57 protein-coding genes and 2 pseudogenes (1 of these 59 cut by a window edge) are annotated in these 55,850 nt (G+C 71.1%); 35 read left to right on the forward strand and 24 right to left on the reverse strand.

Annotated features, from left to right (window positions below; genetic code table 11):
• Positions 1-174: 174 nt before the first annotated feature.
• Together AMO33_RS26740 and AMO33_RS26745 are read left to right on the forward strand one after the other, a co-directional pair.
• Positions 175-1,572 (forward strand): sigma 54-interacting transcriptional regulator, encoded by a 1,398-nt coding sequence (locus tag AMO33_RS26740; RefSeq protein ID WP_011210948.1) that lies wholly within the window; start codon positions 175-177, stop codon positions 1,570-1,572.
• Entirely contained in the window at positions 1,569-3,521 is a 1,953-nt protein-coding gene (locus AMO33_RS26745) for a vWA domain-containing protein (protein ID WP_060594702.1), read from the forward strand. The genes AMO33_RS26740 and AMO33_RS26745 overlap by 4 nt, the downstream gene beginning before the upstream one ends.
• A 13-nt stretch (positions 3,522-3,534) precedes the next feature.
• Here AMO33_RS26745 and AMO33_RS26750 read toward each other — a convergent pair whose 3' ends face one another.
• From AMO33_RS26750 to AMO33_RS26775, 6 genes are all read right to left on the reverse strand, one after another.
• Entirely contained in the window at positions 3,535-4,197 is a 663-nt protein-coding gene (locus AMO33_RS26750; RefSeq protein ID WP_060594703.1) for a methionine ABC transporter permease, read from the reverse strand.
• 8 nt (positions 4,198-4,205) lie between these two features.
• Positions 4,206-5,210 carry a methionine ABC transporter ATP-binding protein gene (locus tag AMO33_RS26755; protein WP_060594704.1) on the reverse strand — a complete coding sequence of 335 codons (1,005 nt, stop codon included), beginning with the start codon at positions 5,208-5,210 and terminating at the stop codon, positions 4,206-4,208.
• Positions 5,207-6,118 (reverse strand): MetQ/NlpA family ABC transporter substrate-binding protein, encoded by a 912-nt coding sequence (locus AMO33_RS26760; RefSeq protein ID WP_086842428.1) that lies wholly within the window; start codon positions 6,116-6,118, stop codon positions 5,207-5,209. Before AMO33_RS26760 ends, AMO33_RS26755 begins: the two co-directional genes overlap by 4 nt.
• 78 nt (positions 6,119-6,196) lie before the next feature.
• Positions 6,197-6,541, reverse strand: coding sequence for a DUF2200 domain-containing protein (locus AMO33_RS26765; protein WP_060594706.1), 345 nt, complete (start codon positions 6,539-6,541; stop codon positions 6,197-6,199).
• A gap of 78 nt (positions 6,542-6,619) precedes the next feature.
• Positions 6,620-7,633 (reverse strand): HEAT repeat domain-containing protein, encoded by a 1,014-nt coding sequence (locus AMO33_RS26770; protein ID WP_060594707.1) that lies wholly within the window; start codon positions 7,631-7,633, stop codon positions 6,620-6,622.
• A 4-nt stretch (positions 7,634-7,637) separates the two neighbouring features.
• Positions 7,638-8,303, reverse strand: coding sequence for a HEAT repeat domain-containing protein (locus AMO33_RS26775; RefSeq protein ID WP_011210941.1), 666 nt, complete (start codon positions 8,301-8,303; stop codon positions 7,638-7,640).
• Positions 8,304-8,417: 114 nt separating this feature from the next.
• Here AMO33_RS26775 and AMO33_RS26780 point away from each other — a divergent pair, with 114 nt between their 5' ends.
• From AMO33_RS26780 to AMO33_RS26800, 5 genes are all read left to right on the forward strand, one after another.
• Positions 8,418-8,864, forward strand: a complete 447-nt coding sequence (locus AMO33_RS26780; protein WP_060594708.1) for a MarR family winged helix-turn-helix transcriptional regulator — start codon at positions 8,418-8,420, stop codon at positions 8,862-8,864.
• Positions 8,865-8,867: 3 nt separating this feature from the next.
• Positions 8,868-9,290: an organic hydroperoxide resistance protein gene (locus tag AMO33_RS26785; protein WP_060594709.1), complete on the forward strand. Its 423-nt coding sequence runs from the start codon at positions 8,868-8,870 to the stop codon at positions 9,288-9,290.
• A 306-nt stretch (positions 9,291-9,596) separates the two neighbouring features.
• Complete coding sequence (locus AMO33_RS26790) at positions 9,597-10,706, forward strand: polyprenyl synthetase family protein (RefSeq protein ID WP_060595172.1); 1,110 nt, start codon at positions 9,597-9,599, stop codon at positions 10,704-10,706.
• A 19-nt stretch (positions 10,707-10,725) separates the two neighbouring features.
• Entirely contained in the window at positions 10,726-12,258 is a 1,533-nt protein-coding gene (crtI, locus tag AMO33_RS26795; protein WP_060594710.1) for a phytoene desaturase family protein, read from the forward strand.
• Complete coding sequence (locus AMO33_RS26800) at positions 12,245-13,348, forward strand: phytoene/squalene synthase family protein (protein ID WP_060594711.1); 1,104 nt, start codon at positions 12,245-12,247, stop codon at positions 13,346-13,348. The genes crtI and AMO33_RS26800 overlap by 14 nt, the downstream gene beginning before the upstream one ends.
• A gap of 153 nt (positions 13,349-13,501) precedes the next feature.
• Here the strand turns inward: AMO33_RS26800 and AMO33_RS26805 are convergent, their stop codons facing one another.
• Positions 13,502-15,037: an MFS transporter gene (locus AMO33_RS26805; protein ID WP_060594712.1), complete on the reverse strand. Its 1,536-nt coding sequence runs from the start codon at positions 15,035-15,037 to the stop codon at positions 13,502-13,504.
• A 105-nt stretch (positions 15,038-15,142) separates the two neighbouring features.
• Between AMO33_RS26805 and AMO33_RS26810 the strand changes: the two genes are divergently transcribed.
• On the forward strand, positions 15,143-15,697 hold the full coding sequence (locus AMO33_RS26810; protein WP_060594713.1) for a TetR/AcrR family transcriptional regulator: 555 nt from the start codon (positions 15,143-15,145) through the stop codon (positions 15,695-15,697).
• On the opposite strand, the gene AMO33_RS26815 is transcribed toward AMO33_RS26810, so the two are convergent.
• The 4 genes from AMO33_RS26815 to AMO33_RS26830 all read right to left on the reverse strand — a co-directional run bounded on the left by AMO33_RS26815 (position 15,682) and on the right by AMO33_RS26830 (position 20,076).
• Complete coding sequence (locus AMO33_RS26815; protein ID WP_060594714.1) at positions 15,682-18,069, reverse strand: ATP-binding cassette domain-containing protein; 2,388 nt, start codon at positions 18,067-18,069, stop codon at positions 15,682-15,684. The two genes, AMO33_RS26810 and AMO33_RS26815, sit on opposite strands and share 16 nt — an antisense overlap.
• A 33-nt stretch (positions 18,070-18,102) precedes the next feature.
• The gene (locus AMO33_RS26820) at positions 18,103-18,513 is read right to left on the reverse strand and encodes a VOC family protein (RefSeq protein ID WP_011210928.1); all 411 of its coding nucleotides are present in this window, start codon (positions 18,511-18,513) and stop codon (positions 18,103-18,105) included.
• A 5-nt stretch (positions 18,514-18,518) separates the two neighbouring features.
• Entirely contained in the window at positions 18,519-19,010 is a 492-nt protein-coding gene (locus tag AMO33_RS26825) for a helix-turn-helix transcriptional regulator (protein ID WP_011210927.1), read from the reverse strand.
• Between the two features lie 130 nt (positions 19,011-19,140).
• Positions 19,141-20,076, reverse strand: a complete 936-nt coding sequence (locus AMO33_RS26830; RefSeq protein ID WP_060594715.1) for a LysR family transcriptional regulator — start codon at positions 20,074-20,076, stop codon at positions 19,141-19,143.
• Between the two features lie 71 nt (positions 20,077-20,147).
• Between AMO33_RS26830 and AMO33_RS26835 the strand changes: the two genes are divergently transcribed.
• Both AMO33_RS26835 and AMO33_RS26840 read left to right on the forward strand, forming a co-directional pair.
• Positions 20,148-21,155: a YeiH family protein gene (locus AMO33_RS26835; RefSeq protein WP_060594716.1), complete on the forward strand. Its 1,008-nt coding sequence runs from the start codon at positions 20,148-20,150 to the stop codon at positions 21,153-21,155.
• Positions 21,156-21,295: 140 nt separating this feature from the next.
• Positions 21,296-21,484 (forward strand): hypothetical protein, encoded by a 189-nt coding sequence (locus AMO33_RS26840; RefSeq protein WP_060594717.1) that lies wholly within the window; start codon positions 21,296-21,298, stop codon positions 21,482-21,484.
• Positions 21,485-21,493: 9 nt separating this feature from the next.
• Here the strand turns inward: AMO33_RS26840 and AMO33_RS26845 are convergent, their stop codons facing one another.
• The 3 genes from AMO33_RS26845 to AMO33_RS26855 form a co-directional block, all read right to left on the reverse strand.
• On the reverse strand, positions 21,494-23,137 hold the full coding sequence (locus AMO33_RS26845; RefSeq protein WP_060594718.1) for an alkaline phosphatase D family protein: 1,644 nt from the start codon (positions 23,135-23,137) through the stop codon (positions 21,494-21,496).
• Positions 23,138-23,281: 144 nt separating this feature from the next.
• Positions 23,282-23,572: a hypothetical protein gene (locus tag AMO33_RS26850; RefSeq protein ID WP_060594719.1), complete on the reverse strand. Its 291-nt coding sequence runs from the start codon at positions 23,570-23,572 to the stop codon at positions 23,282-23,284.
• Positions 23,535-24,227, reverse strand: coding sequence for a hypothetical protein (locus AMO33_RS26855; RefSeq protein WP_060594720.1), 693 nt, complete (start codon positions 24,225-24,227; stop codon positions 23,535-23,537). The genes AMO33_RS26850 and AMO33_RS26855 overlap by 38 nt, the downstream gene beginning before the upstream one ends.
• Before the next feature lie 240 nt (positions 24,228-24,467).
• Here AMO33_RS26855 and AMO33_RS26860 point away from each other — a divergent pair, with 240 nt between their 5' ends.
• The 6 genes from AMO33_RS26860 (at position 24,468) to AMO33_RS26885 (ending at position 28,479) form a co-directional block, all read left to right on the forward strand.
• Complete coding sequence (locus tag AMO33_RS26860) at positions 24,468-24,671, forward strand: hypothetical protein (RefSeq protein ID WP_011210918.1); 204 nt, start codon at positions 24,468-24,470, stop codon at positions 24,669-24,671.
• A 114-nt stretch (positions 24,672-24,785) separates the two neighbouring features.
• The gene (locus AMO33_RS26865) at positions 24,786-25,466 is read left to right on the forward strand and encodes a PAS and ANTAR domain-containing protein (RefSeq protein ID WP_106427558.1); all 681 of its coding nucleotides are present in this window, start codon (positions 24,786-24,788) and stop codon (positions 25,464-25,466) included.
• Positions 25,467-25,566: 100 nt separating this feature from the next.
• A complete protein-coding gene (locus tag AMO33_RS26870; protein ID WP_060594721.1) occupies positions 25,567-26,046 on the forward strand; it encodes a Dps family protein in 480 nt (159 codons plus the stop codon).
• Between the two features lie 42 nt (positions 26,047-26,088).
• Positions 26,089-26,853 carry an ATP-binding protein gene (locus tag AMO33_RS26875; protein WP_139337534.1) on the forward strand — a complete coding sequence of 255 codons (765 nt, stop codon included), beginning with the start codon at positions 26,089-26,091 and terminating at the stop codon, positions 26,851-26,853.
• A 218-nt stretch (positions 26,854-27,071) separates the two neighbouring features.
• On the forward strand, positions 27,072-28,085 hold the full coding sequence (locus AMO33_RS26880) for an alpha/beta hydrolase (protein WP_011210914.1): 1,014 nt from the start codon (positions 27,072-27,074) through the stop codon (positions 28,083-28,085).
• A gap of 52 nt (positions 28,086-28,137) precedes the next feature.
• Positions 28,138-28,479, forward strand: coding sequence for a DUF6766 family protein (locus AMO33_RS26885; protein ID WP_060594723.1), 342 nt, complete (start codon positions 28,138-28,140; stop codon positions 28,477-28,479).
• A gap of 6 nt (positions 28,480-28,485) precedes the next feature.
• On the opposite strand, the gene AMO33_RS26890 is transcribed toward AMO33_RS26885, so the two are convergent.
• Complete coding sequence (locus AMO33_RS26890; RefSeq protein WP_060595173.1) at positions 28,486-30,054, reverse strand: AIM24 family protein; 1,569 nt, start codon at positions 30,052-30,054, stop codon at positions 28,486-28,488.
• Positions 30,055-30,177: 123 nt separating this feature from the next.
• On the opposite strand from AMO33_RS26890, the gene AMO33_RS26895 reads away from it, so the two are divergent.
• Positions 30,178-31,131, forward strand: a complete 954-nt coding sequence (locus AMO33_RS26895) for a DNA polymerase domain-containing protein (protein ID WP_060594724.1) — start codon at positions 30,178-30,180, stop codon at positions 31,129-31,131.
• A gap of 37 nt (positions 31,132-31,168) precedes the next feature.
• Here the strand turns inward: AMO33_RS26895 and AMO33_RS26900 are convergent, their stop codons facing one another.
• Positions 31,169-32,302, reverse strand: coding sequence for a DUF2332 domain-containing protein (locus AMO33_RS26900; protein WP_228824965.1), 1,134 nt, complete (start codon positions 32,300-32,302; stop codon positions 31,169-31,171).
• A 354-nt stretch (positions 32,303-32,656) separates the two neighbouring features.
• Here AMO33_RS26900 and AMO33_RS26905 point away from each other — a divergent pair, with 354 nt between their 5' ends.
• Together AMO33_RS26905 and AMO33_RS26910 are read left to right on the forward strand one after the other, a co-directional pair.
• Positions 32,657-33,871: a TerC family protein gene (locus tag AMO33_RS26905; RefSeq protein ID WP_011210909.1), complete on the forward strand. Its 1,215-nt coding sequence runs from the start codon at positions 32,657-32,659 to the stop codon at positions 33,869-33,871.
• A 46-nt stretch (positions 33,872-33,917) separates the two neighbouring features.
• A complete protein-coding gene (locus AMO33_RS26910) occupies positions 33,918-34,643 on the forward strand; it encodes an HAD family hydrolase (protein WP_060595174.1) in 726 nt (241 codons plus the stop codon).
• Here AMO33_RS26910 and AMO33_RS26915 read toward each other — a convergent pair.
• Together AMO33_RS26915 and AMO33_RS31785 are read right to left on the reverse strand one after the other, a co-directional pair.
• Positions 34,606-35,160: a hypothetical protein gene (locus tag AMO33_RS26915; protein ID WP_060594726.1), complete on the reverse strand. Its 555-nt coding sequence runs from the start codon at positions 35,158-35,160 to the stop codon at positions 34,606-34,608. The two genes, AMO33_RS26910 and AMO33_RS26915, sit on opposite strands and share 38 nt — an antisense overlap.
• Positions 35,161-36,153 carry a hypothetical protein gene (locus AMO33_RS31785; protein ID WP_139337535.1) on the reverse strand — a complete coding sequence of 331 codons (993 nt, stop codon included), beginning with the start codon at positions 36,151-36,153 and terminating at the stop codon, positions 35,161-35,163. It abuts the gene before it with no gap.
• Between the two features lie 274 nt (positions 36,154-36,427).
• Here AMO33_RS31785 and AMO33_RS32735 point away from each other — a divergent pair.
• The 4 genes and pseudogenes from AMO33_RS32735 to AMO33_RS31790 form a co-directional block, all read left to right on the forward strand.
• Positions 36,428-36,538, forward strand: a pseudogene (locus AMO33_RS32735) (cold shock domain-containing protein); the annotation flags it as partial.
• Positions 36,486-36,925 (forward strand): annotated as a pseudogene (locus AMO33_RS30720) (SAM-dependent methyltransferase); the annotation flags it as partial. The pseudogenes AMO33_RS32735 and AMO33_RS30720, both read left to right, overlap by 53 nt.
• Positions 36,926-37,030: 105 nt before the next feature.
• On the forward strand, positions 37,031-37,522 hold the full coding sequence (locus AMO33_RS26930; RefSeq protein ID WP_060594729.1) for a hypothetical protein: 492 nt from the start codon (positions 37,031-37,033) through the stop codon (positions 37,520-37,522).
• A gap of 35 nt (positions 37,523-37,557) precedes the next feature.
• Entirely contained in the window at positions 37,558-38,340 is a 783-nt protein-coding gene (locus AMO33_RS31790) for a hypothetical protein (protein WP_137353380.1), read from the forward strand.
• 131 nt (positions 38,341-38,471) lie between these two features.
• Here AMO33_RS31790 and AMO33_RS26935 read toward each other — a convergent pair whose 3' ends face one another.
• Positions 38,472-39,407: an AraC family transcriptional regulator gene (locus tag AMO33_RS26935; RefSeq protein WP_011210901.1), complete on the reverse strand. Its 936-nt coding sequence runs from the start codon at positions 39,405-39,407 to the stop codon at positions 38,472-38,474.
• Between the two features lie 172 nt (positions 39,408-39,579).
• Between AMO33_RS26935 and AMO33_RS26940 the strand changes: the two genes are divergently transcribed.
• The 7 genes from AMO33_RS26940 (at position 39,580) to AMO33_RS26970 (ending at position 47,342) form a co-directional block, all read left to right on the forward strand.
• A complete protein-coding gene (locus AMO33_RS26940; protein WP_060594730.1) occupies positions 39,580-40,131 on the forward strand; it encodes a flavin reductase family protein in 552 nt (183 codons plus the stop codon).
• 30 nt (positions 40,132-40,161) lie between these two features.
• A complete protein-coding gene (locus AMO33_RS26945; RefSeq protein ID WP_060594731.1) occupies positions 40,162-41,781 on the forward strand; it encodes a 4-hydroxyphenylacetate 3-hydroxylase family protein in 1,620 nt (539 codons plus the stop codon).
• A gap of 101 nt (positions 41,782-41,882) precedes the next feature.
• The gene (locus AMO33_RS26950; RefSeq protein WP_060594732.1) at positions 41,883-42,956 is read left to right on the forward strand and encodes a maleylacetate reductase; all 1,074 of its coding nucleotides are present in this window, start codon (positions 41,883-41,885) and stop codon (positions 42,954-42,956) included.
• Positions 42,957-43,065: 109 nt separating this feature from the next.
• Positions 43,066-43,974, forward strand: a complete 909-nt coding sequence (locus AMO33_RS26955) for an ABC transporter ATP-binding protein (protein WP_060595175.1) — start codon at positions 43,066-43,068, stop codon at positions 43,972-43,974.
• Positions 43,971-45,164, forward strand: coding sequence for an ABC transporter permease (locus AMO33_RS26960; RefSeq protein WP_060594733.1), 1,194 nt, complete (start codon positions 43,971-43,973; stop codon positions 45,162-45,164). Before AMO33_RS26955 ends, AMO33_RS26960 begins: the two co-directional genes overlap by 4 nt.
• Before the next feature lie 114 nt (positions 45,165-45,278).
• Entirely contained in the window at positions 45,279-45,836 is a 558-nt protein-coding gene (locus AMO33_RS26965) for a type 1 glutamine amidotransferase domain-containing protein (RefSeq protein ID WP_011210895.1), read from the forward strand.
• An 87-nt stretch (positions 45,837-45,923) separates the two neighbouring features.
• A complete protein-coding gene (locus tag AMO33_RS26970) occupies positions 45,924-47,342 on the forward strand; it encodes a cytochrome P450 (RefSeq protein WP_107103142.1) in 1,419 nt (472 codons plus the stop codon).
• A gap of 21 nt (positions 47,343-47,363) precedes the next feature.
• On the opposite strand, the gene AMO33_RS26975 is transcribed toward AMO33_RS26970, so the two are convergent.
• The gene (locus AMO33_RS26975) at positions 47,364-47,969 is read right to left on the reverse strand and encodes a TetR family transcriptional regulator (RefSeq protein ID WP_060594734.1); all 606 of its coding nucleotides are present in this window, start codon (positions 47,967-47,969) and stop codon (positions 47,364-47,366) included.
• Between the two features lie 114 nt (positions 47,970-48,083).
• Here AMO33_RS26975 and AMO33_RS26980 point away from each other — a divergent pair, with 114 nt between their 5' ends.
• Complete coding sequence (locus tag AMO33_RS26980; RefSeq protein ID WP_060594735.1) at positions 48,084-48,980, forward strand: SDR family oxidoreductase; 897 nt, start codon at positions 48,084-48,086, stop codon at positions 48,978-48,980.
• A gap of 173 nt (positions 48,981-49,153) precedes the next feature.
• Here AMO33_RS26980 and AMO33_RS26985 read toward each other — a convergent pair whose 3' ends face one another.
• Positions 49,154-49,672, reverse strand: a complete 519-nt coding sequence (locus tag AMO33_RS26985; RefSeq protein WP_060594736.1) for a hypothetical protein — start codon at positions 49,670-49,672, stop codon at positions 49,154-49,156.
• A 240-nt stretch (positions 49,673-49,912) separates the two neighbouring features.
• Positions 49,913-50,554 carry a TetR/AcrR family transcriptional regulator gene (locus AMO33_RS26990; protein ID WP_060594737.1) on the reverse strand — a complete coding sequence of 214 codons (642 nt, stop codon included), beginning with the start codon at positions 50,552-50,554 and terminating at the stop codon, positions 49,913-49,915.
• A gap of 111 nt (positions 50,555-50,665) precedes the next feature.
• On the opposite strand from AMO33_RS26990, the gene AMO33_RS26995 reads away from it, so the two are divergent.
• From AMO33_RS26995 to AMO33_RS27010, 4 genes are all read left to right on the forward strand, one after another.
• The gene (locus tag AMO33_RS26995) at positions 50,666-51,547 is read left to right on the forward strand and encodes an oxygenase MpaB family protein (protein ID WP_060594738.1); all 882 of its coding nucleotides are present in this window, start codon (positions 50,666-50,668) and stop codon (positions 51,545-51,547) included.
• A 76-nt stretch (positions 51,548-51,623) separates the two neighbouring features.
• Positions 51,624-51,920: a DUF6285 domain-containing protein gene (locus tag AMO33_RS27000; protein WP_086840700.1), complete on the forward strand. Its 297-nt coding sequence runs from the start codon at positions 51,624-51,626 to the stop codon at positions 51,918-51,920.
• Entirely contained in the window at positions 51,917-52,921 is a 1,005-nt protein-coding gene (locus AMO33_RS27005; protein WP_060594740.1) for a phosphotransferase family protein, read from the forward strand. The genes AMO33_RS27000 and AMO33_RS27005 overlap by 4 nt, the downstream gene beginning before the upstream one ends.
• Before the next feature lie 8 nt (positions 52,922-52,929).
• Positions 52,930-54,192 carry an acyl-CoA dehydrogenase family protein gene (locus AMO33_RS27010; RefSeq protein ID WP_060594741.1) on the forward strand — a complete coding sequence of 421 codons (1,263 nt, stop codon included), beginning with the start codon at positions 52,930-52,932 and terminating at the stop codon, positions 54,190-54,192.
• A gap of 10 nt (positions 54,193-54,202) precedes the next feature.
• Here the strand turns inward: AMO33_RS27010 and AMO33_RS27015 are convergent, their stop codons facing one another.
• Together AMO33_RS27015 and AMO33_RS27020 are read right to left on the reverse strand one after the other, a co-directional pair.
• Positions 54,203-54,799, reverse strand: coding sequence for a DUF4334 domain-containing protein (locus AMO33_RS27015; RefSeq protein ID WP_011210885.1), 597 nt, complete (start codon positions 54,797-54,799; stop codon positions 54,203-54,205).
• Between the two features lie 66 nt (positions 54,800-54,865).
• Positions 54,866-55,850, reverse strand: the 3' portion of a protein-coding gene (locus tag AMO33_RS27020; protein WP_060594742.1) for a GMC family oxidoreductase. Its footprint extends 761 nt past the window's final position; only the last 985 of its 1,746 coding nucleotides appear in the window; its start codon lies off the right edge, out of view; the stop codon is at positions 54,866-54,868.

Here is a 55,850-nt window from a genome sequence, read left to right on the forward strand (position 1 = left end):
GCTGAATTGGCATCGGGCACGGTCCCGGACCGGTTGGGCGCTGCCGGAGGGGTCGATGGGCACATCCGCCCTCGTTCCTCGGCCGTCCTGCACAGGTCGAGTTCGCGACGGGTGAACAGCCCCGCTGCCCGCTTCGCGTCGACCGCGCGGCGAAACAGTCGTAGTTTCGATGGGGTGACTGTTCCGACAGATCTGCCCACCACCGCCGGTGAACTGCGCGCGGCGGGCTACCAGCCCCGCGGGGTGAAGACCGAGATCCGCGAGAACCTGCTGGCGTTGCTGGCCTCCGGTGGTGAGCCGTGGCCGGGCATCGTCGGGTTCGACCGCACCGTGTTGCCGCAGCTCGAGCGGGCGCTGCTGGCGGGCCACGACGTGGTGTTGCTGGGCGAGCGCGGCCAGGGCAAGACCCGGCTGCTGCGCACGCTGGCCGGGTTGCTCGACGAGTGGACGCCGGTGATCGCCGGGACCGAACTGGGCGAGCACCCGCTGGATCCGATCACGCCCGCCGGCCGCAGGCTGGCCGCCGAACTGGGCGACGACCTGCCGGTGGCCTGGCGGCACCGGTCCGAGCGCTATGCCGAGAAGCTGGCCACCCCCGACACGTCCGTCGGTGACCTGATCGGTGACGTCGACCCGGTGAAGGTGGCCGAGGGCCGCAGCCTCGGCGACCCCGAGACCATCCACTTCGGCCTGGTGCCGCGCGCCCACCGCGGCATCGTCGCCGTCAACGAGCTGCCCGACCTGGCCGAGCGGATCCAGGTCGCGCTGCTCAACGTGATGGAGGAGCGCGACATCCAGGTCCGCGGCTACACCCTGCGGCTGCCGTTGGACGTGTTGCTCGTCGCCACCGCCAACCCCGAGGACTACACCAACCGCGGCCGCATCATCACCCCGCTCAAGGACCGCTTCGGCGCCGAGATCCGCACCCACTATCCGCTGGACATGCGCGCGGAGATGGATTTGGTGCGCCAGGAAGCCGATCTGGTCGCCGAGGTCGGCGATCCGCTGATCGAGGTGCTGGCTCGGTTCGTGCGGCACCTGCGCGATTCGTCGGCGATCGACCAGCGTTCCGGCGTGTCGGCGCGGTTCGCGGTGGCGGCGGCGGAGACGCTGGCCGCGGCCGCGCTGCGACGGTCGGCGCTGACCGGCGAGTATCCCGCGGTCGCCCGGCCGGTGGATCTGGAGGCCGTGCCCGCGGTGTTGCGCGGCAAGCTCGAGTTCGAGTCCGGAGAGGAAGGGCGCGAACAGGAGCACCTGACGCATCTGCTGCGCCGCTCGTTCGCCGAGACCGCGCGTGACCGGCTGGGCGGGCTGGACCTGCGGCCGCTGGTGGCGGCGGTGGCCGACGGTCACCTGGTCACCACCGGTGAGCGGGTGCCCGGTGCGGAGGTGCTCGCCGCGCTGCCCGAGCTGCCGGTGCTGCACGAGGTGGCCGACCGGCTCGGCGCGGGCACCGACGGCCCGCCCGCCCGCATCGCCTCGGCCGTCGAATTCGCTTTGGAGTCGCTGTATCTGGCGCGCGAGATCGCCAAGGACTCCGATGGCGGCACCGCCGTCTACGGCCGCTCATGACCACACCGGACCGCTACTCCTACGGCCCCTATCACGAGGGCCCCGACCCGCTCGCGCCGCCGCTGGACCTGCGCGCGGCCTTGGACGCGATCGGCCGCGAGGTGATGGAGGGCAGCTCGCCGCGCACGGCGCTCGAGGAACTGCTGCGCCGCGGCACGAACGGGCTGCGTGGGCTGGAGGACCTGACTCGCAGGCTGTGGCAGCGGCGCGCGGAGATCTCCCGGCGGCACCGGCTCGACGGCACCCTGCAACAGGTGCGGGAACTGCTGGAGGAGGCACTCGCCGCCGAGCGGCGGGCGCTGTTCCCTGACCCGTCCGACGATGCCCGCTTCGCCGAGGCCCAGCTCGACGCGCTGCCGTCGAGCACGGCCGCCGCCGTCGGGGAACTGGCCGACTACGCGTGGCGCTCGGAGACCGGCCGGGAGAACTATCAGCGCATCCGGGATCTGCTCGGCCGGGAACTGCTGGAATCGCGCTTCCAGGGCATGAAGGAGGCGTTGCGGAGCACGACGCCCGAGGATGTTGAACGGGTCCGGCGGATGATGTCGGATCTCAACGACCTGCTCGCCGCGCACGGCCGCGGCGAGGACACCGGCGAGCAGTTCGCCGACTTCATGGCCGAGCACGGCGAGTTCTTCCCCGAGAATCCGCGCGACACCGAGGAACTGGTCGACGCGCTGGCCGCGCGGGCCGCCGCCGCGCAGCGCATGATGAACTCGATGACCGACCAGCAGCGGGCGGAACTGTCCGAGCTGATCGGCCAGGCCTTCGGTGATCCCCGCCTCGCCGCGCAGATCGCCGCCCTCGACGCCAATCTCCGCGCGCTGCGTCCGGGGGAGGACTGGGAGTCGGCGCAACGCTTCCGCGGCCAGGACCCGCTCGGGCTGGGCGAGGGCGCGCAGGCGTTGCAGGATCTGGCCGAACTCGACGCGCTCGCCGAACAGCTCGCCCAGTCCTACCCCGGCGCGCGGCTCGAGGACATCGACCTCGACGCGCTGGAACGCCACCTCGGCGAGGACGCCCGCGTGGACGCGCGCAGGCTCGCCGACCTGGAACGCGAACTGCGCAGGCAGGGCATGTTCGAGCGGGCTCCCGACGGGTCGCTGCGATTGACCCCCAAGGCACTACGCCGCCTCGGTGAGGTGGCGCTGCGCGACGTGGTCGGTCAGTTGCGGGCCAAGCGCGGTGAACGCGACACCGCGCGCGCCGGCGCGGCGGGCGAGCCCACCGGCGGTTCGCGGCCGTGGCGGTTCGGCGACACCGAACCGTGGGATGTGCCGCGCACGGTGCGCAACGCGGTCCTGCGCTCGGCCTCGACCGGCAGCCGCCGGGTGCGGCTGGATGTGGCCGACGTGGAGATCATGGAGACCGAGCAGCGGTCCCGCGCGGCGGTGGCGCTGTGTGTGGACACGTCGTGGTCGATGGTGCAGGACGGGCGATGGGTGCCGATGAAGCGCACCGCGCTGGCGTTGCACCAGCTCATCAGCACCCGTTTCCGTTCGGATGCGTTGAGCCTGATCACCTTCGGGCGGGAGGCGAGCACCGTCGACATCGGTGAGCTGACCGCCTTGGACGCGGTGTGGGAGCAGGGCACCAACCTGCACCACGCGCTCCTGCTGGCCGCCCGGCACCTGCGCCGCCACCCGGACGCGGTGCCGGTGGTGCTGGTCGTCACCGACGGCGAACCCACCGCCCACCTCGAACTCGACGGCGAACCGTTCTTCTTCTGGCCGCCCGCCCCCCGCACCCTGGCGGTGACGATGGCGCAGGTCGACGCGCTGGCCAAGCTCGGCGCGTCGGTGACGGTGTTCATGCTCGGCGAGGACCCGCGGCTGGCCGCCTTCGTCGACCTGATGGCCCGGCGCAGCGGCGGCCGCGTGGTGGCCCCCGACCTCGACGGCCTCGGCGCGGCCGTGGTGCGCGACTACCTGCGCGGCCGCCGGGGGTAGCGGCCTCGCGAGTTCAGCGGCGCAGCACCTTGCGGGCCGCCCAGTTGCCGAAGAACTGGACGGCCTGCACGCCCGCGATGATGATCAGGGTGGCGACCAGGGTGACTTCCCAGTCGAACCGCTGGTAGCCGTAGACCAGGGCGAAGTCGCCGAGGCCGCCGCCGCCGACGGTGCCCGCCATCGCGGACATGTCGACGATGGCGATGACGACGAAGGTGTAACCGAGGATCAGCGGGCCGAGGGCTTCGGGGATCAGCAGGGTCAGGATGATCCGCAGCGGCCCGGCCCCGACGGCGCGCGCCGCCTCGATGACGCCGGGATCGACGGTCACCAGGTTCTGCTCCACGATGCGGGCGATGCCGAACGAGGCCGCCACGATCATCACGAAGGCCGCCGCCTCGGTGCCGATGGTGGTGCCGACCACCTCCAGGGTGATCGGGCCGAGGGCGGCGAGCAGGATGATGAACGGGATCGGGCGCACGATGTTGACCAGCACGTTGAGCACCCAGTTCACCGGCGCGTTGGCCAGCAGGCCGCCTTTGCGGGTGGTGTAGAGGGCGGTGCCGAGGGCCAGCCCGATCAGCCCGCCCACCACGAAGGTCACCAGCACCAGGTAGACGGTGGTGCCGACGGCCTCGGTGAGGATCGGGCGCAACTTGTCCCAGTCGGTCTGCATGTCTTTCCTCAGCGTTCGTCGAGGGCGGCGAGCACGGCGGCGACGGCGTCGTCGGGGCCGTCGAGGGCGAGGGTGATGCTGCCGAAGGTCTTGTCCTGCAAGGTGCTCACCCCGCCGTAGACCACCTCGAACCGCACCCCGGCCCGCGCGGCGGTGGTGAGGGCGGCGCCGATGCCGCGTTTGTCGTCGACGTCGACGGTCACCAGCCGGCCGGTGTGCAGGGCGTCGAGGCGACGCAACTCCTCGGGGGCGGGACGGTTGTGCAGGACCGTGTCGACGAAGGCGCGGGCCGGTGCCGAGCGCGGGGCGGCGAAGACGTCGAAGGTGCTCGCCAGCTCCACGATCCGCCCGTCGGCCAGCACCGCCACCCGGTCGGCGACCGCCCGGATCACGTCCATCTCGTGGGTGATCACGACGATGGTCACGCCGAGCTCGGTGTTGATCTTGCGCAGCAGGGCCAGCACCTCACCGGTGGTTTCCGGGTCGAGGGCGGAGGTCGCCTCGTCGGCGAGCAGCAGCGCGGGCGAGGTGGCCAGCGCCCTGGCGATGCCGACGCGCTGCTTCTGGCCGCCGGAGAGCTGGTCGGGGTAGCTGCGCGCCTTGTCCGAGAGTCCGACGAACTCGAGCAGCTCGGCGACGCGCGCCTTGCGTTTCGCCCGCGGCCAACCCGCCACCTTCAGCGGGTACTCGATGTTGCCCGCGGCCGTGCGCGAGCGGAACAGGTTGAACTGCTGGAAGATCATGCCGATGTCGCGGCGCAGCTGCCGCACCCGCGCCTCCGGCACGCCGGTGATGGGCGTGCCGGCGACCTCGATCGTGCCCGCGGTCGGCTTCTCCAAGCCGTTGATCAGCCGGGCGAGGGTGCTCTTGCCCGCGCCGGAATAGCCGATCACACCGAGGATTTCGCCGCGCTCGATCCGCAGGTCGATCTCGTGCAGGACGGTGTGCTCGCGCTTGCCCGTCCGGAAAACCTTGCTGACCGAGCGGAATTCGACGGCCGGTGCGTCGCTCACTGTCCGTCGCGGATGGTCTGCTGCACGCGCTGCAGGATCTGCTCCAGCTCCGCGCCGCTGCGTCGCACCTCCACCGAGGTGCCCTTCGACGACTCGGCCACCGCGGCCTGCACCTGCGGGTCGTGCCAGATCTCCACCAGCTTCTGGTAGGTGGGGTCGTCCTTGTCCTCGGCGCGGGTGACGAAGGCGTTGATGTAGGGCTCGGCGCCGGGGCTGGACGGGTCGTCCTTGAACAGCGCCGACTTCGGGTCGACGCCGGAGCGCTCCAGGAAGGTGTTGTTGATCACCGAGCCGTCCACCGAGTTCAGCGACAGTGCGGTCTGAGCGGCGTCGACCGGGGTGACCCGCACCTTCGAGGCATCGCGGTCGATGTCGGCGGGGGAGGGGGTGCGGGTGTCGGAGGACAGCTTCACCAGACCCGCGGCCTGCAGCACGAACAGGGCCCGCGCCTGGTTCGACGGATCGTTGGGCACCGCGATCTCCCCGCCCGCGGGGATGTCGGCCAGCGACGTGTGCTTCTTGGAATACAGGCCGAGCGGCACGATCTGGGTGGCGCCGATCGGGGTGAGGTCGGCGTTGTTCGCGACGTTGTACTCGCCGAGGAACTGCAGGTGCTGGAACAGGTTGACATCGATCTGCCGCTGCGACAGCGCGATGTTCGGCTGCGAGTAGTCCGAGTAGTTGGTGATCTGCAGGGTGATGCCCTGCTCGCGCGCCTTCTGTTCGAACACGTCCCACGACGGATCGCTCTCGGTGGTGCCGATGCGCACCACGTCGCCGGAGTTCGCCTCGTCGGCGCCGCAGGCCGTCAAGCCCAGTGTCGCGGCGGCAACCAAGGCGGTGACGGTCAGTACCCGAGGGAATCTCAACGCATGCTCCAAAATCGTCGTGGTGGGGGACCAGACCATGCAAGCCGGGCGTGCCAGCCGGAACGACAATTGGAATTGTGATGAGCGAAACCCTGGACAACCGGTGCTGAACCCGCCTCAGGGGTGGCGCAGGATCTTCTCCATCGGACGGCCCTTGGCGAGTTCGTCGACGAGCTTGTCGAGGTAGCGGATCTGCCGCATGAGCGGATCCTCGACCTCCTGCACCTTCACCCCGCACACCGAGCCGGTGATCAGGGCGGCGTTCGGGTTGATCGTCGCGGCGGCGAAGAAATCCGCGAAGGTCGTCCCGGCGTCCAGGTGGGCGGCGAGGGCGGCCTCGTCGAACCCGGTCAGCCACTCGATCACCTCGTGCAGTTCGGCCTTCGTGCGGCCTTTGCCCTCCACTTTGGTGACGTAGTGGGGATACACCGAGGCGAAGCTGGTGGTGAAGATCCTGTGCATGTCGCCAGTATCACACCGGTGGACGCAGAACTCCGGCCCGCGCCCGAGCGGTCGGCGTGTGGGGTACCGCCGGTTCGTTCACCCCTCGGCACGGGCCGCGTGGACGGCGGCCAGGGCCGTCGCGATGCGGGCGACGGCCGGGTCGTCGTCGTGGGCCAAGCGCCGGAGGGTGTCGGCCGCCAGGGTGCCCGGTAGTTCGGCCAGCGCTTGAGTCAATCGCACCCGGGTGTCGGAATCTGCTGTGGGAGAGTCGAGTTCGCGCACGAGTCCGGTTATGATCCGGTCCGCCCACGCGGGATCCTGCGCGAGCGCGCCGAGTCGTTCGGCCGCGTCGACGTCGTTCGGGCCGGTCACCACGGTGTCGATCAGGACCGGCACGGCGCCGGTCTCCCCGCGCGCACCGAGCGCGAGGGCGGCGTGGCGGCGGATCGCCGGGTCGTCGCTGTCGAGCGCGGCGGTGAGCGCGGCGGTCGCCTCGGCCGAGGACAGCTCGCCGAGCGCGTGCACCGCTCGCCGCCGGACCTGGGCGTCCGTCGAGCGCAGGCCGGCGGCGAGGGTGGTGACCGCGTCGCCGTCGGCGCGGGCCAGGGCCCACCGCAGCGCGCCCGCGACGTTGAGGTCGGTTTCGGTGAGCAGCGCCTCGGCGAGGAGTTCGGCGGGCAGCCCCGCGTCGTCGGCCGGGGCGAGCACCGCCTGTTGCCGGTGCGCGGCGTTCGGCGAGGTGAGGCCGCGCAGCAGCTGGACCAGGCGTAGCACGTCCTGCCAGTCGGCCGGGTCGGCGGCGTCGACCCGGCGCAACCGGTCGAGCAGTTCCTGTTCGCGGTGCAGGCGTTCCTCCGTCTTGCGGATGAGGTCGCCGACCAGGGTGGCCGGAGCGAACCCCGGGTCGTCGAGCGCGCGGGCGATCTGGCTCAGTGACAACCCGAGGGTGCGCAGCCCCTCCACGTGGAAGATCCGCCGGATGTCGGCCGGGGAGTACTCCCGGTAGCCGCCGACGGTGCGGCCCGTCGGCCGCACCAGCCCGAGGGCGTCGTAATGCCGCAGCATCCGGGCACTCACCCCCGAGCGGCGCGCGACCTCACCGATCAGCACGCGGTCACTCCTTCCGGTCCGGGCCGAGCGCGACCACCCGCTTCGCCTCCGCCACCGCGAGGTCGAATCCGGCCTCTGGATCGCGCAACAGCTGTTCGGTCGCGCGGGCATGGGCGCGCCTGTTCGCCTCGCCATTGTTCATCGCCGCGTGCAGCACCGGTTCGACCGCCGCGCCGAGCGCGACGAACGCCCGGCTCAGGCTGCGCTGCACCTCCCGGTCACCGCGGCCGAACTGGGTGGCCAGCTCGGCGGCCAAGGCCGCTTCCTGCCCCTCCGGCACGAGCACGACCGCCGCGCGCCACGCGCTGCGCGCGACCTCGTCGTCGGCGTCCTGCAGCAGCGCCCGCGTGATCGCCGGCCACACCGACTTGTCACCGATCTTGGACAGCGTGTGCAGCGCCTGACTGCGCGCCTGGGGCCGCGCGGACTCGAGCTCGGTCCGCAGTCGCGGCACGGTGCGGTCGGCGGGCAGCCGGGTCAGCGCCCAGGTGAGCATGTCGCGCACGAAGAAGTCCGGCTCCACCGCGCACCGCCGCACCAGCGTCTCCAGCAGCGCGGGGTCGGGATGCGTGCCCGCCGCCATCGCCGCCGCCAGCCGCGTGGACGAATTTCCGGCCGCCAACGCCGCCATCACCTGTGTGACCTGGGGTTTCCCGTCCGTCGGGTTCATGATCGACCACCTCCGACCCCCAGTGAAGACCTTGTCACGATGTGAAGGTCAAGCGGAGAAGTTGTGGGCTCATTCGTGTTGTGCACAACATAGTTGTGGGCTACTGTTCTTGGGGTGGGTGATGAACTGGCGCTCGATCAGCAGGTCTGCTTTCCGCTGTATGCGGCCTCGCGGGCGATGACGGCGGTGTATCGGCCCCTGCTGGAGGGGTTGGGACTGACGTATCCGCAGTACCTGGTGATGCTGGTGTTGTGGGAGCGGGACGGGCGCAGCGTGGGGGAGTTGTGTCAGGAGCTGGCGTTGGACACCGGCACCGTCTCGCCGTTGTTGAAGCGGCTGGCCGCGTCGGGGCTGGTGGAGCGGGTGCGCTCGACCGCCGACGAGCGGCGGGTGGAGATCCGGCTGACCGACCGGGGCCGGGCGCTGCGCGCGCGAGCCTGCGACATTCCCCGCGAGCTGGCCGAGGCGACCGGTATGTCGCTCGATGAACTCGCGGCGCTGCGCACGACGCTGCGCCGCCTGACGCGGGCACTCACGTCCGCCGATTCCCCGAAGGAGTAAACGATGCAGGTCCTCTACACCGCCGAAGCGTTGGCCACCGGCGACGGGCGCAACGGCCGCAGCCGCACCACCGACGGCACCATCGACCTGAAGCTGGCGGCCCCGCCCGCGCTGGGCGGCTCCGGCGAGGGCGCCAACCCCGAACAGCTCTTCGCGGCCGGGTACGCGGCCTGCTTCCATTCCGCGCTGCGGCTGGTCGGCAAGAGCGAGGGCGCGAACATCGACGACTCGGCGGTCGGCGCGAAGGTCGGCATCGGCCCGAACGAGGCGGGCGGCTTCCAGCTGGCCGTCACGCTCGAGGTGTCGCTGCCGCACCTGAGTGCCGAGCAGGCGCAGGCCCTGGCCGACAAGGCGCATCAGGTCTGCCCGTACTCCAACGCCGTGCGCGGCAACATCGACGTGACCGTGCAGGTCGCCGAGGACTGATCGGTCCCGCGTCGGGCGGGTGTCTCCCCGGTGGAGATGCCCGCCTTTTCATTTCTCGCCGGTTGAATCGTTTATGCATCGTTTTGCGGGTAGTCTGCTCGTATCGCACTTCAACCGAGAGAGGTGATCGCCGTGCGTGAGGCGTTCGAGATGATCTTCCAGCTCGTTCACGACCCGCTCGTTCAGCTGTACTACCTGCTGGACAACGCGCTGCCGCGGTAACGCGGGCAGCCGTCGGGGCGGTCGGCCGAGTCCGGCCGCCTCGGCATTTTCGATGCGAGACCGATGCGAGAACTGGAGTCCGACATGGCGGGCGAGACGATGATCGACCGGCCGGTGCATACCGAGGCGCCTCCGGTGCCCGAGCATCCGGCCGCGTGGTGCACCCGGATGCGCGACGACACCGCGCGCGTGCTCGACGATTTCGTGCGCGCGCGCCGCCGCGAGCACCTGGGCGCGCCAGAAACCGCCGTGCTGGGACAGGTGATCGGCGACTTCGTCGCGGGCGGCAAGTACCTGCGTTCGGCGCTGCACCTGGCGGGCTGGTCGACCGTGGCGCCGGTCGGCGCGGCCGCGATCCGCGCGGCGGCGAGCGCGGAACTGCTGCACTGCTTCGCGCTCATGCAGGACGACGTGATGGACGAGTCCGCGCGGCGGCGCGGCCGGCCCGCAGCGCACGTCCGGTTCGCGCAGTGGCATGCGCGGCAAGGACTTTCGGGATCGTCGGACCGCTTCGGCGAGTCCGCGGCGACGCTGGCGGCCGACCTGTGCCTGGTGTGGGCCGAGCAGCTGCTGCGCGAGAGCGGGGTGGACGCCGCCGCACTGGCCAGGGCGTTGCCCCGCTACGACGCCATGCGCAGCGAACTGGCGGTCGGGCAGTTCCGCGACCTGGTGAACGACGCGCGGCGGCGGCCGGCACTGGCCGACGTGCTGGCGGTGGCGCGGGCGAAGTCGGGGCACTACACCGTGCGCCGACCGCTGGAGCTGGGGGCGGAGCTGGCCGGGGCACCGCCGGCGGTGCTCGCGGCGCTCGGCCGGTACGGGGTCGCCATCGGGGAGGCGTTCCAGGTGCGCGACGACCTGCTCGGCGTCTTCGGCGATCCGGGCGCGACCGGCAAGCCGGTCGGGGCGGACCTGCGCAACGGCAAGGCCACCACCGTGGTGGTGCTGGCCCGCGAATACGCCGACGGCGTGACGCGGCGGGAGCTGGCACGGCTGGCCGAACTGCCGGAACTCGGTGCCGAGGAGATCGCCCGGTACGTGCGGGTGATCGCGGAGACCGGCGCGCCACGGCGGCTCGAACTGCTGATCGCGCACCGGCTGCGCGAAGGGCTCGCCGCGATCGCCGGGCTAGAGCCGGGCGCCCGCGCGGTGCTCACCCATCTCGCCCACGCGTGCACCGACCGGTCGCGCTGACATCTCGGAGGAGGATTCGATGCGCACCGTGCGCGGGAGAACAGATCGCGTGGTCGTGATCGGGGCAGGGCTGGCGGGGCTGTCGGCGGCACTGCACCTGGCCGGGCGTGGCCGGGAGGTCGTCGTGCTCGAACGCGCGGCGGTGCCCGGCGGACGCGCCGGACGGCTCGACGTCGGCGGCTACCGGCTCGACACCGGGCCGACCGTGCTGACCATGCCCGACATCCTCGAGCAGACCTTCGCGGCCGTCGGCGACACCCTCGGCGACCGCCTCGACCTGCGGCCCCTGCACCCGGCCTACGACGCGCGCTTCGCCGACGGCACCCGGTTGGCCGTGCACAGCGAGCCCGACGCGATGTATGCGGAGGTGCGGCGGTTCGCGGGTGCGGCGGAGGCGGATCGCTATCTGCGGCTGCGAAACTGGCTGGGCAGGCTGTATCGCGCGCAGTACGAACGGTTCATCGCGGCCAACCTGGATTCCCCGCTCTCGGCGGTGACGCCCGCGCTCGCCCGGGTGGTCGCGCTCGGCGGATTCCGCTCGGTCGAGACGAAGATCGCGCAGATGTTGCGCGACGAACGGCTGCGGCGGGTGTTCAGTTTCCAGTCGCTGTACGCGGGCGTGGCGCCGCAGCGCGCGCTGGCGGTGTACGCGGTGATCGCCTACATGGACACCGTTGCGGGAGTGTACTTTCCGCGCGGCGGAGTGCGGGCGCTGCCGGACGCGCTGGCCGCGGCCGCGGTGGACGCCGGGGTGGACCTGCGTTACGACGCGGCGGTGACGGCGTTCGAGCGCACCGGCGCACGGGTCACCGCGGTCCGGACGGCCGCGGGGGAGCGGCTGGCCTGCGACGCGGTGGTCGCCACGACCGAACCGCACCTCACCTACCGCCTGCTCGGTGCGGCGCCGCGCCGGGTGGTTCCGCTGCGGGCAGCGCCCTCGGCGGCGATCGTGCACGTCGGGTTGCCGGCCGGAGCCGACATCGGCCACCACACGATCGGGTTCGGGGCGGCCTGGCGGCGAACCTTCGACGAACTCATCACCGAAGGGCGCACCATGAGCGACCCGTCCCTGCTCATCACCCGGCCCACCGCCACCGATCCCGGTCTCGCCCCACCCGGCCGCGATCTGGTCTCGGTGCTGGCGCCGGTGCCGAACCTCGCCGTGCACCGGGATGGTTCGGTCCTGGACTGGGACGCCGACGGGGAGCGGTATCTGCGCGAGGTCCTCGCGGTCGCCGCCGCACGGGTCCATCCGGGCCTGGCCGACGCGCAGATCCTGGCGACGATCACTCCCGCCGACTGGGCGCGCGCGGACATGTTCGCGGGCACCCCGTTCAGCTATGCCCACACGCTCACCCAGACCGGCCCGTTCCGGCCGGGCAACTTCCCCCGCGCCTTCGACAACGTGGTGCTCGCCGGTTCGGGCACGACCCCCGGCGTCGGCGTGCCGACCGCCCTGATCTCCGGGCAACTGGCCGCGGACCGGATCACCGGCGTGGTACGGGGGACCGCTCGGGTGCGAGCGACGGGAGCCCGCCATGACGCGGCGTGAACTCGATGCCGCGGGCATCACCGACCCCGCCCTGCGCCACGCCTACACCCGGTGCCGCGCGCTGAACGCCGCGCACGGGCGCACCTATTTCCTGGCGACCCGGTTGCTGCCGCCGGACCGGCGGCCCGCGGTGCATGCGCTCTACGGTTTCGCGCGGCATGTGGACGACCTGGTCGATCTGCCCGATCGGGACGCGCCCGGTTCCGGCCTCGCCGCGGACGCGCGCATCCGTGCCCACATCGACACGGCCGAGCGGGAACTCACCGCCGCGCTCGCCCGATCGGTGCGCGTTCAATCGGTATCCGCTCAGCTGGCCGGGCCCGGCCAACCCGTCGTGCCCGCTCAGCCGATCGGGCCCGGCCAACCCGTCGCGCCCGCCCAGTCGGCCGCGCCCGCCCAACCGGCGCCCGCTCAGCCGGTCGTGACCGCACTGGCCGACACCGTGCGCCGCCACCGTATCGACCCCGCGCTGTTCGCGGCCTTCCTGACGTCCATGCGCATGGACCTGGAGGTCCGCGACTACCCGACCCGCGCCGCCCTCCAGCGCTACACCTACGGGTCGGCTCAGGTGATCGGCCTGCAACTGCTGCCGGTCCTCGGCACCGTCACCGACACCGCCGTGGCGGCTCCGTTCGCCGCCGCGCTCGGCGACGCCTTCCAGCTCACCAACTTCCTGCGCGACGTCGCCGAAGACCTCGACCGTGGCCGCGTCTATCTGCCCGCCGACGAACTCGCCGCGCACGGTGTCGACCGGGATCGCCTGGCCTGGTGCCGCACCCGCGGCCGCCCCGACGCGGCGGTCCGTGCCGCCCTCACCGACCAGATCGCCATGACCCGGGCGGTCTACCGCACCGCCGAGCCCGGTATCGCCCTGCTCGACCCGATGGCCCGCCCCTGCGTGGCCACCGCGTTCCGCCTCTACGCCGCCATCCTCGACCGCATCGAAGCCGCCGACCACAACGTCTTCGCCACCCGCGCCACCGTCGGCCGCACCCGCAAACTCGGCGTCGCCCTCCCGGCCCTCACCCGCGCCTGGTGGTCGCGCCGCCCCACCCCTCGCCACACGGCACCCCCGCGCGCCCAGCATTGAGCTGGACCGATCCGAGACAGAGGGGGCGATGAGCGCACTGCCGGCGTGGCGACCGACCCCGAGATGCTCCTGATCACCGAACAGGGCTTCGACGCGCACTGAGGGCGCTCAACGCCCTGAGCCGGTCAGCGCCCCCGAGGCGGTGGCCTGGCGTCACCGCTCGGTCGTGCCGGGCCGCAGGCGCAGGGCCACCCAGGCGGCGATCAGCAGGATCGTCGCGGTGCCGGTGGCGGCGAGGTGGACGCCGGAGAGGAAGGCCTCGTGGACCGAGGTCAACATCGTCTCCGCGGTGGCCTGCGGCAGGCCGCGTGCGAATTCCGTAGCGGCGCCCAGGGATTCGCGTGCGGTGTCGGGCAGGTCGGGGAGCGAGCCACGGAAGATCGCCATCACGACGCTGCCGAGCAGGGCCACGCCGAGGGCGATGCCGGTCTCGTAGGCGGTTTCCGAGACCGCGGCGGCCGCGCCCGCGCGTTCCGGCGGGGCGGAGCTGACCACCAGATCCGACGACACCGTCAGCGCCACACCGACACCCGCGCCCACCCCGAGGAAGCCGAGGATGAACGGCAGGGTACTGGTCGCGGCGTCGGGGCCGAGCCGCAGGAACACCGCGGCTCCCGCGGCGGCCGTCACCAGCGCACCGCCCAGCACCGCGCCCGGCCGCCAGCGCTGCACCAGCCACGCCGCGGCCAGCGAGGCGACCACGCTGGCCGCCAGGCCGGGCAGCAACAGCAGACCGGCCTGCAACGGCGACCGGCCGAGCACCAGCTGCAGATACTGCGAGCCGAAGAACAGCACACCGGCGAGCGCGAAGACCGCCAGCAGGCTGGTCACGACCGCGACCCGGAACTGCGGCCGCGCGAACAGCGTGAGGTCCAGCATCGGTCGCGGCAGCCGCCGCTGCCTGCGCACGAACAGCACGGCGGCGAGCACGCCCACGGCGGCGGCCGACGCGAGGACCGGCCGCGGGCCGTGCGCGGCGGTTTCCTTGATCGCGTAGACGATCGGCACCAGGGCCAGCAGCGACAGCGCCGCGCTGGGCACGTCGAACCGGCCGGGTGACGGGTCGCGCGATTCCGGGATCAGCACCGGGCCGAGCATCAGCAGCACCAGCATGACCGGCAGGTTGACCAGGAACACCGAGCCCCACCAGTAGTGCTCGAGCAGCCAGCCGCCCAGTAGCGGACCGGCCGCCGCGCCGCCACCGGCCATCGCGCTCCACACCGCGATGGCGATGGTGCGCTGGCGCGGGTCGAGGAACATCGAGCGGATCAGGCCCAGTGTGGCGGGCATGAGGGTGGCGCCTGCGACACCTTGGAGCACGCGCGCGGCGATGAGCATCTCGGGCGAGACCGCCCAGGCCGCGACCGCGGAGGCCAGGCCGAAGCCGACCGCGCCGATGAGCAGCAGTTTGCGGCGGCCGATGCGGTCGCCGAGGTCGCCCATCACCACCAGCAGGCCGGCGAGCACGAACGAGTACACGTCGATGATCCACAGCAGCTGCGGGGTGGTGGGCGCGAGGTCGGCGCTGATCGCGGGGACCGCGAGGTCGAGCACCGTCGCGTCGATCGAGAGCAGCAGCAGGGCCAGGGCCAGCACGGCCAGACCCCACCATGCCCGCGCGGTCGCGCGCGGCGGCGGGCCGGGGGTGGTGGGCACGCCGGTGCTCGGGGTCGTGGTCTGGGGGTTCATCGATGTTCTCGACTTCCGTGACTTTCTCGACGTTGGTCGTCGTTGGTTTACCGTCCAGACGGTACAGTACACGACATGACCGTCCGGCCGGTATAGTCGGCGCCCGTGACGCCGAGCACCCGCGACCGGATCCTGAACGCGCTGGAGGCCCTGCTGCTGGAAAAGGGCATGTCACAGGTGACGTTGGAGAACGTCGCCGCGGCGGCGGGCGTTTCCAAAGGGGGCCTGCTCTACCACTTCAAGAGCAAGGACGCACTGCTGGCGGGACTGGTCCGCCGACTGGGGGAGCGCGCCGCGCACCAGATGGCCGACACCACGGCCAAGGGCGTCTCGATCGCCGAGTGGTACCTGCAGACGCCGAATCCCGACAACGTCGCCGACGCGGTGGAGATGGAGCTCTACCGTTCCATGCTGGCGACCATGCGCAGCGTCGACGCCAAGGACGACGCCGACGAGGTGCAGCGCGCGCTCGCCGACCTGATGGTCTCCTGGTCCGACGGCCTGGACGAGGAGATCGACGACCCGGTGCGCGCCGACATCATCCGGCTGGTCGGCGACGGCGTGTATCTGCGCGCGCTGCTGGGCATTCCGCCGATCGACCCGGAGCGCTACCGCCGGGTCGTCGAGCGGCTGCTGACCGGCGGTCAGGCTCCGACGTAGCTCGCCAGGTGCGTGCCGGTGAGGGTGGAACGATCGGCGACGAGGTCGGCGGGAGTGCCCTCGAAGACCACCCGGCCGCCGTCGTGGCCCGCGCCCGGGCCGAGGTCGATGATCCAGTCGGCGTGCGCCATCACGGCCTGGTGGTGTTCGATGACGATCACCGTCTTACCGGCATCCACCAGCCGGTCCAGCAGCCCGAGCAACTGCTCGACGTCGGCCAGGTGCAAGCCGGTGGTCGGCTCGTCGAGGATGTAGATCCCGCCCTTCTCCGCCATCTGGGTGGCCAGCTTGAGCCGCTGCCGCTCGCCGCCCGACAGCGTGGTCAGCGGCTGGCCCAGGGTCAGATAGCCCAAACCCACGTCGGCCATGCGCTGCAGGATCTTGTGCGCGGCGGGGGTGCGCGCCTCGCCGGAGCCGAAGAACTCCTCGGCTTCGGTCACCGGCATCGCCAGCACCTCGCTGATGTCGCGCCCGCCCAGCTTGTAGTCGAGCACCGACGCCTGGAACCGCTTGCCCTCGCACAGTTCACAGGTGGTGGCGACCCCGGCCATCATCGCCAGGTCGGTGTAGACCACGCCCGCGCCGTTGCAGGTCGGGCAGGCGCCCTCGGAATTGGCGCTGAACAGTGCCGGTTTCACGCCGTTGACCTTGGCGAAGGCCTTGCGGATCGGGTCGAGCAGCCCGGTGTAGGTGGCGGGGTTGGAACGGCGCGACCCCTTGATCGCGGTCTGGTCGACCACCACCACGCCCTCGCGCCCGGCGAGGTTGCCGTGGATGAGCGAGCTCTTGCCCGACCCGGCGACGCCGGTGACCACGGTGAGTACCCCAGTCGGCACGTCGACGTCGACGTCGCACAGGTTGTTCTGGTTCGCGCCGCGGATCTCCAGCGCGCCGGTGGAGGTGCGCACCGACTTCTTCAGCGAGGCGCGATAGCCGAGGTGGCGGCCGGTGAGGGTGTCCGAGGCGCGCAGCCCCACCACGTCACCCTCGTAGCAGATGGTGCCGCCCGCGGTGCCCGCCCCGGGACCGAGATCGACCACGTGGTCGGCGATGGTGATGGTCTCCGGCTTGTGCTCGACCACCAGCACCGTGTTGCCCTTGTCGCGCAACCGCAGCAGCAGCTCGTTCATGCGCTGGATGTCGTGCGGATGCAGGCCGATGGTCGGCTCGTCGAAGACGTAGGTCACGTCGGTGAGCGCCGAACCGAGGTGCCGGATCATCTTGGTGCGTTGCGCCTCACCGCCGGAGAGCGTGCCCGCGGGGCGGTCCAGTGACAGGTAGCCCAGGCCGATCTCGACGAACCCGTCCAGGGTGTGCTTGAGCGTGGTGAGCAACGGCGCCACCGAGGGCTCGTCGAGTCCGCGGACCCATTCGGCCAGATCGCTGATCTGCATGGCGCAGGCGTCGGCGATGTTGATGCCCTTGATCTTCGACGACCGCGCGCCCTCGTTGAGACGGGTGCCCTCGCACTCCGGGCAGGTGCGGAAGGTGATCGCCCGGTCGACGAACGCCCGGATGTGGGGCTGCATCGCCTCGCGGTCCTTGGACAGGAACGACTTCTGGATGCGCGGGATGAGGCCCTCGTAGGTGACGTTGACGTTGTCGACCTTGATCCGGGTGGGCTCCTTGTAGAGCAGATCGTTGAGTTCGCGCTTGGTGTACTTGCGGATCGGCTTGTTCGGGTCGAGGAAGCCCGAGCCCATGAAGATGCGCCCGTACCAGCCGTCCATGCTGTAGCCGGGGATGGTGAGCGCGCCCTCGGCCAGCGACTTGCTGTCGTCGTAGAGGGCGCTCAGATCGAAGTCGGAGACCTTGCCCATGCCCTCGCAGCGCGGGCACATGCCGCCGGTGATGGCGAAGTCGCGCCGTTCACGGATGGTCTGGCCGCCGCGCTGCAGGGTGACCGCGCCGGCGCCGCTGATCGAGGCGACGTTGAAGGAGAACGCCTGCGGCGAGCCGATGTGCGGCTCGCCCAGCCTGCTGAACAGGATGCGCAGCAGCGCGTTGGCGTCGGTCGCGGTGCCCACGGTGGAGCGGGCGTTCACGCCCATCCGCTCCTGATCGACGATGATCGCGGTGGTCAGCCCTTCCAGGAAGTCCACCTCGGGGCGGGCCAGTGTCGGCATGAAACCCTGCACGAACGCGCTGTAGGTCTCGTTGATCATCCGCTGCGACTCCGCGGCGATCGTTCCGAACACCAGCGAGCTCTTCCCCGACCCCGACACGCCGGTGAACACCGTGAGCCTGCGCTTGGGAATCTCGACGCTGACATCCTGGAGGTTGTTCTCGCGCGCGCCGTGCACGCGGATCAGATCGTGGCTGTCGGCGGCGTGCCGCGCGGTGGTCTCCGTCGTGGTCGGGGCCGTGGTCATCGGGTCTCCATCGGGTGCGATCGGAAGAGGGGGTCAGCGCAGTTGCTGGATACGGATCATGTTGCCCGCCGGATCCCGCAGGGCGAAGTCACGGACACCATAGGGCTGCTCGATGGGCTCCTGCACGATCTCGGCGTCACCGGCCTGCACCTTCTCGAACGCGGCGTCGAGATCATCGGTCGCCAGCAGGATGCTGGCGTAGGTGCCCTTGGCCATCATCTCGGTGATGGTGCGGCGCTCGTCGTCGGTGATGCCCGGGTCGGCGGCCGGTGGGTGCAGCACGATGTTGATGCCCGGCTGGGAGGGCGGGCCCACGGTGAGCCAGCGCATGCCGTCGTAACCCACGTCGTTGCGCAGCTCGAAGCCGAGGGTGTCGCGGTAGAAGGCGAGGGCGGCCTCGGCGTCGTCGTGCGGGAGGAACGAGGAGTGAATGGTGATGTCCATGCCGCTCACGCTAATCGCGCCGTCGCGGCCCGCGCTTCTCGATTCCTGACCGGTCTGACGACCTTCTTCGACTCGCACGAGGGCACCCCGGCCATCTCGTCGGCGGCCTCGCGCTTGTAGGCGCTCGGCGGCATGCCGACCAGTTCGGTGAACCGGGTGCTGAACGTGCCCAGCGAGGAACAGCCCACCGCGAAGCACACCTCGGTGACGCTGAGGTCGCCGCGCCGCAGCAGCGCCATCGCCCGCTCGATCCGGCGCGTCATCAGGTAGCTGTAGGGCGACTCGCCGTAGGCCTGGCGGAACTGCCTGCTCAGGTGCCCCGCCGACATGTGGACCGCCCTGGCCAGTGCCTCCACGTCCAGCGGTTGGGCGTACTCGCGGTCGATCCGGTCCCGCACCCGCCGCAGCCGGGCGAGGTCACGCAGATGCTGATCGTTAGCGGGTCTGCTCACGTGCCCGATCGTCGCACACGCGAGGCCGAATGGTCGAGCGTCCATCTCGGTGCGCTCAGTTCTCGGCGAACCGGCACCGGAGCGCCCCGCTGGGCGCGATCCGGCGCGCGCCGAGGCGGGCGGGGCGCCGGGATTCCTGGCCCGGCTGCCGGAGCACTCCGTCGAGGCGGTCGGCTCAGCCCGGATCGGCGGCCGTGCGGGCCGACTCGATGCGTGCCGCGCAGGCCGCGAGGGTCTCGGACGCGCCGGAGGGCGGGGCCTCCCGCCGCCAGATGGCGCGGAAGCGGCGGGTGAGGACGGCGGCGTCGGCGACCGGGACCTCGACGACGCGGCCCGCCGCCAGTTCGGGTGCGGCGATGAGGGCACTGAGCACGGCGGGCGCCAAGCCGGTGCGCACCGCTTCCAGAATCGCGACGGCCGAACCCAATTCGGCGGCCGGGGGAGCGGGCCGGCAGTGCGCGGCGAGGATCTCCCACACGGTGTCGCGGGTGCCCGAGCCCGGCTCGCGCCACAGCAGCGGCGTCGCGGCCAGCTCGCGCAGGCCGAGCGGGCGGGCGCGGCGCGCCCACGGGTGCTCCGGTCCGACGATCACCAGCAGGTGGTCGGCGCCGAGCACCCGGTCGGCGAGCCCGACGGGCGGATGCGGGCCCTCCACGAAGCCGATGTCGGCCGAGCCGTCGCGCACCATCGCCTCGACCTGCCGGCTGTTGCCGACCTCGAGCGCCACCGTCACGTCCGGGCGCACCGCCCGCAGCGCCGCCAGCCACTGCGGAACCCGATGGTCGGCAATGGTTTTCGAGGAGGCGACCCGCACGCGCGGGGCGTGGTCGCCCGAGAGCGCGGTGAGGGTGTCGGTGAACGAGCGGGCCGCGGCGAGCACCTCGCGCGCCTGCTCGACCGCGACCCGGCCCGCCTCGGTGAGCACCGAGCCGGTCGGCCCGCGGTCGAGCAGCCGCAGCCGCAGCCGCCGTTCCAGCGCGCTGATCCGCATGCTCGCCGCGGGCTGACTGATGCCGTGCCTGCGCGCGGCCGCGCCGAGGCTGCCGGTGTCGGCGACCGACACCAGCAGGTCGAGCACGGCCAGGTCGGGTGTCCCCGGCGGCAGGGTCATAACCGCAGTTTATGGGGTCAGACGAAGTTGCCCGCTACCGGTCCGGGCCGCACGCGAGGAACGTCGACGGGGTGAACACCCTGCGCCCCGCCGTCCCCGGTCTCCTGCTCGCCGCCGTTCTCGCCACCGTGGCCACCGTCGTCGGGCGGCTCGTGCCGGTCGCGGGCGCGCCGGTCACCGCCTTGGCCGCGGGTGCGCTGACCGGTGTCGCCGCGCGCCGGGCGGTCGCCGACGACGGCCGCTTCGGCCCCGGCCTCGACCTGACCCGGCAGCGGGTGCTCGGGATCGCCATCGTGTTGCTGGGGCTCGGGCTGCCGCTGGACGCGGTGCTCACCGTCGGGCGGGAGACCGCCGTCGTGCTGCTGGGCACCCTGGTGGCCGGGGCGGTGGCCGCGCTCGTGGTCGGGCGGCTGCTCGCCCTGCATCGCGAGTCGGGCATCCTCATCGCGGCCGGAACCACGATCTGCGGCGCCTCGGCCATCGCCGCGGTCACCGCCGTCATCAAGCCCAGCCGGGACCGGGTCGCCTACGCGCTGGGCACCATCTTCGTGTTCAACATCCTGGCCGTGCTGGTCTACCCGCCGGTGGGCCACGCGCTCGGCCTCTCCGAGGAGGCGTTCGGGCTGTGGGCGGGTACCGCCATCAACGACACCTCCTCGGTGCTGGCGGCCGGGGTCGCCTTCGGCCCGGTCGCGGCGTCCTTCGCGGTGATCGTGAAGCTGGTCCGCAGCCTGATGATCGTCCCGCTGTGCGTCGGCCTGCACCTGGCGGGCCGCCGCGGCGCCGGGCGGGAGGCCGCCGAGCCCACCCCGCTGTGGCGCACCATCCCGCTGTTCGTCGTGCTGTTCCTCGCCGCCTCCGTCGTCGCCGGACTCGGGGTGCTGCCGTCCGCCTGGACGGCGGGCCTCACCCACCTCAGCGGCTGGCTGGTCGCCGCCGTCCTCGCCGCCGTCGGTGCCGGGCTGGACTGGCGCCGACTGGCCGCCACCGGCCCGCGTCCGCTGGTCTACGGCGGGATCCTCGGCCTCGTGCTGGCCGGCTCCGCCCTGGCACTGCAGGCCGCGACCGGCTGGCTGTGACCGGCCACCGGGCAATCGGGCATCTTTTGACGGAAACGGGGAATTCGGACACCGAGGCCCGTGGCGGAATTATCCTGTCGCCACCGAACCCGAGTCGGGGCGAGGGACCGCCGGGCGGGGCGGTCGGCGAGGAGGTCGCGATGCGCATTTCGGGACGCGCGGTGTGGCAGCAGCTGGTGCGCGGTTTCCTGTTGTACGGGGCGGGGGTCGGTGGATCGTTGCCGTGCTACGAGGAATGGCTGCGGCGCTCCGCGGAGGCCGAAGCCGCGGCGGCGCACTGGGATTGGTCCATCCCGCACCGCTGGTACGACATGGCCCACGGCCGCTGACGCGGCAGCTCAGCCGCCGCCGTCCGGCGCGGCGGACAATCCGGTGGTGGGCGCGGCAGGGCGAGCCGCCTCGGCGACGCCGGGGATGCCGTCCTCCACCACCCAGGTCGACCGCGTGTGCACCGGCGCGCCACGGCGCTGGACGAACGGCACCACCCGGAAGTCGTTGCGCCACACGCGGTGGTCGAGTTCGACCCGGACATAGCCGCGCTGGGAGTTGAAGAACTTCAGATCCGGGTTGGCCGCCAGCAGCCGACGGCCGGTGTCGGTGACGTCGGCGCCGTCGCCCCCGGTGGTGATCGAGGTGCCGGTGAATTCGGCGGCCACCACCGGCGACTGCGGGTCGGCGTGGTCGCGGCGCAGGTCGGCGGCATGGTTCTGGTGCCGGTCGCCGGTGATGACGACCAGGTTGCGCACCCCGCGATCGGCGGCGGTCCCCAGGATCAGGTTGCGGTCGGCGACGTAGCCGTCCCAGGAGTCGGTGGACACCGTCAGCCCCGGCCCCGGATCCACGTCCATCTGGCTCATCCCCACCTGGTTGCCGAGGATCTGCCAGCGGGCGGGCGAGCTGACCAGCCCCGCCAGCAGCCAATCCCGTTGCCGCGCACCGAGAATGGTGCGGTCGGTGGCGAAGCGCTCGGGGCAGTCGGCGGTCACGTTCTCGCTGCAGACCTGCACGTCACGGTACTGACGGGTGTCGAGCATGGTCAGTTCGGCCAGGTCACCCCAGCCGAACCGGCGATGCAGCAGCATCGACGGACCGTCCGGCAGCTGCGCCGACCGCAGCGGCTGATGCTCGTACATGGCCTGGAACGCGGCCGCCTTGCGCCCGCGGAACAACGGCGGCAACCGGTAGATGTCCACGCCGAGGCCGGGATGGTCGGCGGCCCAGTTGTTGTCGACCTCGTGGTCGTCGAAGGTGACGATCCACGGGAAGGCGGCGTGCGCGTCACGCAGCGGCTGCTCGGCCTTGTACTGGGCATAGCGCAACCGATACCCCGGCAGATCCACCGACTCGCCGCGTTCCAGGGTGCGCGGATCCTCCAGCCTGCCGTGGCGCCAGCTGCTCTCGTAGATGTAGTCACCCAGATGCACGACCAGCTCGAGATCCTCGGCGCGCAGATGCTCGTAGGCGGTGTAATACCCCGAACTCCACGACTGACAGGACGCGTAGGCGAAACGCAGGCGCTCGACGGCCTGGCCGAGGGCGGGCGCGGTGCGGGTGCGGCCCACCGGAGAGATCACCGAACCCGCCCGGAACCGGTAGAAATACCAGCGGTCGGGCTCGAGCCCGCGCACCTCGGGATGCACCGAATGGGCCAGCTCGCGGGTCGCCACCGCGGTGCCGCGTTGCACCACCGAGCGGAACTGCTCGTCGTGGGCGACCTCGTAGTCCACCGAGACCGGCGCGTTCATCATCCCGCCGTGCCCGTCGGGCGCGAAGGGGTCCGGCGCCAGCCGCGTCCACAGCACCACCCCGTCGGGGGCCGGATCACCGGAGGCGATACCCAGCGTGAACGGGTCGTCCGACCAGCGCGGCACCCGGAACCGGCCGCTGCTCGCCGCCGCGGTGCCCACCAGCACGGCGGCCGACCCGGCGGCGGCGACGCGGAGCAGATTCCGGCGGGGCAGGTTCCGGCGGGGCAGAGCCATACCCCACACGGTACGGCACCGGAGCCGAGTTCTCCGGTTGAGCGGTAGCGGATGCCGCTGACCCGCTCAGGCTGTGCCGTTCTTCGCCTGAGCGGGGCGGCCTGCGTGGTGACGCTGCGCTACCGCCTCCGGCCGCTGACCCGCTCAGGCGCCTTGCAAACGGATCTCGCTGGTCAGGAGTTCGGCCAGTTCGGCGAGGGCGGTGGCGTCGGGGTCGCGGCCCGCGCGTTGGAGCACGTCGGATTTGGTGGCGATGACCAGCCCGTGCTCGGCACGGTCGGTGTCGGGGACGAGCGTCACCCGGCCATCCTCCAGGACGAGCCGGGCGTCGGAGCCGTGCGAATGCAGCAGTTCCCGCAGGTCGTCGCCGGTGACGGTGGTGTGCGCGGCCGTGGCGTCAGGCCGGGATGTCTGTCCGGTCGAGTTGTCGTCCATGGGTCTCGGGTGCCCGGCTCGCCCCGCCGGAAACACCGTGCGCGCCGAGCGGCGGCGCGGGCGCGGCGGGCAGCAGGTCCGTCCACAGGGCCCGGTCGATCAGCGCGGCCACGTCGATGTGGCGCAGCTCCCGCACGGCCGGGCTGTCGAACACCTCCGCGGCGACCCGGCGCACCCGGTCGGCCACCAGCCGCTCCACCCGGCCGAGCCGCCCGAGCAGGCCCGCGACGGTATCGGCGGGATGCAACCGGGCCCGCACGTCCGACCGCCCGATCTCGGCGATCCGCACCGCCAGCGCGCACCGCCCCGCAGGCTCCAGGGCGATCGTGGTCCGCACCGCGACGGCGCCGCTGAACACCACGGTGCGACCGGGGATCCGCACCCGCACATGCAGCAGCATCGGAAGGAACATGGCGAATTCCCAGTCCCGCTCCGGCACCGCGGTCAACCGGACCGGCCACGGCCGCGCGACCGCCGTGGCCGAGACCAGCCCGCCCGGACCGACCGGCAGCGGTCCCACCTCGATGCGATCACCGACGATGCGATCCACCAGCGCCGCGATCCGGTCGGGTCCGGTCACCGTCGCCAGCACCGTGTCGGCGAACTGCGCCCGAGCGCGCCGCGCGTCGGCGGGACGTTCGATCCCGTGTGCCATGCCACACCTCCGTTCGAAGGTCGCATACCCACCGAGAGCCCGGTCATGCCATCGAACCTCCTGCGTATCCGGGGTATTGGCGGGTCGCGATCCAGAGTGTCTGCGCCGCAGCGGCATTCACCGCATTTCGGACTTCTTCGATTCCGCCGATTGAGCGCCGCAGAGCCGGGTAGGCCTCGGATGTGACCGCGACAGTGGTCGCGACGCAAGGAAGACCGATCACCGAAGGAGGATTGGACCATGGCTGATCCGAACAACGCCGGTCAGTTCGGCAACCGTTCCGACACCGCGGAGCAGGCGCGCCGCGGCGGCCAGGCCAGCACCGGTAGCTTCGGCGACCGCAACTCGGCGGACCCCCGTGAGGCGGGCCGCAAGGGTGCGCAGGCACAGCCCACCGAGGCCAAGATCCGAGGCGGCGAACACAGCCGCAGCGGCGGCAACTGACCTTCAGTGACGGATACGAGCGCCGGGTGGCACGCGCCGCCCGGCGCTCGTCGCTCTCTCATCGGGGAGGGCACGCCGCGCGGCGGCGGGAGCATACTTGGATGCGTGATGGCTATGGACGAAATGACCCCGGAGACCGCGGCGAGCGTGATCGCCAAGGTCGTGGGTGCCGGTCGTCCGCAAACGACGGGCACCTTCCGATTCCGCTACGCGGACCAGCGCTGGGAGTGGTCCGACGAGGTCGCCGTCCTGCACGGCTACGCGCCCGGCAGCGTCACGCCGACCACCGAGCTGCTGCTCTCGCACAAGCATCCCGAAGACCGCGAACAGGTCGCGGGCACCATCGACAACGCGGTGCGCCGCGCCGAGCCGTTCTGTAGCCGTCACCGCATCATCGACACCTCCGGCCGGGTCCGTGAGGTGATCGTGCTCGGCGACGCCATGACCGACGACGCGGGCAACACCGTCGGCACCACCGGCTACTACATCGACCTCACCGAAGCCATGAACGCCGAGCGCCGCGAGGTGCTCGACGAGACCCTGCCGGAGCTGGTGCGCTCCCGCGCGGTCATCGAACAGGCCAAAGGCGTGCTGATGCGCATGTACCGCATCAACGCCGATCAGGCGTTCCGGGTGCTGCAATGGCGTTCCCAGGAGACCAACGTCAAACTCCGCACGCTCGCCGAGCGCCTCATCGCCGAGCTCGACACCCTGCCCCCGGTGACCCCGGAGACCCAGACGGCGTTCGACCACCTGCTGTTGACCCTGCACGACCGCATGCCGGAGCAGAACTGACCGACCGGCCGGTGTGGCCGAGATCGCTGTTCTGGTTGGCGGCGCGCCCGCTGGGTAAGCCCGATCGTGACACGGACCGACGACCGGAAAGGCATGAGCGATGCCCCAGCCAATCACCAGCACCCTCGATTCCGAGCAGCAGCGCATCGCGGGTGAGGCGTTGCGCAACACGGTGGTGGACCTGATCGACCTGTCGCTGATCGCCAAGCAGGCGCACTGGAACGTGATCGGCCAGAACTTCCGTTCCGTGCACCTGGCGCTGGACGAACTGGTCACCGCCGCCCGCGACTTCACCGACGCGGCCGCCGAGCGGGCCACCGCCGTCGGTGTCAGCCCGGACGGCCGCGCCGCGACGGTGGCGCAGAACTCGGGCGCCACCGGCATCGGCGACGGCTGGCTCGAGGACCGCGCCGTCATCGAGACCATCGTGGAGAACCTGTCCGCGGTGATCGCGCGGCTGCGCGAGCGGATCGACGCCACCGAGAAGGCCGACCCGGTGACCCAGGATCTGTTCATCGAGATCGCGGCCCGCCTGGAACAGCTGCACTGGATGTGGCAGGCCCAGGTGGCCTCGGCCTGACGGCCGGGCCGCGTGGATTCGCACGGTAGCCGCGGAGGACTGTTGCCGGGCAGCGGAATGGTGCGCTGGCGGCGCACCCGGTACGGCGAGTGCACGGTGCTCCGGCCGGCGGGCGTGCTGGACGTCGAGTCGTATCGCCGCTTCGGCGACGACCTGGTCAAATTCGCGGTGGAGGAGCCGCGTGCGCTGATCGTCGCGCTGGACGACCTGGTGCTGGGCGGTAGTTCGATGCTCACCGCGTTCTCCGCCGCCCGGGCGCGGGTCCGCGAGTGGCCGGGCGTACCGATCCTGTTGGTGGTCGCCGAGGAGGCGGACCGGCGGGCGGTGCGCGCGGCCCTGCCGCAGACCGTGCCGGTGGTCGGCAGAGTGCCCGCCGCCGCGCAGGCCGTCGAACCGCCGTCCCGGCAGCGCAGCGAGCGGCTCGCCTTGTATCCGGACATCGCCTCGCCCGGCCGGGCGAGGCGGTTCCTGCGCGAGCTGTGCCGGGCGTGGGGTGTCGAGCACGCCGAGGCCGACGCCGAACTGGTGGTCACCGAGTTGGTGGAGAACGCGCTGGTGCACGGCCGCGGCGACCTCGACCTGCGGGTGGAACTGCGGCCGGACGCGCTGACCGTCGCGGTGGCCGACGCCGATCCGCACGCCGCCGTGCTGCGGGAGGCACCGCCGGGCCGGATGCGCAGGCACGGCCTGCACGCCGTCGCCGCGATCGCGCGCGCGTGGGGGTGTGCGCCGCGCTGGCCGTCCGGGAAGGTGGTGTGGGCCTCGCTGCCGATCGCGGTCGCGCCCGGCCTGCTGCGCAAGCGCTGAGCGCCGCCGTACCCGACCGGGTTTTGGGTCCCGGTCCCAGTGGTCCGGTGCCCGCCCTGGTAACCGGCACAATCTTTGCCCCGCCGGGTTCCGCGCACCGGCGGCGGTGTCGTTCACTCGAGGTGGTCGACTCGGGGTCTGGTGGTCAGCGGTCCGGGGCTCGGGAATCGGGCCGGAGGACGGTCGGCGCGGGACTGACGGGGAAAGCGAGGTGCACGGTGATCGGATCGGGTTCGGGGACCAGGCGCGGCGCCACCGCGGTGCTGATCGCGCTCGCCCTGCTCCTCGCCGGAGCGGCCCCCGCGGCGGCCGCCCCGGCCAGCGGCGGACAGCAGTCGCTCGCCCGCATCACCGAGATCCGGCCGGAGAACGACCGCCTGCTCGATCTCGAGATCCACTCGCCGGCGATGGACAGCACCACCAGGGTGCTGCTGTTGCGCGCCCCCGATCCCGACCGCCCGGCACCCACGCTCTACCTGCTCAACGGCGCCTCCGGCCACGTCGACGGCAGCTGGCACGACCGCACCGACTACCAGCGGTTCTTCGCCGACAAACAGGTCAACGTGGTGATCCCGCTCGGCGGCGCGGGCAGCTACTTCACCGACTGGCGCGCCGAGGACCCGGTGCTGGGCAGGCAGCGCTGGGCGACCTTCCTCACCGAGGAGTTGCCCCCGCTGCTCGACGAGCACTTCCACGGCTCGGGTGCCAACGCCGTCGCCGGCGTCTCGATGTCGGGCACGTCGGTGTTCCAGCTCGCGCTCGCCGCGCCCGGGCTCTACCGGGCGATCGGGTCGTTCAGCGGCTGCGTACGCACCAGCGATCCGCAGGGGCAGGTGATGGTCAACGCGGTCGTCGCGTCGCACCGCGGCAACCCGGTCAACATGTGGGGCCCGCCCACCGACCCCACCTGGCGCGCCAACGACCCCTACCTGCACGCCGACCGCCTGCGCGGCACCGCCATCTACATCTCCAGCGGCTCCGGCCTGCCCGGCCCGCTCGACAACCCCGCCGCCGTCGGCGGCGATCCGATGCAGCTGGGCTACCAGTTGCTCTTCGGCGCACCGCTGGAGGCGGTGACCGGCATGTGCACCCGGCAGTTGCGGGATCGCCTGCAGGAACTGCGCATCCCGGCAACCGTCGACCTGCGCCCCACCGGCACGCACGCCTGGGGCTACTGGCAGGAGGACCTGCACAAGGCGTGGCCGATGTTCGAGGCGGCGCTGAGCGAGTGAGCGGGCGGTCTGCCCACAGTTAGCTGGCCGGTGCGCCGGGTATTCCCGGCGCATGAAACACTTCCGTCGGTGGGGCGCGGTCTACGTGCTCGTCCTGCTGTTCCTGGGCTCCTGGCTGGGGCAGTTCTTCACCCAGCTCGCGGAGTTCCGCAGCGAGCAGCAGGAGCACGGGCAGCCGTTCCTGTGGAACGACTACTGGGCCTCGTTCTTCGCCAGCACCTTCGAGAACTGGCAGAGCGAGTGGCTGCAACTGGTCTTCCAGGCGGTGCTGCTGCTCGGCGCCAAGCATTGGCTGTTCCGCGTCGACGCCGAGGATCTGGAGCGGATCGAACGCAAGGTCGACCAGATGCACAGTGCCCTGGGACGTTTGGAGGCCCGGGCACCCCAGCCGTGAGGCCGGCTAGCCGAACAGCCCGCCCAGCATGCCGCCGGACTGCCCGGCCTCCTGACCGCCGCCGGTGCCACCGAGCATGCCGCCGGGCGGCAACTCCGAGGGCTGAACGATGACGAATCCGCGCCCGCTGAACGACAACGTCATCCCTTCACCGGTGCTGCGGCCCATCAGCCTGCCCAGGCCGAACGAGTCGTTGCGCTTGATCCCGGTCTGCAGGCTCGACGACCACGCCACCGCGGCCTGCGGATCGGCGTAGGTGGGCTGGTCCACGTTCAGCACCACCGGCGAGCCGTGGGTGGTGATCGCGATCCGGCCGCGCCCGGTGAAGACACAGTTGAACAGGCCCGCGTTGCTGGCGAAACCGGCCGCGCCCTGCACCATCTTGATGTCGTAGCGCAGGGTCGGATCGAAGGCGAGCACGTTCGCTCCGTTGATGGTGAGCCCGTCGGTGCCGTCGAGGTCGATCAGGTGCACGTCGGCGGCGCCGTTGGCCAGGAACAGGTCGCCGCGACCGCTCACCTTCATCAACGGCACGCCCTCGCCGGTGAGCCGCTGCTGGATGGCGCGGCCGATCCCGCCCGACCCGAGCGCCTGGAACTGGAGTTCGCCCTGGTAGGCGACCATCGACCCGGCCCGGGCCATGACCTCGCCCTGCACCCCCACCTTGATCATCTTGCCGCCCTGCTTCTGGATACCGAGGCCGTTGACCTCGGCATGGCGGGGGTCGAAAAGATCGCTCTGCATCGGCAGCGCTCCTTGCTGGGGTGCGAAGGGGGGAGTGTGCGCGGGTACGGGTGGACGGCCGGGACCGCCCGCTGGTGGCGGGTAGCCCGGATGCGGTGCGCCGGGCGGTGGCTGCCCCGGGAGGTGCGGCGGCGGATAGGCCGGGGGCATCTGCTGCCCGCCGGGAGCGCCGGGCGGTGGATGGCCGGCGGCGGGTGGATGGGGTGGGGCCGCGGGGTATCCGGTGGCGGGTGCGGGCGGGGCGGAACCCGGTGGGGGAGCGGGATATCCGCCGCCGCCCGGTGCCGGCGCGGGGCTCGGCGGCGTCGGGCTCGGCGCCGGCTGCTCGTCCGCGGGGTCGTCGAGGTTCACCCCGTAGGCGGTCGCGATGCCCGCGAGCCCGTTGTCGTATCCCTGGCCGACGGCGCGGACCTTCCAGCCGGGTCCGCGACGGTAGATCTCCACGCAGACGACCGCGGTTTCGGTGGTGAGCCCGGCGATCGGGAAAGTCAGTGTGCCCGAATCGGATCCGATGGTGACGGTGAGCCCGCCCGCCGCCGCGAGCGTGGGCGGGCCGCTGCCGTCGAGGCTGGCGGTGACGACCACGGTCTGCACGTCGGCGGGCAACGCCGAGGTCACCACGTCCACCACGTCGGGCGCGCCGCGGCCGTGCCGGTAGGTGACGCCCGGCCCGGCGGGCTGGTTGAAGAACACGAAATCGGCGTCCGAACGGACCTTGCCCGCCGAATTCAACAGCAGCGCCGACACATCCAGCGGTGCGTTACCCGCGACGGTGACCGTCAGCCGGTCGGCGGGGGCGGGCCGGTTCTCCCCGCGCGCGAGCACCGTCACGACGTACTCCCCGCGGCACCGGGCGATGACATCCAACTCACGGATCAAGTCTGGCGCGGATGCCGGTTCCGCGCCAACCCGCCGATGGTTGACCCGCCCTCCGCGCCGGGGCAAGGTGGGGCGATGAGCAGCGACGAGGAGCGCGCCGGCGTCGGGATGACCAATCTGGACCAACCGCTGTTCGACGGCGCGCAGGCCACCAAGCGCGACCTCGTCGACTACCTGGAGGCCGTCGCCGACCAACTGGTCGGGCAGCTGCGGGACCGTCCGCTGTCGGTGGTGCGGGTCCGGCCGGGCCAGGAGAGGTTCATGCAGAAGAACCTCCCGAAGTACGCCCCGGAGTGGGTGCCGCGGGTCACCACCTGGGCGGCCAGCGCCCAGCGCACGATCACCTACCCGGTCTGCCAGGACCTGCGCACCCTGCTCTGGTTCGGCAATCAGCGCGCGGTCGAATACCACCCGACCCTGCTCACCACCGACCCCGAGGTCGGCCAGACCCACCTGGTCCTCGACCTGGATCCCTCGCCCGGCCAGACCTTCCGCCACGCCGTCCTCGCCGCCCAGCTCATCCGCACCGCCCTGGCGGCCGACGGCCTGTCCGCGGCGGTGAAGACCAGCGGGGCCAAGGGCGTGCACGTGTTCGTCCCGCTCCGGCCCGGCATCCCGCTCGAGGACGCGGCCGCCGCCACCCGCGCCGTGGCGGCCCGTGCCGAACGCCTCGACCCGGCGCTCGCCACCACCGCGTTCATCCGCGACGACCGGGAGGGCAAGGTCTTCCTCGACGCCACCCGCTCCGGCGGCGCGACCGTGGTCGCCACCTACAGCCCGCGCATCCGCCCCGGCGTCCCGGTGTCCTTCCCGGTCACCTGGGACGAGCTGCCCGACATCACCCCGACCGACTTCACCATCGACACGGTGCCCGGCCTGCTCGGCGACCGGGACCCGTGGACCGCCCGCATGCCCGCACCGCAGTCCCTTCCCGCCGACCTCGTCGAGGAGGGGCACACCATTCCGGTCGCGCGTGTCCAGGCGATGCACGAAGGCAAACGCCGGGCGCGAGCGCGGCGCGAAGGCTGAGTTCCGGACACCGCGTGATCGCGGACCGTCGCCGTGCTCACCCGGCGACCCAGGACAGCAGCCGTCCCCGGGACCAGCAGCGGCCGAGGCTTTCGGCGTGCAGGGTGCCGTGGCCGAAGACGGCCAGGCCGAGGATGCTGTGGCCGGAGGCGTGGCGGTCGCCGAAGGTGGGGACGGCGGGGGCGACGCCGACGCCCTCGGCCGACACCCAGGCGACGGGCCGGTGGGTGGCGGCGGCGTCGAGGCGGTGCAGGAATCGCAGCCGGTCGTCGCGGGCGAGGCGGGCCAGCGACCACGTGGTCGTGACGACGGGCAGGGTGCCGGGCGGCACGCGGGAGAGCGCGTCGGGCAGCAGGTCGACGGGGTCGCCGTGCAGCAGGAGGGGAGGGGCGGCAGTGGTCAGGGCGAGCTGCGCGTCCAGTTCGGCGGCCCGTTCGGTTCGGTCCGGCGGCAGGCAGGCGCGCACCCAGCGCGCGTTCTCCGGGACGGTCACGTCCAGCGGGTCGGCGTCGATCCCGATCCGGGCGACGACCTCGGGGATCGGCAGGGACGGGAGCGTTCCGTCGCCGACGACGGTCGCGCGCTGTCGCACGGGCGAGGCCGGGTCACCCAGGAATTGCCCGGTGCTGTAGGAGATTCCGGCGCGGTCGACGCTCAGGTCGAACCCGGATCCGGCGCCGACGCCGATCAAGGCCACCGACTCGGCGCCCACCCGGTGGGCCGCCGCGGCGACGGCCGGATACAGCACGGCATGCCGTCCGATCTCCGTGGACCGCACCCGCGGGTGCGCGGCGAGCGAGACGACCCGGTCGGCCGCGCTCAGCAGCGTGTCGATCGCGGCGGACGCGGCACCGTCGCCGTCCGCCGCCGCGAAGGCCGCGGCCAGCGCGGGCGCCTGCCCGGCGAGCGCGAGCTCGTGCAGGACGGCCAGCACGAACGCCGGGCGCCGCCGGCGCGCCGGCGCCTTCCCGAGCGCGCGCATCGCCGCGGCGGATTCGCTCAGCGCGACGGCGACGCGGGCGTACAGCGGGGACGACCCGGCCATCATCGTCTCGCCGAATCGGCGATAGGTCTCGGCGAGCGTGCGGTCGCTGTCCCGGGTGTTCCGGCGGGGCGGCGGCGAGGTGGCCGGTGCGTCACTCGATGAGGAAGGGGGTGTTGGCCTGGGCATCTCTCGAGGCATATGAGTAGATCGTAACGTTGAAACTTCTATGCAAACCTGAGCGTTGATAGCCGAAATAATCAGCCGATAAGTCTCAAAACGCGGAGCGGGTCCGCGACGGCCGGGAACGAGGGGTGCGATCACCGCTCGTCCCGGTCGGCCGAGTCGCCGGCGCCGCGCGGCAACCCGCGCTCCGGTGCGACCGAGCCCGCCCGGTCCGGCCGGGTGTCCGCACCGGTTCGGCGGTCCGAGGTCGTTAGCCTGGGGAGATCGGCTGCGACCCGGGAGGACACGCATGAGCATCGACGGTGATTCGGTGAGGCGGGAGGATGCGGTGGGGCGGCAGGTAGCGGCGGGGCGGGCATGAGCGTCTCGGCGCCGGTGTGGGCGGCCACCCTCGTGCTGATCGTGGCGTTGATCGGCTACGACTACTTCTTCCACGTCCGCAAGGCGCACACCCCGACGTTGCGCGAGGCGGCGGTGTGGTCGGCGCTCTACATCGGCATCGCGGTGCTGTTCGGCCTGGCGGTGCTGGTCTTCGGCGGCAGCGCCATGGGGGTGGAGTACTTCGCGGGCTACATCACCGAGAAGGCGCTCTCGGTGGACAACCTGTTCGTCTTCCTGATCATCATGACCAGCTTCGCGGTGCCGCGCGCCGACCAGCAGAAGGTGCTGCTGTTCGGGATCGTGTTCTCCATCTTCGCCCGCACCGCGCTGATCCTGGTCGGCGCGACCCTGATCAACCGGTTCGCCTGGGTGTTCTATCTCTTCGGCCTCATCCTGCTGCTGACCGCGGGCAACATGCTCCGGCCCGAGGGACAGGACAGCCATTCCGGCGACAACATCGTGGTGCGCCTGGCCCGCCGGTTCCTGCGCACCAGCCCGCATTACGACGGCGACAAGCTGTTCACCGTGGAGAACGGCCGCCGCGTGCTGACCCCCATGCTGCTGGTGATGGTCGCGATCGGCGGCACCGACATCCTGTTCGCGCTCGACTCCATCCCCGCGATCTTCGGCCTCACCCAGAGCACCTACATCGTGTTCACCGCCACGGTGTTCTCCCTGCTCGGCCTGCGCCAGCTCTACTTCCTGCTCGACGGCCTGCTCGACCGCCTGATCTATCTCAGCTACGGTCTCGCCGCGATCCTCGGATTCATCGGCGTGAAACTGATCCTGCACGCACTGCACGAGAACAACGTGCCGTTCGTCAACGAAGGCGAACCGGTGCCCGTCGTGGAGATCTCGACGGGCCTGTCGCTGAGCGTGATCGTCGGCGTGCTGATCCTCACCGTCGTCGCCTCGCTCGTCAGCCCCGCCGGCAAGGCGCAGACCGCGGTGAACAACGCGCGCCGCTTCGCCCTCCAGTACCTGAGCACCACCTACGAGACCGACCTGGACCGGCGGGAAGTGTTGTACGCCAAGGTGGTCCGGGAAGCGGCCAACATCCGCCTGCTGCCCGAGAAATACCGGCGGCGCATCCGCGAGGAACGCGAACTGCTCGAACTGCTCGACGACGCAAAGCAGGTGCACGAGGAGCGCGTGGCCGCCGCAGCGCAGGGGCGCACGCCCGAGCGGTGAGCTGCCCGGTCACATCCGACAACCCATTCAGGGAGAATATGTGGACATGGGTGAGACGATCGCGGGGCTTGTTGTCTGGGATGTCGACGGCACTCTGATTCCCGCGGATCTGCGGTGGTTGAGGCGGGCTGTGGCACGCACCTACCACTTGGAAGAGTCGGAGGTCGTGTTCCCCGCATCGCGCGTTCACGGCTACACCGACGAGTCGATCGTCATCGACACGGCCATCGCCTCCGGAGTCGCCGAGGTGGCGGCGGAACAAGGTTTCGGTCGGTACCCCGATGTGCTCATGGATGTCATGGTCCGGGGCGAGGCGGAACTCGCCCGTGAGCAGGCCGCATACCCCGGCGCCGCCGACACCATCGCGGTCCTCGCAAAGAACGGGTTCGTCCAGACCGTCCTCACCGGCAACTTGCGTGTCTCGGCCGAACTCAAGCTCAGGGTGGCGGGTCTCGGTGCCGACCTCGATCTGAACCTCGGTGCTTTCGGTTCGGATGCGCGCGAGCGGTTCGACCTGCCCGCGTTCGTTGTCGATCGATTTCAGGCACGGTTCGGCCATCCGCTCGACCGGGGACGAACCGTGATCATCGGCGACGCGCCGAACGACATCGCTACCGCACGCCACGCAGGCTTCGGGGTTGTCGCGGTAGCGCACAGAATGTCAGTCGATGAGCTGGCGCAGCATTCACCCGATGCGATTGTCAACAGCCTGGAGCCCGATGCAGTGCTGTCGGCTATCCGGGTAGCGATGGAGCCGACCAGGAGTCGTTGATGCCGGCGACCCGTTCCCGCATCGCGAGCACGGGCCGTTCATCCTGCCACGGGGCCAACCGTTCGATCGCTCTCTGCGCCCGCTCGATTCCACGGTGATTACCGATGGCAGCCAGCTCGTCGTACGTGTCGGCGAGAATCCGGCAACCCTCTTCCAGCTCACCGGACAACGCATAGGCGCTGGCAAGATCCACCCGTGCGGCGAGATCGACATTCGGACTGTCTCTTGCCGAGGCGTCCAACGCTTCCGTGAGCGCAGCGATCGCCCGCTTCGGCTGGCCGAGAAGCAGTTGGCATGTACCGACGTAGACCCGGATTCGTGTCGTGGTCCAATCGCTGAACAACCCCGTCAGATCGGTCTCGTCGAGCTCCTCGGCGGCCCGCTGGGCGCGGCGAAGCGCGTCCTCGCATTCATTCCGCAGTTCCAGCACTGCATAGGCTTGCGCTTGCTCGGCGCCGACCCGCGCTCGCGCGGCAGGTGGCAGGAGATCGGCGACCGTAGCCGCCTCCTTCAACATTCAAAGCCCGATTACGACGTCGCCATCGGATCCGATCAACGTCGCAGCATCGGAGCGCAAGTTGCTTTCGAATATCCGCGCCACCGCACCCATGGTTCTGTCTTGTAGCCGATCCGCGAGCTTGCGTGCGAATGCGCTGTGCGTCAGCGCCATCGGCCGATCGCCGATCGCGCTCCACACGCGGCTCGCCACAATGGAGGTCTCTGCCAGCAAGGCCCCAGCACGGTGCTTCGCGCGTTCGTCCGTCGCAGCGCGAAACAGAGCTGATGCAGCATCGCGATGAGCCTCGATCGGGCCGATCAGCGCATGTGGAGACAGGCTTTGACGCTGACCCGCCAGCTGATCGGTCATGGCGGCGAAACTGTCCAGGGACTTCTCCGCCAACGCTTGCGTCGGCATGAACGCCACGCGGAAATCGAGGGCTCCGTCCAGAGCTGAGCGCGCGCACGCGGGAACTTCTCGGCCGTTGTCAACCGATGACGCCGTGACGTTGATACCGATGGCAGGTTCAGTTCTCGCCCCTGTCCTGAGCTTGCGCGACGACCGTGAATGCCGGGCTCGCCACGCGGCTTCCCCTTCTGCCACAATCTGATCGAATCGCTTCCGGTCCTCCGGCGTCGCGTACCTCGAATAGACGCTGTCGAGTATGGATTGCGTCAGCGACCTGGGCACTACCCCGCTCAACCCAGTACGCCAGTTGGTCACCGTTGTTGTTTCGACACCGAGCAGCGCGGCGAAATCCCGAATGGATCTGCGCATCGCCTCCTGCAACGCGACCGCTTCGAACCCCGTCCAACCCCGCCCGCGAATCGTCACCAACCCATTTTGCGGCCCTGAACTGAGAAATGCCCATGTAATGCCTACGGTACCCCACCACTGGGCCATCACTGCCGACATCGCTTGCAGGCCACGATCGGAACCGAAACGTTGACGGGGAATCAGGGAGGTGACATCACCGGCCGGGAGTGTCAAGGAAGCAACCAGTGTGGACAACGTGATTCGTTGCGCCGGCAATCCTGCCCTCGCGGCATGGGGCCTGCGACCGCGACGACCGCACACGGAGGCGGCGATGAGTTGCCCCTGCCCGCACCACGGCACGAAGCGCAACGCCGGACGAACAACGAGCCGTTCGGGCCGACGAGCTGGATCGTTGCGCACCGGTCGATCTGCACGGCATCCAGCAAGACGTACCAATCCCCTGCAACGAAGCCGCAACTCGTTTCACCACCCACTCACAGAAAGGAAGCCATGCATGGAACACGGAACCATGGAATGGCTCGGCGTGACGATGGGCAACGGGTTCATCAACCCCGACCACGGCGCCCATGACATCTTCGCCCACCACTTCGAGATCCAAGGCGAAGGCTTCCGCGTCCTGGCCGCGGGACAGCGTGTCGAGTTCGAGCCCGGACATTTCGGCGATGGGGGTGCAGTCGCGCCAGTTCCTCATCCGCGCCGTCCGCTATCTCGCTGGCGAGGAAGGTGTCCGTCAGTTCCTTGGTATCGGGAGCGGGTCGCCGACGATGTGCGACACCCACGAGGCCACCCAGGCCGTGGCGGCGGAGTCGAAGGTCGTTTATGTCGACAACGATCCCCTCGTGCTCATCCATGCCCGCGCGTTGTCGACCAGCACCACGCCCGAAGGCGTCACCACCTGCATCGACGCCGACTACCACGACCCCCCGAACTGATCATCCCCAGCGCGCGCGACGTCCTGGATTTCCGGCTTCCGGTGGCGGTGATGTTCATAGGTGTGCTCGGCCACGACCGCTCCTAGGCGCAGGTTCGGCCGATCATGGCGACGAGCATGGCCGGTCGTGGAAAACTCTGCTGGTCTGTTGGCCCATGACACCCCGAGAGAGGTCCGAAAGTGGACGACGACCAGCTCGGCTTCGACATCGAGTTCGATGCCAAGACGACAGCGTTCCTGGAATGGGTCGCGCCCGAAAGCATGGAAGCCCAGATTCGAGCGTTCCTCACCGACACCGTCCCCGGGATCGCCGACTACACCGACACCTGGTGGAAGCCCCCGCTGACGAAGCGAGTCCTGGAAGCAGCCCACGAGTACTTCGGGGACCGCGAAACGTTCTTCTCGCCCGAATACCGCTCTGCGGCAGACCAGTTCATCAGGTTCTACGGTGAGTGCTTCGTACGCAGGGCCGGGATGCGATGGACGAACGAGCACGGTGCGGCCAGCCCGCCTCTGTACCCGGACTTCTGCCCTGTCATCAGCGATGACGAGGGGTTCGACACGCGGCATATGGTCGAGATGACGCGATATCTGTTCGGCGAAAACCTCGGCCCCGACATCGCAGAATACGACATAGCGGCCACCGCACGGGAGCAGCGCAAAATGCGCTGATCTGTGCTGATCGTCCGCGCCAGGGGGGCGGCTGCGTGCCCGACGACTACGACACGTACCGACGAAATCTCTCGAACTACGAGAAGGGCCTCTACTTCGAACTCGGCAGAGCCCACGAGCTGGGGGAAACCCGGGACAACGGGTGGGTGAAACAGTTCTGCCTACGTACGAAACTCGGTCCTCGAATCCTGGACTCGGCACGGGCCGAAGGTCGCGGCGTACGCGGTAGAGAGCGGAAATCGGGACGGGTCTCGGAGCGCCGTACGTTGCGGCAGCTGAACAAGGAGAGAGTTGCCCTCGAGGCCGGACAGCTGACCCGAACGACCTGGGAAACCGTCGCCGGCGAGAGCTTACCGAAAAGCATCGAAGAGTCTCTGAGTGCGATGACCCGAGACTTCGGTGCGAGGTTCCAGCACGTGGTGATCTCGCGCGAGGACGCGCTACGAGCCATGAAGCTCGGACAGTCCCTGGTGAGCAAGCAACTCGAACTGGTCCGGCCCTACGAACTCGAACGCGCCGACCGCGCCCGACGTCGGCTCGAGAACATCCGCCGGATTCAACAGGAGAAGGAACGAGAACAGAACCTCCGAAGCGCCGAGCAAGCACGCCAACAGGAACTCACCCGCATCCGAACAGCACGTGACCAGCTCCTGGCCCGGCTACCACCCGAGGTCGCCCGAATCCTCGCCCTCAGCATGCCGCCCCCGGAAAGGGAACTCGACCGACACCCACCAGACCTCGGCAACAGCACCACACGAGCAGGGCGAGAGGCCCGCACCAGGGAGCATGAACGCGCCCGCGACGCACGCGGCGTCTAGGACAACGCATCCCCGGCCAGCAGTCGGGTCCGACCGGGAGCGCGTAACAAATCTCACTCGGGACCAGTGGAAGGCCGAACTGCGGGGCGCGGTGGTGTCGGGTTGCCTTTTTGCGCGCCCGAGCGCTGGCGTCAGCCGCGGAGGGTTGCCGACGGCGGCTCGCCGTACTTGCGTCGATAGGCGGCCGCGAAGCGGCCGGTGTGGGTGAAGCCCCATTTCAGGGCGATGTCGGTGACGCCGGTGAGCTCGCGCGGGTTCAGCAGTTCGGCCCGTACCCGCTCCAGTCGCACGTCGGCGACGAACTCGCGTGGCGTCATCCCGACGTACTCCCGGAATCCCTCCTGCAGCCGCCGGATGCTCACGCCCGCGATCTCGGCGAGGTCGGCGGGGGTCCATGCGCGCGCCGGATCGGCGTGCACCGCGTCGGTGACCCGGGTGACGATGCGCGGGCGGACCGGCCGCGCGTCGAGATCGGGCACCGCGGCCAGCACCAGCGCGCTGGTGAGCATTCCCGAGAGCTGTTCGGCCACCACGGGATTGCGCCACAGCGCACCGCCGCAGCCGGCTTCGTGGTAGGCGGCGCGGACCATCCGTAACCAGTCCGCGCCCGCGGCCTCGCGGACCTGGAACTGCGCGGGCAGCCGCACATCCGGCCTGCGCAGCAGGCGGGCGATCTCGCGGTGCAGGTAGTCCCGGTCGATCTTGACGCCGACGATCGAGCAGCTGCTCGTCCACCGGGTGATGACCGTCGGGGTGTCGGGGGGATTGACCGTGGCCAGGCCGGGGGTGGAGACCACCGAGGCGGCCGGGTTGCGGGATTCGAGCAGGCCGCCGACGGGGATGTTGACGGCGTAGGCGCCGGGATGCTCGGAGGACACCGAGACGTCGGCTCCCCAGCCGATCTCCGCGATGCGCAGCGGGCCGAAGTCGACGTTGTCGACGGTCAGCCCGTCGGCGCGGCTGCCGCGCCGCAGCGGGGTGAGCACGTGGGGGAAGTAGGCGCGCGACACCGCCGCGCAGGCATCGTCCCAGTCCTGCGGCGGGTGCTGTGCGGTTGTGGATTGCATGGCCTGCCACCTCCTCGTGGCTACTCTCCCGGCGCCTCGAAACGGCCTGGGCCAGGGGAAACAGATCGGTCGCGCGGAGCGGATCGGCATCGCGCTGCGCGGATTTCCGGGCCTGCCGGACCGTCCTAGTGTTCTACACCACATTCCGCCGATCCGAAAGGAGGGATCACCCATGGACGCACGCGAGCTGCGTGGCATCTTCGGCCGGTTCGCCAGCGGCGTCACCGTCGTGACCTGCCGAAACGCCGCCGGGGAACCGCATGGGGCGACGGTCACCGCGTTCACCGCGGTGTCGCTGGAGCCCCGGCTGTGCCAGGTCACCATGACCCGCACCGCGAAGGCCTGCCGATTCCTCACCGGGGCGCCCTTCGCGGTCAACATCCTGGCCGCCGACCAGGTCGACCTGGCCATGCACTTCGCGGGCCGTCCGACGGTGCCGGGGCCGCGCTGGGCCGACGGGCCGCTGGCGCCGGTGCTGCCGGGGTGCGCGGCCACGTTGTCGTGCCTGCCCTGGCGCGAATACGACGGCGGCGACCACGTGATCTTCCTCGGCGAGATCGTCGATGCCGACTGCACCGGCAAGGATCCGCTGCTCTACTACCGCAGCGCTTTCCACGACCTCGGCCCCACCTGCGCAGGCAATGCCTGGCTCGGCTCGATGGACGACCCGCACACCGGCTGGTTCGGCGCCGACACGGTGCTCGCGGCGCGACCGCTGGGCTGACAGCTTTCCCCTCACACCGAAGGAGTTCTGATGACCACCGTGGAAACCCGGGACGGCGGCCTGTCCGTCGATCCGAGCGTCGCGAATCCCGCCGCCGGCCATCCGGCCAACAACCGGAAGAATTTCGCTTCCCGCCCGATGACCGGCGCGGAGTACATCGAGTCGTTGCGGGACGGGCGCGAGATCTGGCTGCACGGCGAGCGCGTCGCCGACGTCACCACGCATCCGGCGTTCCGAAACCCGATCCGGATGACCGCGCGCCTGTACGATTCGCTGCACTCGGGCCCGCACACCGACGTGGTGACCGCGCCCACCGACACCGGCAACGGCGGCGTCACCATGCCGTTCTTCAAGACCCCCACGAGCGCCGCCGACCTGGTGCGCGAACGCGACGCCATCGCCGCCTGGGCGCGGATGACCTACGGCTGGATGGGCCGCTCGCCCGACTACAAGGCCAGCTTCCTGGGCACGCTGCACGCCAACAAGGAGCTGTACGCGCCGTTCCAGGACAACGCCGAGCGGTGGTACCGGGAGTCGCAGGAGAAGGTCCTGTACTGGAACCACGCGATCATCAACCCGCCGGTGGACCGGCAGCTGCCGCCCGACGAGGTGGGCGATGTGTTCATGAAGGTGGAGAAGGAGACCGACGCCGGGCTGATCGTGTCCGGGGCGAAGGTGGTGGCCACCGGCTCGGCCATCACCAACTACAACTTCATCGCCCACTACGGCCTGCCGATCAAGAAGAAGGAATTCGCCCTGATCTGCACGGTGCCGATGGATGCGCCCGGGGTGAAACTGATCTGCCGCTCCTCCTACACCCAGCACGCGGCGGTGATGGGCAGCCCGTTCGACTACCCGCTGTCGAGCCGGATGGACGAGAACGACACCATTTTCGTCTTCGACAAGGTGCTGGTGCCGTGGGAGAACGTCTTCATGTACGGGGACGTGGACAAGATCAACGCCTTCTTCCCGCAGTCGGGGTTCCTGCCGCGGTTCACCTTCCAGGGCTGCACCCGCCTGGCGGTCAAGCTCGACTTCATCGCCGGGCTGCTGCTCAAGGCCCTCGACGCCACCGGCGCCGGCGGGTTCCGTGGCGTGCAGACCCGGGTCGGCGAGGTGATCGGCTGGCGCAACCTGTTCTGGACGCTCACCGACGCGATGGCCAACAACCCCGAACCGTGGATCGGCGACACCGTGATCCCGCGCCTCGAATACGGGCTCACCTACCGGATGTTCATGATCCAGGGCTATCCGCGGATCAAGGAGATCATCGAGCAGGACGTGGCCTCGGGCCTGATCTACCTGCCGTCCTCGGCCGCCGATTTCAAGAGCCCCGAGGTGCGGCCGTATTTGGACAAGTACGTGCGCGGCTCGGACGGCATCACCGCCGTGGACCGGGTCAAGGTCATGAAGGCGCTCTGGGATTCGATCGGCTCGGAATTCGGTGGGCGCCACGAACTCTACGAGCGCAACTACTCGGGCAACCACGAGAACGTCAAGGCCGAACTGTTGTTCGCGGCGCAGAACCGCGGCGGGGTGAGCCGGATGCGCGGGCTGGCCGAGCAGTGCCTGGCCGAGTACGACCTCGACGGCTGGACGGTGCCGGACCTGATCGGCAACGAGGACGTCAGCTACTTCGGCGCCCGCTGACGGTGGTGACCGGCGGTCCGGGTCGACAACGACGTCGTCGGTGGCAGCGGCGCCACCCCGGACCGCCGAGCCGAAGAACGTCGGAAACTAGGGTTGGTTCGATGAGTACCGACAGCACACCAGCGGGTTTCGTGCACGAGCAGCGCGCGGTGCGGGTGGTGTTCCGCGCCGGGTCGTGTGCGGACCTGCCGCGGGAGGTCGAGCGGCTGGGGCTGGACCGGGTCGCGGTCGTGGCCGGACGCCGATACGCGGACCGGGTGGCCGGGATGCTCGGGGCGCGGGCGGTGGTCGTGGTGGCCGATCCGCGGATGCACGTCCCCGTCGAGCAGGCGGAGGCGGTGCGGGCCCGTGCCACCGAAGCGCGCGTCGACGGGCTGGTCGCGGTGGGCGGCGGATCGGCGGTCGGGTTGGCCAAGGCGGTGGCGCTCACCCACCGGGTGCCGATCGTGGCCGTGCCGACGAGCTTCTCCGGCTCGGAGATGACCCGGGTGTGGGGGACCACCGCGGGCGGTGTGAAGCGCACCGGCCGGGATCCGGTCGTCGCGCCGCGGGTGGTGCTCTACGACCCGGAGCTGCTGGCCGGCTTCCCGACCCCGCTGGCGGTGCCCTCGGCGTTCAACGCCCTCGCGCACGCGGTGGAAGCGCGGTACGCCCCCGACCGCACGCCGGTGACCGACCTGGTGGCCGAGGCGGCGATCGGCACGATGCTCACCGCCCTGCCCGCGCTGGCCGCGGATGATCCGGCCGGGCGCGCCGGAGCGTTGCGCGGAGCCTGGATGTGCGGGATGAGCCTGGACTCGACGTCGATGTCGTTGCACCACAAGCTCGCGCATGTGATCGGCGGCGGTTTCGCACTGCCGCACGCGGAAACACACACGGTTCTGCTGCCGCACGTCCTCGGCTACAACGCGGCGGCGGCGCCGGACGCCGCCGCTGCGGTGGGCGCCGCATTGCCCGGCGGTGCCGAACCGTCCGCGGCGGGCCGGGCCTTGCAGTCCTTCGCCGCGGGCCTGGGCGCCCCGACCCGCCTCGCCGATCTGGGCCTGCCCCGCGACGCCCTCGACCGAGTGGTCGACACCGTGCTCGACGCGCCGTACGCGAATCCCGCACCCCTGGACCGCGCCGCGTTGCGCGAGCTGGTCGAACGCGCGTGGGCGGGTGCGCCGGTGCCGTGACCACCCGCCTCCCTCGCGTTCCTCGGCACATCTCACACCCCGGCCTCCCGGCCCGGGCCCGGACAACCGTTAGCGTGGCGGTGATTCGACGATCGGAAGGTTGCGTGTGGTGCGGCTGGAACTCGAGGGGTTGGCGAAGCGGTTCGGCGCGGTGACGGCGCTGGCCGACGTGGGATTCGAGGTGGGTGCGGGGGAGATCTTCGGGTTCGTCGGCAGCAACGGGGCGGGCAAGTCCACGACCATGCGCATCGTGCTCGGTGTGCTCGCGCCCGACGCCGGAAAGGTCGTCTTCGACGGCGCCCCGGTCGATTTCGCGGTGCGGCAGCGGTTCGGGTACATGCCCGAGGAACGCGGTCTCTACCCGAAGATGCGCGTCGCCGAACAGTTGCGGTACCTCGCGCAACTGCACGGGCTGACGCGGCGGGACGCGGCGCGGGAGGTCGATCGCTGGTGCGAGCGGCTCGGCCTCGCCGACAAGCGCGAGCGTCGCCTCGAGGAACTGAGCCTCGGCAATCAGCAGCGCGCGCAACTGGCCGCGGCGCTGGTACACCGGCCGCGGCTGCTCGTCCTCGACGAACCGTTCTCCGGCCTCGACCCGGTCGCGGTCGACGTGATGAGCGAGGTGCTGCGGGAGCAGGCCGACGCGGGCGTGCCGGTGCTGTTCTCCTCCCATCAGCTCGATCTGGTGCAGCGGTTGTGCGACCGGGTCGGCATCATCGTCGCGGGCCGGATGCGGGCGGTGGGCGCCGTCGGTGAGCTGCGCTCTCGCGGCGGCCGCCGGCTCGCGGTGTCCGCGCCCGACGCGCCCGCGGACTGGGCCGCCGAGCTGCCCGGCGTCCGCGTCCTCGGACACACACCGGCCCGGCCGGGCGAACCGCCGGAAACGCTGCTCGCCCTCGACGACGACGCCGACGACCAGGCGGTGCTGGCCGCCGCGCTGCGCACCGGCCCGGTGCGCCGGTTCGCTTCCTATCGCCCGTCCCTGACCGAGCTCTACCGAGAGGTGGTCGCGGCATGACCGGGCCGGACACGTCCTACCTGCGCGCCATCGGGCTGGTGGTGCGGCGGGAATTCCTCGCCCAGGTGCGCACCAAGGCGTATCGCTGGAGCGTGCTGCTGATGAGCGCGGCCGTCGTGCTGGCGTCGGTGGTCTTCGGCATGGTCGACGACGACGGATCCGCCACCGCCGACGTCGCCGTCGTCGGCCCCGGCACCACGGCCCTGGCCGAACAGCTGCCCGTGGCCGCGCGCGCCGCCGGACTCGACGTCCGCGTCCAGACCGGCCGCGACTCGCAGGGCGCTCGCGCTGCCGTCGAGGCGGGCATGGTGGACGCGGCACTGCTGCGCACCGGCGACGGACCCGACGAGGTGCTGGTCCGCGAATCGCTCGACCCGCAGCTGGGCGCCGCCCTCACCGAGGTGGTGCGCACCGAGGCGCTGACCCGCGCGGTGGGCACCGACAGCGCGGCCGTGCTCGGCGCGCTGGGCGAGTCGGCGTTCACGGTGCGCGCGCTCGACCCGCCCGACCCGCAGCAGGGGGAGCGCGTGCGGATGGCGTGGGTGTCGTTGTTGCTGCTGCTGACCACCGTGCTCGGGTTCGGTGTGTACGTCGCGATCGGGGTGGTGGAGGAGAAGTCGACGCGGGTGGTCGAACTGCTGCTGGCCACCATCCGGCCGTCGCAGTTGTTGTGGGGCAAGGTGATCGGCATCGGTGCGTCCGCGCTGTTGCAGGTGCTGGTGATCGGCGCGGTCGCGCTCGTGGCGGGGCGGGCGACCGGGCTGATCACCCTCACCGACACGGCCGTCGCCGTGTTCGCCGCGACCCTGATCTGGTCGGTGCTCGGCTACCTGCTGTTCTCGCTGCTGTACGCGGCGGCGGGTTCCCTGGTGTCGCGGCAGGAGGAGGTGCAGGGCGTCACCGCTCCGTTGATGTTGCTGGCGATGCTGGCCTACGGCCTGAGCATCGGCGCGATCGGCGACCCCGGCGGCACCTTCGCCCGCGTCGCCGGGTGGATCCCGCCGTTCTCGGCGTTCGTCATGCCGATCCGGACGGCCGCGGGGGCCGCGACGGGGTGGGAGATCGCCGGCGCGGCGGTGGCGATGCTCCTGGCCTGTGCGCTGGTGTCCCGGATCGCCGCCCGCGTCTACACCCGCAGCGTCCTGCACACCGGCTCCCGCCTGTCGTGGCGGGCGGCCCTGCGCGGCTGAGGTCGAGTCGGCGGCGGGGTGGTCGCACCGGTGCCGAGGCCGGGCGACGTTTAGCCGTCCGCCCGTGCGGCATGCCTTCCGGTGAGAAGTTCCGCCGATGGGAAGGAGTGACCGATGGCCGAACTGGACGGTGTCCGGGTGCTGATCGTGACGTCGAACACCGGGGTCGAACGCGACGAGCTGCTGGTGCCGCGCGACCGGCTGCGCGAACGCGGCGCCCGGGTGACCCACGCGGCGCCCAAACCGGAGCAGGTGCAGACCTTCCAACACGATCTCGACCCGGCGCAGGCCGTGGAACCCGACAGCGCGCTCGACGGCGTCGACGCCGACGACTTCGACGTGCTGGTGGTCCCCGGCGGCACGGTCAACGCCGACAAGCTGCGCCTGGAGGACCGCGCGGTGGCGTTGGCCAAGGACTTCGCGGGCGCGGGCAAACCGATCGCCGCGATCTGCCACGGCCCGTGGCTGCTCGCCGAAGCCGACCTGGTGTCGGACAAGACGCTCACCTCGTATCCGTCGCTGCGCACCGACCTGGGCAACGCGGGCGGCCGGTGGGTGGACGAACCGGTGGTCCGCTCGACCGAGCGGGACTGGACCCTGATCACCTCCCGCAACCCCGGTGACCTGGACGACTTCGTGACCGCGATCGTGCGCGAGGTCTCGGCCCGCTGACCGGGCCTGCGGTTTCGCCGGACGCGCGCCGGGTACCTGCCGGTCGTCGGCACCGGTCGGCGGCAGGCACACCCGGAAAGGAGCGGCATGAGCGGTCGGCATCCGGAAACGGTGGCGCGTGATCAGGACGAGCGTTCCCCCGCGCCCGTCCCGACCAGCGCCGAGCACGGCAGGCGGCTCGACGGCACCCGCGCCGTCGCGGCGCTGACCGATCTGGGCTTCGCGGCCATCGCCGCGGGGGTGATCGCGCGCCGACGGCCGGTGATGGGCCTGCTGGAGAAGGCCCAGGCCGACAGCAGGGCGTTGCAGCGGATGCGGCAGTTGCGCCGCGAATTCGGTGCGGGCCCGGTGGAGTTGGTGGTGCCCGGCCGCCGCATCGTCGTCCTGCTCGACCCCGGCGACGTGGGACGCGTGCTCGCCGAGGCGCCGACCCCGTTCCATCCCGCCAACCGGGAGAAGCGCGCCGCGCTGCGCCAGTTCCAGCCGCACGGGGTGCTGCTGTCCAAGGGTGTGGTGCGCGAACAGCGCCGCGCGGTGAACGAGGCCGTCCTCGACACCGACGCGCCGCTGCACCGGCTCGCCGAGCCCTTCGCGGCGATCATCGCCGAGGAAGCGGCGCAGCTGTTGGCGTCGGCGTTGCAGCGCGGGCACCTGGACGCCGAGCACTTCACCATCCAGTGGTGGCGGATGGTGCGCCGGTTGGTGCTCGGGGAGCGGGGCCGCGACGACAGCGCCATCACCGACGAACTGTGGCGGCTGCGGTCGGCCGCCAACTGGTCGTTCCTGGCGCCGCCACATCGCAGGCGCCGCGAGGTCTTCACCGAACAGCTCTACCGCTACGTGGAGCGGCCGGACCCGAACAGCCTGGCCGGGGCGGTGGCCGCGGTGCAGACCGGCGGCGCGGTGGACCCGGTGGGCCAGATCCCGCACTGGCTGTTCGCCTTCGACGCGGCGGGCATGGCGGCGCAGCGCGCGCTGGCGGTGCTGGCCACCCACCCCGACCAGCAGGCCGCCGCCACCGCCGACGCGGCCGACCCGCACCAGGTGCACCTGCGCCCCTACCTGCGCGCCTGCGTGCTCGAATCGGTGCGGCTGTGGCCGACCACCTCGACCATCCTGCGCGACATCACCGAGCCGACGCAGTGGCGCGCGGGTGCCGACTCCTTCACCATCGCCCCCGGTGCCGCCCTGCTCATCCTGGTGCCCGCCTTCCACCGCGACGCCGACCTGCTGCCCTTCGCCGACCGGTTCGCCCCGGAGATCTGGCTCGACGGACAGGCCGCGCAGTATCCGCAACTGGTGCCGTTCAGCGCCGGACCCGCCGAATGCCCGGGCCGCAACCTGGTGCTGTTCACCACCAGCACCCTGCTCGCCCACCTGCTCGCCGCCGCGGAATTCCGGCTGCGCTCCGGCCACCGCATGTCACCCCAGACGCCACTCCCGCTGACCCTCAACAACTTCGGCCTGGACTTCGACGTCACGCGTTTGCCGAACGTGGCGAGCTGACGCGTCCGTCGGGTGGCTCCCTCAGCCTCGGACCGCGGAACCGGTCTCGACGGTCGACCCGGTGTGGGTCAACTCCGCGATGACCGCGAGCCCGTCGCGCTGCAATTCCACCAGGTCGCGGGTTTCCCCCGGCGCGATCCACCGCGCGAATGCGGTGCCGAAGACGGAGACAGCCAGCTCGCCGGCCAGCCGAGCCGCCATCGGTGCGCTCCCGCGCGCGACGAACGCCGACGTCAGCGCACGGGAGAGCTTGGCCATCTTGAGCAGTTCGCGCTCCTGCAACTGCTCGTTCGCGGTGATGACGGCGTCGCGTGCCCGGGCGTAGTCCCGCCCCCGCCGATCCTGTAACTCGCGCCCGCCGGCCTCGAGCGCCGTGGCGAGCAGCCGGCTCAGCGGCGCGTTCGCGGGCGCGGTCGTTACCGCGGTGGTGAAGACCTGCTCGAGCTGTTCTTCGCCGGCGAACAGCACTTCGCGCTTGTCGGCGAAGTACCGGTAGAACGTCCGTTCGGTCACGCCGGCCCGGCGGGCGATCTCGGCGACGGTCGTCGCGTCGAACCCGTTCTCGGCGAACAGTTCGAGCGCCGCTTGCCGGAGCCGCTCCGACGCCCCTGGTGCCCAACGTGCCATGCCCGCATCCTAGCCGGACGCGATCCTCTGATGACAGCTTCTGACATCGGTGCTACCGTCGGTGATGTCAGCATCTGACATCACTTGTGTCCTGCGTCTGCGAAAGAGGTCACCGTGCACGTTTTCGTCACCGGAGCATCCGGATTCATCGGCCGCGCCGTCGTCGCCGAACTGCTCGCGAGCGGCCACGAGGTGACGGGTCTGGCCCGTTCCCCGGAATCGGCGTCCGTCGTCACCGGTCTCGGCGCGCGGGTCCACCGCGGCCACCTCGACGACCTCGACTCGATCCGCGCGGGCGCGCGGGCCGCCGACGGGGTGATACACCTCGCGAACAAACACGACTGGGCCGACATCGACGGTTCCAACCGCGCCGAGCGGGCCGCCGTCGCGACCATCGCCGACGCGCTCGCCGGTTCCGATCGTCCGTTCGTGCTCGCCTCCGGTCTCGCGTTACCGGCACTGGGACGCGCGGCGACCGAACGCGACATCAATCCCGCGGTCGGCCCGGACGCCCCGCGTGGGGGTTCGGAGAACCTCGCCCTCGGCTACGCCGAGAACGGTGTACGCGTCGTCTCGGTGCGCTTCGCGCCGACCGTGCACGGCGAAGGCGACCACGGCTTCGTCGCCGTCGTCGCCCGGACGGCCCGGGAGCGCGGCGCCGCCGTCTACCCCGGCGACGGCCGGAACCGATGGGCTGCCGTGCATCGGCTCGACGCCGCGCGACTGGTCCGGCTCGGCCTGGAGAAGGCGACCGCGGGCACGATCCTGCACGCGGTGGCCGAGGAAGGGGTGCCGGTCCGGCGGATCGTCGAGGCGCTCGCCGAACGCCTCGCGGTGCCCGCGACGTCGGTCACCGCGGCGGAACTCGCCGCGCAGATCCCGTTCATCGGCGGCGTCCTGGGCGCCGACATGGCAGCCGACAGCACCATCACGCGCGAGCTGCTCGACTGGCGCCCCGCCGGACCCACCCTCCTCGAAGACATCGCCGCCGGCCACTACGACCAGCCCTGATTCATCCCGCTGACCCGCTCAGGCGGTATTGGATCGTGCCTGTGCGGGCGGCCTGCGGGGTGATGCTGCGCTACCGCCTCCGGCCGCTGACCCGCTCAGGCTGTGTTGGATTTCGCCTGTGCGGAGGCGGCCTGCGGGGTGACGCTGCGCTACCGCCTCCGGCCGCTGACCGCTCAGGCGTCGGCGGCGCGGAGGGCGAACCAGCCTTCGCCCGGGTCGGCGAAACCGTGGTAGACCAGCGGCACCTGTTGATCGATCGCGAAGTGCCGGTAGACGGCGAGCATCGCCTGGCGCACCGACCAGCACTGGAAGTCCTCGATGCGGCGCATGCCGATGCGATGTTCGGGCAGGGTCGCCAGCCGCAGCACCTCGGTGCGGTCGGCGACGTCGAGGCCCGGCGGTTCGGGATCGTCGATCAGGTGGTCGCGCAGGACGGAGCGGATCAGGTCGGGATCGCACGGCCGTGGCGCGAAGGGGCGGAATCGGGCGTGCCAGGCGGGTTCGGCGGTGGCCTGGGCGGCATCGATGAGCCCCACGTCCGGTTCGGGCTCCCGCGCGGCGGGTACCGGGTCCTGTTCCAGGACGTGCAGGATCGCGCCGCCGGGCATCAGGGGTTCGGGCGCCAGGAACAGCGACACCGCGGGCCGCCGTCCTTCGACCAGGGCGACTGTGGTGTTCGGGGGGTAGGACATGCGTCCTCCACGGGTGGACTCGGAAACGGTCGGCACCGCGCGGTCCGGGGGGACCACACGACTCGGCAGTGTCTGTGCGCGAACTCGGTCTGCGCGCGCTCGAAGGGGGCGCGTGCGCGGAGTAGTCCTCGGCTCCGATTCTAGTCCGCTTCCGGCCGGTGGGACCGCGATCGCGCGGGATCGACGCCGCCGGAGCGGGCACCGCGCGGCCCGCAACGCCGCGACCGAAGTGCCGGGAGTTCAGGCAGTCGGCACGGTGTTCTGCGGGGCGGTGTCGTCGGGAAGCAGCAGCGGCACCAGGTGTTCTCCGGCGAAGGTCCGCAGGTCCGCTTCGGTGCGCAGCAGGGGCGGGGCGTCGGGGGTGAGGACCAGCGAGTGCACCAAGCGCACGATCATGCCCGCGACGGTGTGGGCGTCACGCACGCCGCGGTCGGTGGCCAGGATCTGCTCGGCGACGAACGCGGTGGCGAGAGCGAGGATGTCGGCGGCGCCGACGGTGATGGCGGCCAGGGTCTGGTCCCGGTCGACGGCGAGGAGCTTGACCAGGATCGGGTTGGTGCGCAGCAGGGTGACGGTGACGGCGAAGCCGCGGGTCACCCGCTCGACAGGGTCGTCGACCGCGTCCAGCGCGGCCGAGATCCGGTCGAGGACGCGGGCGGTTTCGCGCAGCAGTGCCGCACGCACGATCACGTCCTTGGCGCCGATCCTGCGATAGAGGGTGGCCCGGTTGACCCCGGCCTGCCGGGCGATGTCGTCGGCGCTGACCCGGGTGATGCCGAGGTCGGCGAACAGCGTGAGCGCGGCGTCGAGGATGCGCGCATCGGTGCGGTCGCGGTCGACCTCGGCGCCCAGCAGGAGGGCGTAACTGCTCGGTTCCGACACGTCGCAGACCTTACCGGGACGGGCGGTTCACCGACCGGGTCTGGCGCAACAGTGCGACAATCGTCTATCTTTTGTTGCATTGCATCATCCGCGCGACGAGGAGGTTTACCCGTGGGTGCTAGGAACGGCGTCGCCGTCGACACCGACATCATCGAAGCCCCGGCCCCGGCCGGCCTTCCCATCGGTCCCGGCTCGCTCACCTGGAAGTACGCGGGCGACTGGCGGAACATGCTGTTCCTCGGCCGCACCGGCATCCTGCAGAACATGCACCCGGCCGTCGGCGCCGCGCTGCAACAGCATTCGAACTTCTTCGACAATCCCTGGGACCGGGTGGTGCGTTCGGTGCCGCAGATCCAGGGCATGATCTACGACGCCGACAACGAGGCACAGGCCGGTCGCGTCCGCGATTACCACAAGCCGCTCAAGGGCGAGGATTCCCGCGGCCGGCGCTACCACGCGCTCAACCCCGAGGTGTACTGGTGGACACACGCCACCTTCATCGAGTTGAGCATCGCGATCAACGAGTTCTTCGGCACCCCGCTCACCGACGCGGAGAAGGACCAGCTCATCGCCGAAGGCATCACCTGGTGGCGGATGTACGGACTCTCCGACCGGGTGCTGGTGTCGAATTACGCGGAGTTCAAAGAATATTGGGACCGCACCATCGACGAGGTGCTGGAGGCCAACGCCACCACCGACTTCGCACTGCGGCTGGACCGCACTCGGATTCCCACCGTGCCCGGTATCCCGGAGCCGGTGTGGTCGGTGATCTGGCGTCCGGTGATGGCGTTCAACCTGTGGCTGGCCAACGGGCTCATGCCCGAGCGCGCCCGCGAGATCCTCGGCATGCGGTGGGGCCGGGTGGACCAGGCGGTGTTCGGAGTGTTCTGCGCCGCGATCCGGCACACCTGGCCGCTGCTGCCCGAGCGCCTGCGCTACGCGCCCCGCGCCTACGCGGGAATCAAGCGAGTCCGCTCCGCGCAAGCACACTGAGCTGCCCGATCCACGCCCGTTGAGCACGACCGTGCCCCGTGCGATGCTGGGCGCGACAACGACGAGGGAGTCGCCTGTGCAGAACCGACCGTCGGCAGCCGAGCTGCTGGAGTCGTTGGCCGAACTGCTGGAGGACACGCTGTTGCCCGCGTTGCCGCCCGCGCTGCAACACCGGGCCAGGGTCGGCGCGAATCTGGCCAGGATCGTGCGGCGGGAGGTCGAGCTGGGCCCGCAGGCGGCCGAGCGCGAACGCGCGCTGCTGGCCGCGGTGCCCGACGGTGACGAGCAGGCCCTCTGGCGGGCGCTCACCGAGGTGGTGCGTGCCGACCTGGCCATCGCCAAGCCCGGCTACGACCGGTGGGAGGGCGAATGAGCGCCGATCCGGCGGCGGGCCTGGCCGACGTACTCGCCGAGACCTTCGGCGCGCCGGTGCGGGTGCGTGATCTCGAGTTCCTGTCCGCGGGCGCGCGCAGGCGCAACGTCGCGTTCACCGCCGAGGTCGAGGGGCAGGCGCCGCGCACGCTCGTGGCCACCCTCGTCCCGGCCGCGGTGGAGATCATGTCGGTGTCGGTGGAGGCGGTGGTGCGGGAACTGGCCCGCGGCAACGGCGTTCCGGTGCCCGAGGTGGTGGCGGTCTGCGCCGATCCGGCCCGCGTCGGCGAGCCGTTCCTGATCTCGGCGCATGTCGCGGGCGAGACGGTGCCGCGCAAGGTGCTGCGCCTCATCGCCGCCGAGGGCACCGCCGACCGGGTGGCCGGGCAGTGGGGCGAGGCGATGGGCAGGCTGCACGCGGTCGATCCCGGCCGGGCGCCGGAGGCGCTGCCCGCCGCGGGCGCCGACCCGGCGGCCGACGCGCTGGCCGACGCCGAGAAGGGCGTGCGCGCGCTGCTGGCCGACCGTCCGGTGTTCGCGATGGCGCTGCGCTGGCTGGAGCGGCGGCTGCCCGCACCGCCACCGCGCACCGCGCTGCTGCACACCGACCTGCGCAACGGCAACATCGTGGTGGGGGCCGACGGCCTGCGCGCGGTGCTCGACTGGGAGGGCGCGCAGCGGTTCGGCGATCCGATGCGGGATGTGGCCTGGCCGGCGCTGCGGATGTGGCGCTTCCGCGAGGACGCCAGGGAATTCGGTGGCTTCGCCGACCGCGACACCTTCGTGCGCGGCTACGAGGCGGCGGGCGGCAGCTTCGACCTGGACCGGTTCCGGTGGTGGAAGGTGATGGGCACGCTCGCCTGGGGTGTCGGGTTGGCCGGGCAGGCCGCCGCACATCTGGACGGCACCGTCCGCGACATCGTCATGGCGGCCAGCGGGCGCCGGGTGTCGGAAATCGAATGGGATCTGCTCATGCAGATCCGGCCCGCCGCACGAGCGTAGGAGAGAGCGTGGATTTCGCACTGCCCGAGGAACTGACCGCCTACCTGGCCGAATTGGACGCCTTCATCGAGGCCGAGATCATTCCCCTGGAACAGGCCGACGACAATATCCGGTTCTTCGACCACCGCCGCGAGGACGCGCGCACCGACTGGGAGCGTGGCGGCCTGCCGACCGCGGAATGGGAAGCGCTGCTGGCCGAGTCACGCCGCCGCGCCGACGCCGCCGGGCACTACCGGTACGCCTTCCCGCAGGAGTTCGGCGGTCGGGACGGCACCAACCTGGGCATGGCCGTCATCCGCGAGCACCTGGCCCGCCGCGGTCTCGGCCTGCACTGCGACCTGCAGAACGAGCACGCCATCGTCGCCAACAACGTCGGCCTGCTGTTGATGCTGGAGTACGGTTCGCCCGCACAGCGGGCGCAGTGGGTGGACGGGCTGGCCGAGGGCACCAAGTTCTTCGCCTTCGGCATCACCGAGCCCGAGCACGGGTCCGACGCCACGCACATGGAGACCACCGCCGTGCGCGACGGCGACCACTGGATCATCAACGGCACCAAGACCTGGAACACCGGCGTGCACATCGCCGACGCCGACCTGATCTTCGCCCGCACCTCCGGCCAGGCGGGTGACGGGCGCGGCATCACCGCGTTCCTGGTGCCCACCGACGCTCCCGGCTTCACCGTCGAGGAGTACCTGTGGACGTTCAACATGCCCACCGACCACGCCCGCATCAGCCTCACCGACGTGCGGGTACCCGATTCGGCGATCTTCGGCGGGGAGGGCCGCGGCCTGGCGGTGGTGCAGCACTTCTTCAACGAGAACCGCATCCGCCAGGCCGCCTCCAGCCTCGGCGCCGCGCAGTACTGCATCGACCAGGCGGTGGCCTACGCCAAGGAGCGCAAGCCCTTCGGCAAGCCGCTGGCGGCCAACCAGGCGATCCAGTTCCCGCTGGTCGAGTTGCACACCCAGTGCGAGATGCTGCGCGCGTTGATCCACAAGACCGCCTGGTCGATGGACACCTACGGCACCTTCGCCGTCTCCGAGCAGGTCTCGATGTGCAACTACTGGGCCAACCGGCTGTGCTGTGCGGCCGCCGACCAGGCGATGCAGGTGCACGGCGGGCTCGGCTACTCCCGGCACAAGCCGTTCGAACACATCTACCGCCACCATCGCCGCTACCGGATCACCGAAGGCGCCGAGGAGATCCAGATGCGCCGCGTCGCGGGCTATCTGTTCGGCTTCATGGACCGGGCGAACGTCAAGGGCGTGTGAACGCGGACGCTCACCGGTCCAGTCGCAGGGTGAAGAAGTACGGCTGCGGCGCGTCACGCTGATCCATCACGCCCAGCAGGGTGTGCTCGTCGACGCGGCGGAAAACGTCGATGATCGGCAGATGGTCGTAGACCATGGCGGCGCTCACCTTGCCCCGGTACTCCACGTGCCGCAGCCGGGCCCGGGGACGGCGGGCCCGCAGCGCGGGCGCGAGCACCGGCAGCATCGCCTTGCCACGCGCCACCAGATCGTTGGGCACCTTGCCCGCCAGCGCCAGCGGCACCTTCTTGGGGTCGACGGGGAAGACGGCGCCGTTCGGCGTCGAGAACAGCAGCGGCTGCACGGTTTCGGCGTCGTCGAACTGCTTGCCGTACCACCCGGAGGCGGCGAGCACGCCGTCGTAGGGGTGGCCGGTGCGGATCTCGCCGCCGCGCCAGCGGCCCAGGGTGATCTCCTCGACCCGGACGGTGGGCAGGGCGTCGAACAGCGTGACGGCCGTGGCCAGGCCGCCGTCGCGTTCGAGGGCGGCGAGGGCGGCGGTGGCGTCGGCGGTCGTGAGGGTGCCGCCGTCGGTGGCGGGTCCGTTCGCGGTGGGATCGGTCGGCATTTCGGCTCCTGTCGGCGGCCCGCTCGCGTCCGAGTGGGCGTGGCTGATGGTCGTGCGCCGGGTCGGTCAGGCGGGTGACCCGGCGGCGGGTTCGGATTCGGTTGCCGGGCCGGTGATCTCGACGATCGGCAACCGCAGGGCGGCGGGTGCGCTCGCCGGAACCACCGGGTTGCGCGGTGGCACCGGGGCGATCCGGCGGTAGGGCTGCCCCGGCTCGGGCCGCGGGTCGGCCTCGCCCTTGTTGGGCCACAGCGCGACCGCGCGTTCGGCCTGCGCGGTGATGGTCAGCGACGGGTTCACACCCAGGTTGGCCGAGATGGTCGAGCCGTCGATGACGTGCAGGCCGCGGTACCCGTACATCCGATGGTACGGATCGACCACACCGGTGTCGGGGGAGTCGCCGATGACGCAGCCGCCGATGAAGTGGCCGGTCATGGGGATGTCGAACAGGGCGCTCCAGCCCGCGCCCGCGATGCCGTCGATCTTGTCGGCCACCCGGTGCGCCACCTCGTGCCCGGCCGGGATCCAGGTCGGGTTCGGTTCACCCGCACCCTGCCTGGTGGTCATCGTGCGGCCGAACAGCCCGCGCTTGGTGTAGGTGGTGATGGAGTTGTCCACCGACTGCATGACCAGCAGGCCGATCATCTGCTCCGACCAGCCGCGCGGGTTCTGCAGGTGCAGTGCGTCGCGCAGGCCGAGGCGGCGCATGGTGCGCGCCCACAGCCGCACCTTGCCGGTGCGCCCGTCCGGGTCGATCATCGCGGTGCCGATCAGTCCGATGGCGTTGCTGCCCTTGCCGTAGCGCACCGGCTCGATGTGGGTGTCGTCGTCGGGGTGGATCGAGGAGGTGATCGCGACACCCTTGGTGAAATCGGAGTCCTTGCGTCGGCTGCGCACCGAGAGCAGTTCCTCGGAGTTGGTGCGCGAGAGCTCGCCCAGTCGGGGGGAGATGTCGGGCAGCGAACCGCGGTCGCGCAGCTTGTGCAGCAGTTTCTGGGTGCCGAGGGCGGCCGCGGCGAACACCACCTGTTCGGCGGTGAAGGTCCGCCGC

The sequence above is a fragment of the Nocardia farcinica genome (genome assembly GCF_001182745.1).
In the GTDB taxonomy this organism is placed as follows: domain Bacteria; phylum Actinomycetota; class Actinomycetes; order Mycobacteriales; family Mycobacteriaceae; genus Nocardia; species Nocardia farcinica.

Bases quoted from the DNA above. Each gene is read 5' to 3' on its own strand.
- AMO33_RS26745 (WP_060594702.1), top strand. From the start codon at position 1,569: ATGACCACACCGGACCGCTACTCCTACGGCCCCTATCACGAGGGCCCC.
- AMO33_RS26750 (WP_060594703.1), bottom strand. From the start codon at position 4,197: ATGCAGACCGACTGGGACAAGTTGCGCCCGATCCTCACCGAGGCCGTC.
- AMO33_RS26760 (WP_086842428.1), bottom strand. From the start codon at position 6,118: ATGGTCTGGTCCCCCACCACGACGATTTTGGAGCATGCGTTGAGATTC.
- AMO33_RS26765 (WP_060594706.1), bottom strand. From the start codon at position 6,541: ATGCACAGGATCTTCACCACCAGCTTCGCCTCGGTGTATCCCCACTAC.
- AMO33_RS26775 (WP_011210941.1), bottom strand. From the start codon at position 8,303: ATGAACCCGACGGACGGGAAACCCCAGGTCACACAGGTGATGGCGGCG.
- AMO33_RS26785 (WP_060594709.1), top strand. From the start codon at position 8,868: ATGCAGGTCCTCTACACCGCCGAAGCGTTGGCCACCGGCGACGGGCGC.
- AMO33_RS26790 (WP_060595172.1), top strand. From the start codon at position 9,597: ATGGCGGGCGAGACGATGATCGACCGGCCGGTGCATACCGAGGCGCCT.
- crtI (WP_060594710.1), top strand. From the start codon at position 10,726: ATGCGCACCGTGCGCGGGAGAACAGATCGCGTGGTCGTGATCGGGGCA.
- AMO33_RS26800 (WP_060594711.1), top strand. From the start codon at position 12,245: ATGACGCGGCGTGAACTCGATGCCGCGGGCATCACCGACCCCGCCCTG.
- AMO33_RS26805 (WP_060594712.1), bottom strand. From the start codon at position 15,037: ATGAACCCCCAGACCACGACCCCGAGCACCGGCGTGCCCACCACCCCC.
- AMO33_RS26815 (WP_060594714.1), bottom strand. From the start codon at position 18,069: ATGACCACGGCCCCGACCACGACGGAGACCACCGCGCGGCACGCCGCC.
- AMO33_RS26820 (WP_011210928.1), bottom strand. From the start codon at position 18,513: ATGGACATCACCATTCACTCCTCGTTCCTCCCGCACGACGACGCCGAG.
- AMO33_RS26825 (WP_011210927.1), bottom strand. From the start codon at position 19,010: ATGGACGCTCGACCATTCGGCCTCGCGTGTGCGACGATCGGGCACGTG.
- AMO33_RS26830 (WP_060594715.1), bottom strand. From the start codon at position 20,076: ATGACCCTGCCGCCGGGGACACCCGACCTGGCCGTGCTCGACCTGCTG.
- AMO33_RS26840 (WP_060594717.1), top strand. From the start codon at position 21,296: ATGCGCATTTCGGGACGCGCGGTGTGGCAGCAGCTGGTGCGCGGTTTC.
- AMO33_RS26845 (WP_060594718.1), bottom strand. From the start codon at position 23,137: ATGGCTCTGCCCCGCCGGAACCTGCCCCGCCGGAATCTGCTCCGCGTC.
- AMO33_RS26850 (WP_060594719.1), bottom strand. From the start codon at position 23,572: ATGGACGACAACTCGACCGGACAGACATCCCGGCCTGACGCCACGGCC.
- AMO33_RS26855 (WP_060594720.1), bottom strand. From the start codon at position 24,227: ATGGCACACGGGATCGAACGTCCCGCCGACGCGCGGCGCGCTCGGGCG.
- AMO33_RS26860 (WP_011210918.1), top strand. From the start codon at position 24,468: ATGGCTGATCCGAACAACGCCGGTCAGTTCGGCAACCGTTCCGACACC.
- AMO33_RS26865 (WP_106427558.1), top strand. From the start codon at position 24,786: ATGGACGAAATGACCCCGGAGACCGCGGCGAGCGTGATCGCCAAGGTC.
- AMO33_RS26870 (WP_060594721.1), top strand. From the start codon at position 25,567: ATGCCCCAGCCAATCACCAGCACCCTCGATTCCGAGCAGCAGCGCATC.
- AMO33_RS26885 (WP_060594723.1), top strand. From the start codon at position 28,138: ATGAAACACTTCCGTCGGTGGGGCGCGGTCTACGTGCTCGTCCTGCTG.
- AMO33_RS26895 (WP_060594724.1), top strand. From the start codon at position 30,178: ATGAGCAGCGACGAGGAGCGCGCCGGCGTCGGGATGACCAATCTGGAC.
- AMO33_RS26900 (WP_228824965.1), bottom strand. From the start codon at position 32,302: ATGCCCAGGCCAACACCCCCTTCCTCATCGAGTGACGCACCGGCCACC.
- AMO33_RS26905 (WP_011210909.1), top strand. From the start codon at position 32,657: ATGAGCGTCTCGGCGCCGGTGTGGGCGGCCACCCTCGTGCTGATCGTG.
- AMO33_RS26910 (WP_060595174.1), top strand. From the start codon at position 33,918: ATGGGTGAGACGATCGCGGGGCTTGTTGTCTGGGATGTCGACGGCACT.
- AMO33_RS26915 (WP_060594726.1), bottom strand. From the start codon at position 35,160: ATGTTGAAGGAGGCGGCTACGGTCGCCGATCTCCTGCCACCTGCCGCG.
- AMO33_RS26935 (WP_011210901.1), bottom strand. From the start codon at position 39,407: ATGCAATCCACAACCGCACAGCACCCGCCGCAGGACTGGGACGATGCC.
- AMO33_RS26940 (WP_060594730.1), top strand. From the start codon at position 39,580: ATGGACGCACGCGAGCTGCGTGGCATCTTCGGCCGGTTCGCCAGCGGC.
- AMO33_RS26945 (WP_060594731.1), top strand. From the start codon at position 40,162: ATGACCACCGTGGAAACCCGGGACGGCGGCCTGTCCGTCGATCCGAGC.
- AMO33_RS26950 (WP_060594732.1), top strand. From the start codon at position 41,883: ATGAGTACCGACAGCACACCAGCGGGTTTCGTGCACGAGCAGCGCGCG.
- AMO33_RS26960 (WP_060594733.1), top strand. From the start codon at position 43,971: ATGACCGGGCCGGACACGTCCTACCTGCGCGCCATCGGGCTGGTGGTG.
- AMO33_RS26965 (WP_011210895.1), top strand. From the start codon at position 45,279: ATGGCCGAACTGGACGGTGTCCGGGTGCTGATCGTGACGTCGAACACC.
- AMO33_RS26970 (WP_107103142.1), top strand. From the start codon at position 45,924: ATGAGCGGTCGGCATCCGGAAACGGTGGCGCGTGATCAGGACGAGCGT.
- AMO33_RS26975 (WP_060594734.1), bottom strand. From the start codon at position 47,969: ATGGCACGTTGGGCACCAGGGGCGTCGGAGCGGCTCCGGCAAGCGGCG.
- AMO33_RS26985 (WP_060594736.1), bottom strand. From the start codon at position 49,672: ATGTCCTACCCCCCGAACACCACAGTCGCCCTGGTCGAAGGACGGCGG.
- AMO33_RS27005 (WP_060594740.1), top strand. From the start codon at position 51,917: ATGAGCGCCGATCCGGCGGCGGGCCTGGCCGACGTACTCGCCGAGACC.
- AMO33_RS27015 (WP_011210885.1), bottom strand. From the start codon at position 54,799: ATGCCGACCGATCCCACCGCGAACGGACCCGCCACCGACGGCGGCACC.